Raw genomic sequence first — 57,150 nt, 5'->3', positions numbered from 1 at the left:
CCTGAATGGCGACGTGGTGGCCCAGAGCATCTTCCCACCCGAGGATTACCTCGCCGGTGAGGGCGCCGACCTGGAGGCCATGCCATCAGGTACTCCGGTACGCATCGCTATCAGTATCCGCGATCCCGGCCGTGACGCAGTCAACTACAACCTGCGATTCGTTAACCGTAGCAACGACTCCTGACCCCCTCCTTTATCAACCATTGGTGGACACCAGGTCGAATAAAAGTCAACCAGACAGGGTGAAAAATAATCAACTTTTTCCCCTGTTCCGGCCTTCAATACCCTCACCCCCGGCGGTATCATTGTCGCCCCCTGAATCCGGCATCCTTTTCTGACTGGCGTCCCATACGGGAGCCAGATGATCGGGTATGGTAGATTCAGAGACAGTTCTGGTAACCGACGACGGACTCAGACGTATGCTGCCCACGGTGAAGTTAGGGCCCTATACCTTGCCCAATTCCCTGGTGGTCGCGCCCATGGCCGGCGTGACCGACCGCCCTTTCCGGCAACTCTGCCGGCGCATGGGTGCGGGCCTGGCTGTGTCTGAAATGGTGATTGCCGACCCGTCCCTCTGGCATACCCGAAAATCACGCCTGCGGCTGGATCACAAGGGCGAACCTGAGCCCCGCTCGGTGCAAATCGCTGGCGGTGACCCGGACATGCTGGCCAACGCCGCCCGCATGAACGCTGAGCAGGGCGCCCAGATTATCGATATCAACATGGGCTGCCCGGCCAAGAAAGTCTGTAACAAGGCGGCCGGCTCGGCGTTGATGAAGGATGAGGCCCTGGTAAAGGACATACTCCATGCCGTGGTTCAGGCGGTAGACGTGCCCGTCACCCTGAAAATGCGCACCGGCTGGGACCGGGACAACCGCAATGCCGTCACTATCGCCCGCATGGCGGAAGATGCCGGCATCCAGGCACTGGCCGTACACGGGCGCACCCGGGCCGACGCCTATCGGGGCGTGGCGGAATACGACACCATCGCCCAGGTGAAAGAGGCCGTCACCATCCCGGTGTTCGCCAACGGCGATATCACCACGCCCCAGCAGGCGCAGGCGGTGCTCCGGCACACCGCCGCCGACGGCCTGCTGGTTGGCCGGGGCGCCCAGGGCAGGCCCTGGATCTTCCGGGAAATAAAGCATTTCCTGGAAACCGGGGAAGTCATGGCACCGCCCCCGCTGGAAGAGGTAGAAGCCATCCTGCTGGATCACCTGCAGGCGCTTCACTATTTCTACGGCGATCCCATGGGGGTTCGCATCGCTCGCAAGCACGTGGGCTGGTACCTGCAGGCCCACGACGCCGGCAAACAGTTCCGCAAGCGTTTCAATACGCTGGAGTGCGCCAAGGCGCAGTCCGACAGTATCCAACAGTATTTTGCAGCCTTACGAAATGGAGAGGTATTCGCAGCATGACCGCTGAAACACTGGCACACGATTCCATGGCCCGTTCCGCAAACGACGACCAGCCCACCCTTCAGACCGTCAGCAACACCGGTAACTCGGTAACCCTGCGCGACAGCGTTGAAGTGGCCCTGAAGAACTACCTGGCCCAGCTGGACGGTGCTCCGGTCACCGACGTCTACCAGCTGGTGTTGTCGGAAGTAGAAGCTCCCCTGTTGGAACAGGTCATGAAGTACACCCGCAACAACCAGACCAGGGCCTCAACCATGCTGGGGCTGAACCGCGGCACGCTGCGCAAGAAACTCAAGCAGTACGGTCTGCTATAATCATCGGATTCTCCCAAGGCCTCCCGGAGTTGTTTCGCGAGGCCTTTCCTGTTTCAAGAAGGCATCGAAAATGGCAACTCCGTCAAACACCCCCGTTCGTCGGGCCCTGATCAGTGTGTCCGACAAGACCGGCATCGTTGAGTTCGGCCGCAGGCTGACCGAGCGCGGCATTGAACTGCTGTCTACCGGCGGCACCTTCCGCCTGCTGAAGGAAAACCAGGTTCCGGTGACTGAAGTGAGCGATCACACCGGCTTCCCGGAAATGATGGATGGCAGGGTCAAGACCCTGCACCCGAAAATCCATGGCGGCATCCTCGGGCGTCGTGGCACCGACGACCAGGTGATGGTAGAGCACGGTATCGCACCCATCGACATGGTGGTCGTTAACCTCTATCCCTTTGAAGAAACCGTGGCGAACCCGGACTGCGACCTGGCCACCGCCATCGAGAACATCGATATCGGCGGCCCCACCATGGTCCGCGCCGCCGCCAAGAACCACAACGATGTGGCTATCGTGGTCAACGCCTCGGATTACCACAGGGTTCTGAAAGAGCTGGAAGAGAACGATGGCGAGCTCTGCTACAGCACCCGCTTCGACCTCGCAGTCAAGGCCTTCGAGCATACCGCCGGCTACGACGGTGCCATTGCCAACTACCTGGGTGGCCGCACCCCGGATAACGACAACGCCGACTTCCCCCGCACCTTCAACGCCCAATATGTGAAGGTCCAGGATATGCGTTACGGCGAGAACCCTCACCAGCGGGCTGCCTTCTATGCTGAGCGCAACCCGAAGGAAGCCTGCGTTGCCACCGCAAAGCAGTTGCAGGGCAAGGAACTGAGCTACAACAACGTGGCCGATACCGATGCCGCCCTGGAATGCGTCAAGCCCTTTGCCGACCCGGCCTGCGTGATCGTCAAACACGCCAACCCCTGTGGTGTGGCCATTGGTGCGGATATCCGCCAGGCCTATGACCTGGCCTTCGCTACCGACCCTACCTCTGCGTTCGGTGGCATCATTGCCTTCAACCGTGAGCTCGACGGCGAAACGGCGCAGGCCATCATCGATCGCCAGTTCGTGGAAGTGATCATTGCACCGACCATTAGCCCCGAAGCGATCGAGCTGGTGGCCGCAAAGAAAAACGTGCGCCTGCTGGCCTGTGGTGAATTCGATGGCGAGCGTGCGAAGGCCCTGGACTACAAGCGGGTCACCGGAGGCCTGCTGGTGCAGGACCGGGACCTGGGGATGGTCTCCATGGATGAGGTCAAGGTCGTCACAGAGCGCCAGCCCACCGAGGACGAGCTCAACGATATGCTGTTCGCCTGGGAAGTGGCCAAGTACGTCAAATCCAACGCCATCGTGTACGCCCGAGCCGGACGCACCATCGGCATTGGCGCCGGCCAGATGAGCCGGGTATACAGCGCAAAGATCGCCGGCATCAAGGCGGCCGACGAGAAGCTGGAAGTGAAGGGGTCGGTGATGGCCTCCGACGCCTTCTTCCCGTTCCGGGATGGCATCGACGCTGCCGCCGAAGCGGGGATAACCGCTGTTATCCAGCCGGGCGGCTCCATGCGCGACCAGGAGGTGATCGACGCCGCCAACGAGCATGGTATCGCCATGGTCTTCACCGGCATGCGTCATTTCCGCCACTGAGGAGAAAAATAATATGAATATCCTGATTATCGGTAGCGGCGGCCGCGAGCACGCCCTGGCCTGGAAGGCGGCTCGCTCACCCCTGGCCGACCGGGTCTTTGTGGCCCCGGGCAATGCCGGCACGGCACTGGAACCACGCCTGGAGAATGTCTCCATCGACGTGATGGACCTTGATGCCCTGGCTGACTTTGCCGCTACCCACGACGTGGGCCTGACCATTGTGGGCCCGGAAGCACCACTGGTAGCCGGCATTGTCGACAAGTTCGAATCCCGCAATCTGCGGGTGTTTGGCCCCAGTCAGGGCGCGGCCCAGCTGGAGGGCTCAAAGGCCTTTACCAAGGACTTCCTGGCGCGGCACAACATCCCGACCGCCGCCTACGCCAACTTCACCGATGTGAACGAAGCGCTGGCCTATGTGCGCAGTCAGGGCGCGCCGATCGTGGTGAAGGCCGATGGCCTTGCCGCCGGCAAGGGTGTGATCGTTGCCATGACCCTGGAAGAAGCCGAAGCCGCCATCCGCGATATGCTGGCCGGCAATGCCTTCGGTGATGCCGGTAGCCGGGTGGTGGTCGAGGAATTCCTGGACGGCGAGGAAGCCAGTTTTATCGTGATGGTGGATGGCGAGCATGTCCTGCCCATGGCTACCTCCCAGGACCACAAGCGGGTGGGCGACGGCGATACCGGGCCCAATACCGGTGGCATGGGCGCCTACTCCCCGGCCCCCGTGGTGACCGATCCTGTTTACCAGAGGGTCATGGATGAGGTGATCTATCCGACCGTTCGTGGCATGGCTTCCGAGGGTCACCCCTACAAGGGCTTCCTCTACGCCGGCCTGATGATCGATAACGACGGCGCACCGAAGGTCATTGAATTCAACTGCCGGTTCGGCGACCCGGAAACCCAGCCCATCATGTTGCGCATGCAGTCGGACCTGGTAGAGCTGTGCGACGCGGCCATCGACGGCAAGCTCGACCAGTGCGAATCCCGCTGGGATGACCGCGCGTCCGTCGGCATCGTACTGGCCGCTGGCGGCTACCCGGGCAACTATGGCAAGGGCGACGTTATTGAGGGCCTCCCGGAAGGGGAAACCGAGGGCGAGAAAGTTTTCCACGCCGGCACCCGGCTGCAGGGCGAACAGGTGCTCACCAATGGTGGCCGAGTGCTATGCGCCACTGCCCTGGGTAACACGGTGACCGAAGCCCAGCAGCGTGCTTACCAACTGGCGGGCAGCATTACCTGGAACGGTGCTTTCTATCGCAAGGACATTGCCTGGCGGGCCATCGCCCGTGAAAACGACTGATCCTGCCTAATTGGCCTGAAAGCCCGGTCGCAAGCGAGCTACCGGGCTTTTTTTTGCGTTACAATCGGCCTCCTGCTGTCCACAAGGAATCCGCCCCATGTCCGAAGCCATCTGGATCACCTTTGCCTTTACCCTGGGCCTGCTGGTCAAGGGAGTAGGCCTTCCGCCTTTGGTGGGCTACCTGGCAGCGGGCTTCGTCCTGAGTGGATTGTCCGGCTTCACCCCCCTGGTGGTGGAGGACACCGATGTCCTGTCCCACATTGCCCATCTGGGCGTGCTTCTGCTTCTGTTCACCGTTGGCCTGAAACTGAAGCTCAAATCCGTGGTCAGCCCGGAGGTGATCGGCGGCAGTCTGCTGCACTTCGGCATCACCTGCCTGGTATTTACCCCCGGCATCCACTACCTGGCCGGACTCGACTGGACCACTGCCCTGCTGCTGGCCGTTGCCCTGTCCTTCTCCAGTACCGTACTCGCGGCCAAGGTACTGGAAGGCAAGCGCGAGCTACGGGCATTCCATGGTCGGGTGGCCATCGGCATCCTGATCATGCAGGACCTGATCGCACTGGTTGTAATGAGCCTGGCCGCCGGCAAGACGCCGTCTGAGTGGGCACTGCTGATCTTCGGCCTGCCCCTGCTAAGACCCTTCCTTTACCGTCTGCTGGACGCCAGTGGCCATGATGAACTGCTGGTGCTGCTGGGCCTGTTGCTGGCCCTGGTGATCGGTGGCCTTGGGTTCGAGGCAGTGGGCCTGAGCTCGGAGCTTGGAGCCCTGATCTTCGGCGCCATGCTGGCCAACCATCCCCGCTCCCAGGAGTTGTCCAAGTCGCTGTGGAGCGTGAAAGAAATCTTCCTGGTCGGTTTTTTCCTGCAGATTGGTATTGGCGGCCTGCCGGATACCAACGCCCTCATCTTCGCACTGGTTACCGCCTTGATCCTGCCATTGAAGGGGATCCTGTTCTTCTTCCTGTTGCTGCTGTTCCGGCTTCGCGCCCGCAGCAGCTTCCTGTCCAGCCTCTCACTGACCAACTACAGCGAGTTCGGCCTGATCGTAGCCAGCGTCGCCTTGCCAGAATGGCTGATCCCGCTGGCAATCGCGGTCTCCCTGTCATTCCTGCTCTCTGCACCCCTGAACCGTCTGGCGCACCCGATCTATGAGCGCCTGGCGAGTCGGCTGGCGCCGCTGGAGAGCCGCAATCACCATCCGGACGAACAGCCGATTTCGCTTGGGGACACCCGGGTACTGGTCATGGGGATGGGGCGAACCGGCACAGCGGCCTACGACCGGCTACGTGAAGATGAACCCAGGCTGATGGGACTGGACTCGGATCCTGCCAAGGCCCAGAAGCACTCGGATGAGGGCCGTAACGTGGTTTTCGCCGACGCAGAAGACACCACTTTCTGGGAGGGACTGCACATGCCGCACCTGGAAGCAGTCATCCTCGCGATGAACGACATTGAAGGCAAGGTCATTGCCGCCCGCATGTTGCGCAAGAAAGGCTTTACCGGATACGTCATCGCCCATACCGGCTATGCCGATGAAGCTGAGAAGATCCGGGATGCGGGTGCCGACGATGCCTTCCTTACCATGAGTGAAACCGGCGTAGCGCTGGCCAGCCACCTGAACGACCAGCGCCACCCGGTGCCCGGGTCAGCGGCCTGATGGATACCCAGTCCAGCTCCCTCCACGAGGAGCGACTGGATCGGGTGGCGACGCTGATCCGTGGCTCCGGTGCACGCAGTGTCCTGGACCTTGGTTGCGGTAGCGGCTCACTGCTGCGCCGCCTGGTCAGGGAGCCGGCCTACACCGCCATTACCGGGCTGGAACAGTCAGGACTCTCCCTGCGCCAGGCGCGGGCGATGCTGGTGGAAGTGGCCGCCGCTGAGTCGCGGGTTTCTCTGCTCCAGGGCAGCTACATGGACCCGGGCCTCAACCTCACGGGTTTTGACGCCGCGGCCATGGTGGAGACCATCGAGCATGTGAGCCCCGGGCGACTCTCGGAGGTGCAGCGGGCCGTGTTCGAGCACTACCGTCCGGGCTGGCTAATTCTGACCACGCCCAACGCCGAGTACAATCCGTTATTCGGGCTGCACCCCGGGGAGCTGCGCGACCCGGACCACAGGTTTGAATGGAATCGTGACAAGTTCCGTAAGTGGTGTAGCTCAACGGCAAGGCAATCCGGCTATCAGGTGCGCTTCAGCGGTATCGGTGAGGAAGACCGGGAGTTCGGGCCACCAACGCAGGTGGCTATCTTCAGCCGTCCCGGGGAGTGATACCTTTTCCCACCCACGGCCCCTTCGAAAGAAGCCCTTCGACAAGCTCAGGGCGAACGGAACGCACCAAAGATATCGTTAGCCATGACATTCAGATACCGTCACCAAGTTATCGGTTTTCGCTTGTTTGGGGCTCAATTCCCGTTATTCGATCGCCCTGAGCCTGTCGAAGGGCCGCTGATTCCGTGCTTACAAACCGATCAAGTCCGTGGCGCATACTCCAGCACATCGGAATAAAAGTCGCTTTCCGGCAGGCCGGCTTCCACCAACGCATCCATCAGCGTATACACCATGACCGGTGAGCCACTGGCCATAACCTGCACGTTGCCCCAGTCAAAACCGGACGCCAGTACCGCGTCTACCAGCTGGTCGTGGTGACCACTCCAGTCGTTATCTTCATCATCCCCAACCACCGGCACAAAGCGGAATGGCGGCCATTCCGCGTCCCAAGTCTCAGCCAGGGACCGGAGATACATATCTTCCGGGCGCCGGACCCCCCAATAGAGGCTGACCGGCTGGTCAAACCCGGTTTCACGCAGATAATCCACCATGCTTTTCATCTGGGCAAAGCCAGTGCCGGCAGCCACCATCAGCAGGGGCTTGCGCGGTGCTGCCGCGAGACAGGCTTTACCATGGGGCATCTCGAGGGTTACTTCACCGCCTGACATAAGCGCATCAATCACTTTCTGGGCGGATACCCATTCCGGCGTTGCCTGGATATGAAGCTCGATGTTGTCGGCGGACGGGCTGCTGGCAATGGAGAAATAGCAGGGCTCGGCATCCGGCAGGTTAACCGAAAGGTACTGGCCGGCGTGGAACGACAACTCCCGCCGCCGGTTCACTTTCAGCTCGACCCGGTAAACATCGTGGCTGATGGATCGCACTTCCGCGACCATCGCCTGAAACAGTTTCGGTGGATTCTCTCCAGCGCCCATAACGGCGGTTATCTCCAGTTCCAGATCGGTGAGTGCTTCAGTGCGACACAGCATCAGTCGCCCACCCATCGTGATCGTTTGTTGATTCCGGGTATTGATGGCCTTCCCTGTCAGCAGGCGGGCCTCACAGATCTCGCAGACACCGTTGCGGCATGCCGACGGTACGGCAATGCCGGCTGCTGCGGCGGCCGTCAGCAGGTCGTTGCCGGATGCCACAGTGTAGTCCAGCCCGGACGGCCGCAACCGGACGACCCGGTAATCGGTGGCCATATTACTCGGGGCGGGAAGCCGGGGTTTCAATGCCCAGGCTGTCCCATTTCTCGTCGACACGACGCTTGATGTCGTCGTCCATGGTGATCGGTGTACCCCACTCCCGGTCGGTTTCACCCGGCCACTTGCTGGTGGCATCCAGGCCCATCTTGGAGCCCAGTCCGGACACCGGTGAGGCAAAGTCCAGGTAATCGATGGGAGTGTTCTCCACCATCGTGGTATCACGGACCGGGTCCATGCGCGTGGTCATGGCCCAGATGACATCGTTCCAGTCCCGGGCGTTCACGTCATCGTCAGTCACGATGACGAACTTGGTGTACATGAACTGACGCAGAAACGACCAGACCCCCATCATGACCCGCTTGGCGTGCCCAGGATACTGCTTCTTCATGGTCACTACCGCCAGGCGGTAGGAACAGCCTTCCGGCGGCAGGTAGAAGTCAACAATCTCCGGGAACTGCTTTTGCAGGATCGGGATGAACACCTCGTTGAGGGCCACACCGAGAATGGCCGGCTCATCCGGTGGCCGGCCGGTGTAGGTGCTATGGTAAATGGGGTCTTTGCGGTGAGTAATCCGCTCCACTGTAAATACCGGGAACTGATCCACCTCATTATAGTAACCGGTGTGGTCACCAAAGGGCCCTTCCGGCGCGGTATCGTCCGGGTAGATAAACCCTTCCAGCACAATCTCGGCGCTGGCAGGCACCTGCAGGTCACTGAGCCCGGCCTTGACCAGTTCGGTACGACCACCCCTGAGCAGCCCGGCGAAGGCATACTCTGAGAGGGTATCCGGCACCGGCGTTACCGCGCCAAGAATGGTGGCCGGGTCAGCGCCCAGGGCAACGGCGACGGGAAAGGGCTTGCCAGGATTGGCCCGCTGCCACTCCTGGAAATCCAGCGCACCTCCGCGGTGGCTCAGCCAACGCATGATCAGGCGGTTCCTGCCAATCACCTGCTGGCGATAGATACCCAGATTCTGGCGTTCCTTGTGGGGCCCCGGGTAATCACCAGCGGCCAGGTCACCAGCGGCCCGGCATCCCCCGGCCAGCAATGCTGAACGGGTATCTTGCCCAGGTCCACATCGTCCTTCTCAAGCACTACTTCCTGGCAGGGGGCCGAGCGCAGCACTTTCGGGCTCATGCGCATGACCTGTCTGAACAGGGGTAGCTTTTCGATGGCATCCCGGAAGCCCTTGGGGGGATCCGGTTCCTTCAGGTAGGCGAGCAGCTTGCCGATGTCCCGCAGGGCGGTGACATTGTCCTGCCCCATGCCCATGGCGACCCGTTTTGGTGTTCCGAACAGATTGCCCAGTACCGGCATGTCGTAACCTTTCGGGTTCTCGAACAGCAACGCCGGCCCACCCGCCCGCAGGGTGCGGTCGCAGATTTCGGTCATTTCCAGGTGGGGATCCACTTCAACCGAGACGCGCTTGAGCTCACCCATTTTTTCCAGCTGGGCGAGGAAGTCTCGCAGGTCGTTGTATTTCATGCCGGTCTCCGTTGTTTTGCTCGCCTCAGTCACACTTGGGGTAATCGGCAGACTTTAATTCCTTGCCTGCGGCAGTTGTGCCAGGAACGGGGCGGGGAGGGTCTTTACCAGACGCGCCATGAATACATCCTTGTAGGCTCGTGTTGCCGTCCCTGGCAACATTTAACGGTCTGGTAAAGACCCTCCCCGCCCCGTTCTTTAAACTCCGCGTTAACTGGAACAGGTAACAGAAGACCTTATCAACCAACGCGAGCATTGGTTAAAACCTGGTTCCGGGAGGCACAAGCACCGGTGCGCGCAAAGTGTTGGGGGACAGTGTCGAGGGGCCCCTTCCCGGACCGTTAAGTGTTGCCAGGGACGGCAACACGAGCCTACAGGGAGGTATTCATGGCGCGTCCGGGAAGGGGTCCCTCGATGCTGGCCTCAGACACAGGTTTACGCGCCTGAGGGCCAGCTGGTTTAGTCCGATCAACGACGTTTCATGGACTGGAAGAACTCGTCGTTAGTCTTCGTATCCCTGAGCTTGTCCAGCAGGAATTCGATGGCCGCGGTATCGTCGTCCATGGAATGCAGCAACTTGCGCAGAATCCAGACCCGCTGGATGTCCGCCTCAGTCATCAGGAGGTCCTCGCGGCGAGTACCGGAGCGCCGGATATTCATGGCCGGATAGACCCGCTTTTCCGCAATCTTGCGGTCCAGGTGTATCTCCATGTTACCGGTACCCTTGAACTCCTCGTAGATAACCTCGTCCATCTTGGAGCCGGTATCCACCAGGGCCGTTGCCAGGATGGTCAGGCTGCCGCCCTCTTCCACATTACGGGCCGCACCGAAGAAACGCTTGGGTTTTTCCAGGGCGTGGGCGTCCACACCACCGGTGAGAACCTTGCCTGACGACGGGATAACCGTGTTGTAGGCCCGTGCCAGCCGGGTAATGGAGTCCAGCAGGATGACCACATCCTTCTTGTGCTCCACCAGGCGCTTGGCCTTCTCGATCACCATCTCCGCCACCTGGACGTGACGGGCCGGCGGCTCGTCAAAGGTGGACGCGATGACTTCGCCACGCACGGTGCGCTGCATCTCCGTCACTTCCTCCGGACGCTCATCGATGAGCAGCACCATCACATGGCACTCGGGGTTGTTACGGGTGATTGCCTGGGCGATGCCCTGCATCAACAGGGTCTTACCAGCCTTGGGCGGGGAGACGATGAGGCCGCGCTGGCCCTTGCCAATGGGCGCCACCAGGTCCAGCACCCGGGAAGACAGATCCTCTGTACTGCCGTTACCAGTCTCGAGCACCAGGCGTTCGTTCGGGAACAGCGGCGTCAGGTTCTCAAACAGAATCTTGTTGCGGGCGTTGTCCGGCTTGTCAAAGTTGATCTCGTTGACCTTGAGCAGCGCAAAATAGCGCTCACCGTCCTTTGGTGGCCGGATCTTGCCGGAGACCGTGTCGCCGGTACGCAGGTTGAAACGACGGATCTGGCTGGGAGAGACATAGATATCATCAGGCCCGGCCAGGTAGGAGGCGTCGGCGGAACGGAGGAAGCCGAAGCCGTCCTGCAGAATCTCCAGTACGCCATCACCGTAGATGTCTTCGCCGCTCTTGGCGTGCTTCTTCAGAATGGTGAAGATGACATCCTGCTTGCGCGAACGGGCGAGGTTTTCCAGGCCCATTTCCTGCGCGATGTCGAGCAATTCGGGCACAGACTTCTGCTTGAGTTCAGTAAGATTCATAGTTTGTTGGATTATCAGGAATGGAAGTAAGCGATCGTTGATATGACAGGGATGCCCCTGAACAGGTTGATCAGATAAACAGTAAAAAATTGGTGCTGGCCAGATGGAGCAACCGGTAGTGATGGAGTCCGGAAAAGTACAGAGGCCAGGGACAGGGAGAACAACCGTTCGCCAGGCAAACAGGATAATCGACTACCCACTGCGCCTCTGTCAAGTGTTACTGCCCAATTTTGCACCGGTTTTTGCGCCCTGCCTCCCTTTGGCCGGGACAGTACCTATACCGGTTGGGGTATTCCCTTCCAATGACCGTGGCCAATGCGGATACTGGACCCCATACATCTGATGACCACTGCGGAGATTGACATGAGCAGCAAACCCACCGGTGAACTGGTGCCGCTGAACATCGCCCTGTTGACCGTTTCTGACACCCGCGGGCCGGATCAGGACACCTCCGGGCAATACCTTGAAGACCAGTTGCTGGCCACCGGCCATCAGCTGGCTGCCCGCCGCATCCTGCCCGATGACGTATACCTGGTGCGGGCATTGATGTCTCGCTGGATTGCTGACCCGGCAATCCACGGCATTATCATCACCGGCGGAACCGGTTTCCACGAGCGGGACAGCACACCGGAAGCCGTCGGCCCGCTCCTGGACAAGATCATCGATGGCTTTGGCGAAGAGTTCCGCCGGCTGTCGCAGCTGGACATCGGCACTTCCACTATCCAGTCCCGGGCGTTTGGCGGGCTTGCCAACCATACCGTGATCTTCTGCCTGCCCGGCTCTACCGGCGCCTGCCGTACCGGCTGGGAGGGCATTCTCAGCACCCAGTTGGACAGCCGCCATGGCCCCTGTAACTTCGCCGCGCTGGTGCAACGCAAACCGGACCGTCCGGTGCATCGGCTGGACGAAGTGATCGGCGACAAGGCGCAGGCGTGATGGGCGGACAGAACCTGACCTCACTGGACGATGCCCTGGAACACTTGCTGTCCCGGGCGCAGGTGATTGATCGAACAGAAACCCTCCCCCTGGAGCGGACCCTCGGTCGCATCCTGGCAGAGGATATCCGGGTACCGGCGGACGTGCCGCCCGCAGACAACAGCGCCGTGGATGGCTACGCTGTGAGAGTGGCGGATACTGCTTCCGGGGAACCCTTGCCGGTGTCGGCCAGGGTCGCGGCCGGACAGGCACCCGGCAGCCTGGAGCCTGGCACTGCGGTACGCATTTTCACCGGCTCGGAGATTCCAGCCGGGGCCGATGCGGTGGTCATGCAGGAGCGAACCGAACCGCGGGATGGTGGCATCGCCATCATGGCAGCGGTTGAGCAAGGCCAGAACATCCGGCGCCAGGGGCAGGACCTGCGCAGCGGAGCGATTGCCCTTTCAGCGGGCACACCCATTCGGCCCCAGGAAATGGGCCTGCTCGGCTCTATGGGCATTGGTTCTGTCGAGGTGTTGCAGCCGCTGCGGGTGGCCGTCTTTTCCACCGGCGACGAGCTGGTGGACCCTGGCCAGCCGTTGCAGGCCGGCCAGATCTACAACACCAACCGTTATACCCTGACGGGGCTGCTGCAGGCAGTGGGTTGCGATATTGTTCGCTGCGAAACCCTCAGGGACAACCGGGAGAATACCCGATCGGCACTTCTTGGCGCGGCAGCCGAGGCGGATCTCATCATTACCAGCGGTGGCGTCTCCGTCGGCGAGGAAGACCATGTACGGGTCGTGCTGGAAGAAAGTGGTGAGCTTTCCCTCTGGCGACTGGCCATCAAACCCGGCAAACCGCTGGCCTTCGGTTCCCTGGACGGCACCCCGGTTCTGGGCCTGCCCGGCAACCCGGCTGCAGTGTTAGTCACTTTCCTGGTGGCCGGCCTGCCCTATATCCGTCACTGTCAGGGCAACCGCCGCTATCATGTGCTGGGCGAATACCTGCCCGCGGCGTTTTCGGTGGACAAGCCTTCAGTCCGGCGGGAGTTCCTGCGGGCCCGCAAGCAGGCCAACGGTGACCTGATCGAAATTGCCGCCTACCCGAACCAGAGCTCCGGCGTGCTGAGTTCCGCCTGCTGGGGGGACGGCCTGGCGGTGGTGCCGGAGGATACAACCCTGGCGGCAGGCGACCGTGTTCTCTACTACGCTTTCAGTGAATTGCTTGGATAACGACCATGAGTAACCAGACCCTGACCGTTCGTTTTTTCGCCCGTCTGCGGGAAGAACTGGGTACGGACCAGGAAACCCTGCCGTGCGAGACCGGTCAGACCGCCGGCGACGTGTTGGCGCAGCTATCGAACCGGGGCGGTCCCTGGGCGCAACTGACCGGCGACCAGCCGGTGATGATTGCAGTCAACCAGGCTATGGCCAGGCCTGCCACTCCGGTAAACCCCGGGGATGAAGTGGCCTTTTTCCCGCCGGTGACCGGGGGCTAGTTATGGAAGAGGTGCGCATCCAGGAAGCTGATTTCGATCCCGCTATCGAGTACAACAGCCTGAGGAACAGTGGCTCCGGTACCGGGGCCATTGCCACCTTTACCGGGCTGGTGCGAGACAGTGGTGACCTGCAGGGTGTTACCGGGTTGTACCTGGAGCATTACCCCGGCATGACGGAGCAAGTGATCCGTGACCTGATACGGCAGGCCCGGGAGCGGTGGGATATTCGCCGGGTGACGGTGATTCATCGGGTGGGTACCTTGCGGCTTTCAGACCAGATCGTGTTTGTCGGGGTGGCCAGTGCCCATCGGGGGGATGCCTTTGCAGCCTGCCAGTTTCTGATGGATGTGCTCAAGACCAGTGCGCCTTTCTGGAAGAAGGAGCTGACGGAGACCGGGGAGCATTGGGTGGAGCAGAAAGATTCGGATCTAGCGGTTGGTGGGCGCTGGGAGGAGTGACCTCATAGCCTGGGGCCTGGATCGTCGGGTGGCTTGGTTGTGAGGTGGCTGGTACCCGGGCGGGGGAGTCTTTCTTCCGGAAAAGAACTCGCTTCGCTCAGACACCTTTTTCCTGCAGAAAGACTCCCCCACCCAGATACCGATTCAAACTCCGTTTTCGGCATCAAAAAAACTACAGCAGATCAGCTGGTTTATTCCGGTTACTGAAAACCTCGCCTGCTTCCGGACAGGCCACGACCACTGCACCAACCGATTCTGCAAATCCCATGACCCGTCGGTTACCGGATTCCAGCCACTGCTGGAGAGAAACCATAAGGCTGACGGGATAGACCCCATGCAGGGGGTGTGTCCTGCCCTCACTTTCGGCGATTACCGGGCGTTCAGGCTGCGCCTCCCAGGCGGTTACCAGGGCGTCGAGGGTGGCCGGGGTGATGCCGGGGGTGTCACAGGGGCAGACGAGGACTGCGCTGGCGCCTTCACGAGCAGCGGCTTTAAGGCCGGTCAGCAGGCCGGCCAGGGGGCCCTGATAATGGAAGTTTTCAGGATCCGGGAGAACGTGGCCGGGGGCCAGGTGTTCGTAGTCGTTCAGGGAGCGGTTGGCGCTGATGAATACTTCGGGCGCAACGGCACTCAGGGCCTTGTAGACCCACCTTGCCATCGGCTGCCCCTGCCAGTTGAGCATGCCCTTGTCCTGGCCGCCCATTCGGGTACCTTTGCCACCGGCCAGGAGGAGGCCGATGATGACGGGAGGTCGGTCGCTGGTCATGGCAATAAAAAACCGCCCGTGACCCTGGCTTGTGTTCGGGGGCCAGGTTCAGGGGCGGCTATGGACATTCCCTGCTTAGAGGTTGCTGTCCAGGAAGGCAGCCAGCTGCGACTTGGACAGCGCGCCCACCTTGGTGGCATCCACGTTGCCGTTCTTGAACAGCATCAGGGTGGGAATGCCGCGGATGTTGAACTTGGGCGGGGTCTGTTCGTTTTCGTCGATGTTCAGCTTGCAGACCTTGAGCTTGCCTTCGTATTCCTCGGCAATTTCCTCCAGGACCGGGGCAATCATCTTGCACGGTCCGCACCACTCTGCCCAGTAATCCACCAGTACAGGGGTGTCAGAGTTCAGTACGTCCTGCTCAAAGGAATCGTCGGTTACGTTTACGATATTTCCGCTCATTGCTGTTTCCTGCTTCTGTCACGGGAGGCCGAAAACCCTTGCGGGAGCTGGCGTCCGGTGAGCTGGATCTTTGACGGTGTGATCACCGCCGCGAACAAAATGGGGTGGCTTTTGACAAAGCGACTATACGTTACTTTACGCGATTTGGCTTCCACCTGTGAAGCGCCCGGCAGGCAGTAGTCTCCGCTATTGCGAGGTGTATCCGGTACTGACAGGCTTTGTCCAATTCGCTTATAGTACCGGCAGCGGCGCAGGCGCCTCACTATAAAGGCTGGCAAGAGGATTTCAAGACACGTGACGGCTTCAGATAATGCCAACCCGCCCGAGTTACTTGCGGCCATTGATATGGGCTCCAACAGCTTTCACATGGTAGTGGCCCGCCAGGTTCACGGGGAAATCCGGACCCTGGAGAAGATGGGGGAGAAAGTTCAACTGGGGGCTGGCCTGGACGCGGACAACAAGCTCACCGAAGAAGCCCAGCAACGGGCCCTTGCCTGCCTCAGCCGCTTTGCCCAGCGCATCAGCGGTATGCCCCCGGAAGCCGTCCAGATTGTGGGCACCAATGCCCTGCGTGTCGCTCGCAACACCCAGGAGTTCATCGCCCGCGCCGAGGAAGTGCTTGGCTACCCCGTAGAGATCATTGCCGGCCGGGAAGAGGCCCGCCTGATCTACCTTGGCGTCTCCCATACCCTGTCGGACGACACCGGTCGACGCCTGGTGGTGGACATTGGCGGGGGCAGCACCGAGTTCATCATTGGCGAACGTTTCGAGACCCAGGCGCTGGAAAGCCTGCACATGGGTTGCGTGTCTTTCCGCAATCGCTATTTCCCTGATGGCAAGATCAGCCGGCGGCTGATGGACCAGGCCGTCACCCATGCCTCCCAGGAGCTGCTCAATATCCGCTCCCGTTACCGGGAGCTGGGCTGGCACAGTGCGGTGGGATCGTCCGGCTCCATCAAGGCCGTGGCCAATGTACTGGCCAGCCTGCGCATCACCGATGGCTCCATTGACCTCAGAAGTATGCGGGAGCTGCGCCGCCGCCTGATCGATATGGGCAATGTACGGCGCCTGGCAGACCTGGGGGTGCGTACCGACCGCCAGAGCATTTTCCCGGCCGGCTTTGCCATTCTGCTGGCGGCCTTCGAATCCCTCGGCATCGAACAGATGACTTACGCCGATGGTGCCCTGCGGGAGGGGCTGCTGTATGACATTCTGGGACGCATCCAGCACGAGGATGTCCGCGAGCGCACCATTACGGCACTACAGGAACGCTATCACCTGGACCAGCGCCATGGCGAGGCGGTGGAAGCCTCGTCCATCGCCCTGTGGCGGTGCGTCTGCAGGGACTGGAACATCAATACGCTTGGCGATGAGGAGCTGTTGCGGTGGGCCAGCCGGCTGCACGAGATCGGCCTGACCATTGCCCACAGCCAGTACCACAAGCACGGCGCCTACCTGCTGCGCTATTCAGACCTGCCGGGTTTTACCCAGCAGTTCCAGCAGGAACTGGCCACGCTGGTACGGGGCCATCGACGCAAGTTTACGCCGTCCATCTTTGAAGGGTTCGAGCCTGCCGACGCCCAGCGCCTCAAGCGCCTTTGCGTGCTGCTGAGGCTGGGTGTGCTGCTGCAACATGCCCGCAATTACGAGTCACCGCCAGCACTCACGGCCAGGGCCTCCAACCGGCGCCTGCAACTGACGTTTGACGAAGACTGGCTCAGCCAGCGGCCGCTGACCCTGGCAGACCTGGAGAACGAAAAGGAGTTCCTGGCGAGACAGGATTTCTCGCTGGAGATCCAGACCCGCTAGCAATCCACCTCCGTGCCCTTGCGGACCGGGCAGCGAGGGAGGCTCAGGTTTCCAGCTGCGCCTCCAGCTCTTCCAGCTTCTCACCGGTCTCCAGCCAGGTCGCTTCCGCTTCTTCCAGGGTGGCACGTACGCTGGCCTGGTCTGCCAGCAGGGCCTTGAGACGGTCCTTGTTGGCAGCCTCGTAAAGGGACGCATCCGAGAGTGCTTCTTCCAGCTCTGCCAGTTTCGCCTGGGCCGCTTCCATGGCTTTCTCGGCCTGGGCCAGCTGCTTCTTCCAGGGGCTCAGCTGTTTGCGCAGTTCTGCCTGCTCCCGTTTCTGTGCCTTGCGCTGCTCAGCCGTGAGTCCCGTCGCCTGGCTGGCAACGGTGGCCTGGCTATCCCGACGCGGTGGCTCCTCGTCATCCCTGCGCCGATCGGCCAGCCAGAGTTCGTAATCCTCCAGGTCGCCCTCGTAGGGCGCGACGGCGCCGTCACTGACCAGCCAGAATTCATCGACGGTATTGCGCAACAGGTGCCGGTCGTGGGAAACGACCACCATGGCGCCATCAAAGTTCTGCAGGGCCATGGTCAGGGCCTGGCGCATTTCCAGGTCCAGGTGGTTGGTGGGCTCGTCGAGCAACAGCAGGTTGGGCTTCTGCCAGGCAATCACTGCCAGTGCTACCCGGGCCTTTTCGCCCCCAGAGAAGGAACGGATGGGCGAGAGAGCCTCATCGCCATGGAAATCAAAGCCTCCCAGGAAGTTGCGGATACTTTGTTCCGACGCCTTCGGTGACAACCGCTGAAGGTGCAGGAACGGACTGGCGTCCAGGTCCAGGGATTCCAGCTGATGCTGGGCAAAATAGCCAATAGCCAGGTGCTCACCGGTGGTGCGCTCTCCCGCCAGCAGGGTGGCTTCGCCCCGCAGGGCATCCATCAGGGTGGATTTGCCAGCACCATTGGGGCCCAGCAGGCCGATGCGGCTACCCGGCAACAGTGTGACGTTCAGCCCGGATAAGACCACCGTATCGCCGTGGCCAGCCCGCCCGTTGCGAATCGACAACAGGGGGTTTGACACCTTGTCCGCCACCGGGAATGAAAAGCTGAACGGCGAGTCGATATGGGCCGGCGCAATCTGCTCCATTCGCTCCAGCGCCTTAACCCGGCTCTGGGCCTGGCGGGCCTTGGTGGCCTTGGCCTTGAAGCGGTCGATAAAGCGCTGGATCTCGGCAACCCGGGCCTGCTGCTTCTCGTAGTTGGCCTGCTGCTGGGCCAGCCTCTCGCTGCGCTGATGTTCGAACGCTGAGTAGTTGCCGGTGTACTGCACCAGTTTCCTGCGGTCAAAATGGATGATATGGGTGGCGACCCGGTCCATGAAATCCCGGTCGTGGGAGATGAACAGTAACGTACCCGGGTAGCGCGAGAGCCAGTTCTCCAGCCACAGGCAGGCATCCAGGTCCAGGTGGTTGGTGGGTTCGTCCAGCAGCAACAGGTCCGAAGGCTTCATCAGGGCCTGGGCCAGGTTCAGCCGGATACGCCAACCACCGGAGAAGGAGGATACCGGCCGGTCCGCATCACCTTCGGCAAATCCCAGCCCACGGATCAGCGCCTCTGCCCTGCGAGGAGCAGACCAGGCCTCATGGACATCCAGTTCGCCATGGATATGAGCCATGGCGTGGTCGTCGCCGTCGGCCTCTGCCTTTGCCAGCGCCGCTTCCAGCTCCCGCAGGCGAGTATCGCCATCAAGTACAAACTCCCGGGCGCTGCGCCCCGACGCTTCTACTTCCTGTGCCATATGGGCAATGCGACAGCCTCCGGGCAGGCTGACAGTGCCCTGTTCCGCGGACAGCTGGCCCAGCAGCAGCTGGAACAGGCTGGACTTGCCCGCGCCGTTGGCACCGACAATGGCCACCCGTTGGCCTGGCTGGATGGTCACGCTGGTGGAATCTAGCAACCAGACGCCACCCCGTTGTAAACTGAGATTGGTTATCGTAATCATTGCGGGATTATAACGCTCCCGGGGTAAAATTCGTGAATGAACCGGGTACCGGTAACGGACGACGGATGCAAGAGCAGGAACCAGGCCAAACGCCCGATACGAACACGCCGCTATGGCGTTTTTCACTCGCCCTCTGGCAACACCAAGAGGCAAGTGAACTGTGCCTGGGCCTTCAGCAGCAGGGCTGGTCGGTCACCCGGTTGCTGTGCGCCGGCTGGCTTGCCAGCGAAGGTCGTGACTATGCTGGCGACGAACCCGAGGACCTCCTGCAATGGCGGGGCACGGTGACGGAATCCGTACGATCCCTTAAGAAATCCCTGGATAAATCCGATAACCTGCTTGCGCCACTTCGGGAAACCCTGGCGAAGGCCGAACTGGAGGCCGAACGCATCGAGCTGTACCGGGCCTGGCTTGCCCTTGGCAAATCGGCCACCGCCGGCCCCATGCCAGCAACAACCAGACTGGCGGAGCAGAACCTCCGTCGCGCAGCCCCTGACACCGGCAGCAGCCTCAACGCAAAAACGGAGCCTATGATCAGACATCTGGCACAGCTCATCAACCGGATTTCCGCGCCGTCAGCTTCCGGTGGTCGTCGCGCCAACGGAGCCGTTGCGCCATGACCCGCTGGCTGATCCGCCTGGCCTTCCCTGCCCTTGGCTTACTGGTAGCGCTGATGATTTTTGGCGTTAAAGCACCGGATAACCCCAGCAGTGACCCCGAACAAACACCGGAGTCCACAACCATACCTTCCTTCGAGGCCCTGGTACCGGCGCCGGTAACCCCACCCGGCCCCGAAATTGTATTCAAGTGGCAGGACGCTGACGGCAGCTGGCATTATGCCGACCAACCCCCTGAAACCGGCAACTGGAATACCCTGGCCATTGAGCCCGGGCAAGCCACCCCGACCCGGGAACCGCTGAATCCGGGGCCCATGGAGGAGGACCTTGAGGCTCCCTACTCTGCTCCCTTCGCACTGGAACCCCGATTCCCCCAAACCGGTAGCTAAGCCCGGCTGCAGGAATTACGACTCTGTCAGTGGTATCAGGCCGTCAAAGCAGTTACCGTTGGCCTTTAACCGCTAACAACACATTATCGTGACAGGAATGACCATGAAGAAAACGCTGATTGCCCTTTCCATTGCCGGCGTACTCGCCGGTTGCACCGCCGGCACCCAGACGCCGGAAGTCACCCAGGCGCCGCTGGAAACCAACAGCGAAAAAGTCAGTTATGGCATGGGTATGGTGTTTGCCGAACGCATGAAAAACGACCTGCCGGAGCTGGAACTGGAACAGTTTATTGAAGGGTTCCGCCACGGCCACGCCGATGATGACTCTGCCCGCCTCAGTCGGCAGGAAATTCAGGATGCCATGCTGGCCTACCAGCAGGAGATGCAGGCCCGGCAGCAGCAGGAAATGGAACAGGCTGCCACCGAAAACCGGGAAGCTGGCGAACAGTTCCTGGCAGAAAATGCCGAGCGTGACGAGGTAACCACCACCGAATCCGGACTGCAGTACGAAGTACTGGAAGAAGGTGACGGCGAGAAACCAGGGCCGGAAGATGAAGTGAAGGTCCACTACACCGGCGAACTGCTCTCTGGCGAGGTTTTTGACAGCTCCCGTGAAAGGGGCGAGCCCGTCACCTTCCGCCTGAACCAGGTCATTGATGGCTGGACCGAAGGCCTGCAACTGATGAACGAGGGCAGCCGGTTCAAGCTCTACATTCCGTCCGACCTGGCCTACGGCCCCGGTGGCAACATGAGCATCGGCCCCAACGAGACCCTGGTGTTCAATGTGGAACTGCTGGAAGTGAATCCGGAAGATTAATCTGCCGGTCAGCACCTGAAAACAGAGAGGGCGGCTCCACGGAGCCGCCCTCTCTGTTTTCACTGTTCGTGATTTACGCTGACGATGGCACCTTGTCCGCATGCACGTTGTGCAGATGCTCGATCAGGAAGTCTTCCAGCTCGAACCGGGTCTCCAGGGCCTCGCCCAGGCGCGACAGCTCTGCCATCAGGTCGTCCATCTCTGACTCCGCCGGCCGCTTGCCGTCAATGCGTTCGTTGAAGTCCAATACCACTTCGGTCGTTTCGCTGATGCGCGGGTAGATGCGCCCGGCCAGTTCAATACCGCCGTCATCGAACTCCCGGGCCTCCTGGATCAGCTGCTCGTAGATTTCAAAATGGCCGGCTGACGTGTAATCGACCAGAATCTGGCACAACCGCTCCAGCTTCTTGCCAAGGTTCTCAGACGCGGTGTCCCGGGCGGTATCCGAAAGGTCGCAATAGTGCACCAGCAATTCCTGGCGCTCCTTCAACCAACGATCTATGAGCTGGTGCACGCCTCCCCAGCGTTCCTTCGCAGTACGGCAATTCTCTAACATGGTGCCTCCCGGGCGGATCAGGTGTGACTCAGACAGCGTTGGGAACCAAGTTACCCTAATTGCGAGCGGGCCGGCAAGCACCAAAGATGCTGCACACCCGGGACCGAGAGGTGCCGGACAGGGTCACCTCAGTGAGTGGCGCAAGGGGGAACGGATCAAGCCAAACAGAACCGCCAGCCCTGCCAGTATGATCAGTGTGAAGAACACCGCAGTCCAGCCAGGGATACTCAGGCCAAGGAATGTCCACACCACCTTGGCACAGTCACCGGTGCCCTTGACCGCCATGGCCAGAACTTCCATCAGCGGGAATACTTCCAGCATATAGTCAACGGAGGTACCGCAGGCCGGCACCTGGTCCTCCGGCAGGCTCTGCAGCCATAACTGACGACCGGCCAGGCCGACGCCGATACCCGCTGTCAGCGCCAACAGGAAGCCGTAGATGCGCCCGCCAATATTGCCCGGGTTATGGAGTACCGCCAGCAAGCCTACTGCCGCCACGCCCATAAAGGCAAACCGCTGCAGCCAGCACAGGGGACAGGGCTCCAGCCCCATGACATATTCCATATAAAACGCCACGGCCAGCAAACCAGCAGGCACCAGGAAAGCAAAGAGAAAAACCAGTCTGCGCATCTGTCGAAAAACCTTCTGTTGCGGCCTGGCAGCACCTGACCCGCAATGGCTGCATCCGCCACCGGGTCCTGCTATTCTGCGAACCAGACCATTCCCTAATGTGAACCAAGAAAACCGATGATGAATCGATACCTTGCCTTCTGGCTCAGCCTCGTTCTGGCCGTTAGCCTGCCCCTTGTCACAGCGGCGCAGGACGAGCCGGAGACCGAAGAAGCCAGTGACGACACCCCGACCTTTACCGAGTACGTGGAGATGAAGCCCTCTTTCGTCACCCATGTAGGGGAGCCATCAGAGCGCCTCAAGTATCTGAAGGCCGATGTTTCCCTGCGGGTCAATTCAGAAACTGCCCGGGCCGCCATTGAAACGCACATGCCCCGCCTCCGCCATGAACTGGTCATGCTTTTTGGCGAACAGACGGATCTGGAAACCCTGTCCTCCGTGGAAGGCCAGCAGGCTGTCCGGGACCACGCCCTTGCCCGCCTGAACCAGGTTCTGGAGGATCAACAGACCGGTGAACAGATCGTCGATGTGCTGTTCAGCAGTTTCGTCATACAACGGTAAGTCCCGGCCAGCCAATCGGGCCGGCTGACGGGGACCAGGGGTACTTGCCGGCCTGTGCCCCTCAGCTGGCCAGATAGTTCTCGAGGAATTCTCCAAACGTGCCGCTGTCGGCCTTTTCCATAGCCGCCTGCTCGTCAAGTGACTCCCGTGTCATGCGCTCGAAGTCGGCACGGACCTGCTCATCAGGCACCGCCTCCTGCAGGCTGCGCTGGTGCTCTCGCGACAACTCAAGCGTCCACTCCCGGTGACCGCGGCCGGTTTCTTCCATGGCGGCGAGTACCCGGGCTGAGGGCAGCAATGAGGGGTCGTCCAGTTTTTGCCGCTGTACAGCCAGGGCCTCCCGGTAGCGGTTACCGCCCTGCCACTGGTCCAGCTGTTCCGCCAGGCCATCCAGCTCATCCAGGGCTTCCCGGGAGGCATCGCTGAGGGCAACGGTGCGATCGCACCGGGTCAGCTGGAGCCGGGGATCACGCCCCTCGTTCACCACATCCTTGTAGTTGTCATCCAAACGGTCACACTCGGCATCGCCGATCCGCGGACTGTCCTGCAGCAGGCAACCCAGCAGGAACAGGTCCAGGAAATCCACCTGCGGTGCATTCAGGCCCAGCGGGGAGAATGGGTCCAGGTCCAGGCAGCGCACCTCGATGTACTCCACGCCGCGACGATCCAGCGCCTGGATGGGCTTCTCGCCCCGCTCGGTGGTCCGCTTCGGCCGCACCGCACTGTAATACTCGTTCTCGATCTGGAGGATGCTGGTATTGATCTGGATGAACTGGTCACCACGACGGGTGCCGATTTCCTCATAGGGTGGCCAGGTCGTATGAATCGCCCTGTCGAGGGTTTCGGTGTAGGTCTTCAGCTCGTTGAAGCAGATGTTCAGGGACGACTGGGCGTTGTTGTGATAGCCCAGATCCCCCATGCGCAGGGAGGTGGCATTGCGACCATAGAAGGTGTCGTCACTGAAGGGGGCAAGCTGATGATTGACGCCACGAACAAAGCTGGCATCCAGCGCGGGCGAGGCGCCGAACAGCAGCATCAGCAGCCAGCTACGACGGCGGAAGTTACGGATCAGCCAGAAATACTGGTCGGATTTGAAATCCTGCAGCGACTGCCCGTCGCCCAGCAACTGCTGCCATTTCTGCCAGAAACTGTCCGGCAGCGACAGGTTGTAATGGGCGCCGGCGATGCTCTGCATCATGCGGCCATAGCGCACGGCCAGGCCCTGACGGTACACATGCTTGAGCTGACCAATATGCGAACTGCCGTATTCCGCAATCGGAATGCTCGGGTCTCCATCCAGCTCACAGGGCATGCTGGCGGACCAGAGCACCTCGTCTTCCAGGTGCTGGTGCACGAACCAGTGGATATCCCGCAGGGAGGCCAGCATTTCCTCGGTGCTGCGGCATACCGGGGTGATCAGCTCCAGCAGGGATTCCGAGTAATCGGTGGTAATGCGCGGATGAGTCAGCGCCGAGCCCAATGCCTTCGGATGCGGGGTCTGCGCGATGAACCCGTTGCGGTCAACCCGCAGCCCCTCTTTCTCGGCCCCTTTGAGGAACCCGTCCCAGTCGCTGGCATTGAGCTGTGAGAACAACCCGTGGCGCGATGCACCCATGTTTGACTCCTATGATCACCCGGCGAGCGGAAACCTTGCCGCTGCGGACAACTTTAGCATGGGCAGGCCACTACGACGCCGCCCACCACCATTGGATTAACGCTTGCCCTTGCGGGCTGAGGCCAGTGCCTCGGCCAGGGCACCGGCCATGGCGCCCTGGGATTGTTGCGGTTGGCTACTACCACGCCGCCCACCACCGGAAGCCTGGCGAGCCTTGGCGGACTTGTGGCGATCGCCCTGCCCCCGTTCCGGCCGATTGCCCTCACCGGGCTTGTCATCCAGTCGCATGGACAGGCCAATACGCTTGCGGGGAATGTCCACTTCCATGACCTTGACCTTGACGATATCGCCGGCCTTGACCACCTCACGGGGGTCCTTGACGAACTCATGGGACAGGGCAGAGATATGAACCAGGCCATCCTGGTGCACACCGATATCCACGAACGCCCCGAAGTTGGTGACGTTGGTCACCGTCCCTTCCAGGGTCATCCCCGGCTTCAGGTCATTGAGTGTTTCCACCCCTTCCTGGAAGCTGGCGAAACGGAACTCTGGCCGGGGGTCCCGCCCCGGTTTTTCCAGCTCGGCAATGATATCCCGGATGGTGGGAACCCCGAACTGATCGGTCACATACTCTTCCGGGTTCAGGCTCCGCAGGAAACTGACATCACCAATCAGGTCCGCCACCTTGCGACCGCTTTTCTTCGCGATGGCTTCCACCACACCGTAGGCCTCGGGATGTACGGCGGAACGGTCCAGGGGGTTCTCTCCCTGACTGATCCGCAGGAAGCCGGCGGCCTGTTCAAAGGTCTTCGGCCCCAGCCTCGGCACTTCCAGCAACTGCCGGCGGCTGCGGAAACCACCATTGCGGCTGCGGAATTCAATAATGTTCTCGGCGGTTCCGGGGTTAAGACCAGACACCCGCGCCAACAGGGGAGCCGAAGCGGTGTTGAGATCGACGCCAACGCCGTTTACACAGTCCTCAACTACCGCATCCAGGCTACGGGCAAGCTGCACCTGGGAGACATCGTGCTGATACTGGCCAACACCGATGGACTTGGGCTCGATCTTGACCAGCTCGGCCAGCGGATCCTGCAGGCGGCGGGCGATAGAAACGGCACCACGGATGGTAACGTCCAGGTCCGGTAGTTCCCGCGAGGCGAACTCAGACGCTGAGTATATGGACGCACCGGACTCGCTCACAACAATGCGGTTAAGCTTGAACTCGGGGTACCGCTTGCACAGCTCCGCTACCAGCTTCTCGGTCTCCCGGGACGCGGTGCCGTTGCCGATAGCCACCAGTTCGATCCTGTGCTCCCGGCACCACTTCGCCAGCTGTTCTATGGACTGGTCCCACTGATTTTTCGGGGCGTGGGGATAGATGGCGCCATACCCGGCCACCTCACCGGTTCCGTCAATAATGGCGACTTTCACCCCGGTGCGCAGGCCCGGGTCCAGGCCGAGGGTCGGCCGTGGACCGGCCGGAGCCAGCAGGAGCAGGTCCTTGAGATTATTGGCAAATACCTGAATCGCCTCCGCTTCGGCCGCTTCACGCACCTGTGCCATGAGGTCGGTCTCCAGCTGGGTAGACAGCTTGACCCGCCAGGTCCACCGCACCACGTCCGCCAGCCAGCGATCCGCGGGGCGGCCCTGGTCACGAATGTTCCAGTGGGCGGCAATCTTCGCTTCTGCCGGGTGCGGCACACGACGGTCTTCACTCTCACCCTCCACCGTAATGGCGTATGTGAGAATGCCTTCGTTGCGACCCCGCAGTATCGCCAGCGCCCGGTGGGAGGGCATCTTTTTCAGGGGCTCCTGGTGATCGAAGTAGTCCCGGAACTTGGCGCCCTCGTTCTCTTTTCCTTCAATGACCGTAACCTTCAACTGCCCCTCGCTCCACAGGTAGTCCCGCAGGCGACCCAACAGCTCCGCATCCTCGGCAAAGCGTTCCATCAGGATATTTCGCGCACCTTCAAGGGCAGCTTTAACGTCTTCAACACCCGCTTCGGAGTTGAGGTAGCCGGCGGCGAGGGCTTCAGGATCCTGGCCCGGGTTGTCATACAGGCTGTCAGCCAGCGGCTCAAGTCCGGCCTCGCGGGCAATCTGGGCCTTGGTGCGGCGCTTGGGCTTGTAGGGGAGGTACAGGTCTTCCAGACGGTTCTTGGTGTCGGCCTCGTCGACGGCGGCGCGGAGTTCGTCCGTCAGCTTGCCCTGCTCCTCGATACTCTTGAGGATGGTCTCACGCCGCTCTTCCAGCTCCCGCAGGTAGCGCAGCCGCTCTTCCAGGGTCCGCAACTGGCTGTCGTCCAGGGCACCGGTGACTTCTTTCCGGTAGCGGGCGATGAAGGGCACGGTAGCGCCTTCATCAAGCAGGGCAATGGTGGCGTTGACCTGTTGTTCGCGTACACCGAGTTCTTCGGCAATGCGGCCGGGAATACTGATCATGCTGTGTTACCTGAGAGGGGAGAATCCTGCCCGCACGATAGCGGACCATTCGTCACTGTATTTGGTCAGACCGTTAAATCAGACCGCAAAAGGTACAGGGCCTTACTCCGGCAGGCAAGCCAGGCGATTACGGTCCTGCAGGAAATCCAGCAGTGCAGGCCAGGGCATGGGCCGTGCGTAGTAGTAACCCTGAACCTCGTCGCAATGCTGGTCGCGCAGGAATGCCAACTGGCCCTCGGTTTCCACGCCTTCCGCCACCACGCTCATCTGCAGGCTGTGGGCCAGGCTGATAATGGCGCGGATAATATGCTCCGAGTCCCCGGTTTCACCCAGGGCCTGGACGAAGGACTTGTCGATCTTGACCAGCGAGATGGGCAGGTGTTGCAGGTTGGTCAGGGAGGAATACCCGGTGCCGAAGTCATCCAGGGCAAAGCTGATACCCAGCTGGCTGAGTTCCCGCAGGCAGCGCTGGGCATAGTCGGGGTCATGCATCATGGCCGTTTCGGTGAGCTCCAGCTCCAGCAGGCTGGTATCAACGTTGGCATTGAAAATGATGCGGAAGATGGTTTCCGTCATCTTGCGATCATGGAACTGCCGGAACGAAAGGTTGACGGCAAACACCAGACCCGGAAAGCCCAGGTCGGCGGACTCTTGCAGCCGCGCGCAGGCCTGCTCGATGACCCAGTAACCGATGGGCACAATCAGGCCACTGCGTTCAGCAGCGGGTATGAATTCATCGGGCATGACCAGCCCCCGGGTGGGGTGGTTCCAGCGAATCAGGCATTCCACGCCCCGTACCTCGCCGGTAATCAGGTCGATACGGGGCTGGTAGTAGAGTTCGAGCTCACCGGAACGCAGCGCATTACGCAGGTCTCCCTCCAGCTTGAGCTGATGGCCGGCAGAAATGTGCAGCTGACGGTTGTAGAAGCGATAGCTGGTACCGGAGTCCCGCTTGGCTTCGAACATGGCCCGGTTGGCACGGCGCAACAGGGTTTCCGGGGTGTCGCCGGCTTCCGGGAAGGTGGCCACGCCGAGACTGGCGGTGATCCCCACGCGGTTACCAGCCACCGTAACCGGGTCGTTCAGGGCGGTAACCAGCTTGCGGACGATCTGGGACAGGTCCAGGGAGTCGTCCACGTTCTCGGCAATGACGGCCAGCTCGTCCCCACCGATGCGCATCAGCGAGTCCACCCGACGCATGACCTGGCGCAGGCGCTCGGCCAGGCGGAGCACCAGTTCGTCTCCCTGACGGTAGCCCAGCGACTCGTTAACCGTCCGAAAGTCATCCAGGTTGATGTGAATCAGGGCCAGCCGGTGGTCGCCCCGCTCCGCCCGCAGAATCGCCTGCTGCAGGCGGTCAAAGAACAGGTTGCGATTGATGAAACCACTGGCCACCTCCCGCCCCAGCTGTCCGCCGGCACTGTCTTCCAATTGCTGGCGGAACCAGACACAACGTACTGCCCTGGCCATTGACCAGCGATCCAGGCGCCCCTTGCAAAGGTAGTCTGCCGCGCCACCGGCGAGCAGGCCCTCTGTAACGTCATCCTCCAGCCCGCCACCGATGGCAATCACCGGCTTTTCATTACCGGCCACCGCCAGGTATTGCAGGAAACCACCCTCTGAGCCGGCATGGAAAGTCGGCTCCCATAACAGGACGTCAAAGTGAGCGTGAATCAGCAAGTCACCGACGTCGTCGGGATCAGGGCACCAGGTCAGCTCGGAAACAAAGTCACCGTGGCCATGGAGCATGGCTCCGTAACGCAGAAAATCAGTTTGTTCCCCGGTAAGGACCAGGATACGCAGGTTGTCGGACTGCATTTTGGTTCAGATGCCCTTTTTATCCCGGCCATAACAGGCCGGGCAGTATTACTGCCGGAAGGTGACCCCGCCTGTGAGACGCCCGGAAGGAATGTCACCTTGCGACGGTGACACCCTGAGCTTGCGACGGATTCAAGTGATCACCCTACAAGATAGCTGATAGCCAAAGAAGATACAGAATTTGGTCTCAGGTAGAATGCTCCTTTTCGCTGAATCCTGCGTCAGGTGAACTGTGTCACAACTTAACCCCCGTCAACGCGAAGCCGTGCATTACATCGACGGCCCCCTGCTGGTGCTCGCGGGGGCTGGTAGCGGCAAAACCAGCGTGATCACCCGCAAGATCGCCTACCTGATTGAGCAGGCGGGAATCCCGGGGCGACATATTGCGGCAGTGACCTTTACCAACAAGGCCGCCCGGGAGATGAAGGAACGCGTCGGCAAGCTGGTGGATCGCAAGCTGACCCGGGGCCTGACGGTCTCCACCTTCCACAACCTGGGCATGCATATCATCCGTGAGGAGCTGGCGCACCTGGGCTACCATCCCGGCTTCTCCATCTTCGACGCAGAAGACGCCAAGGCCCTACTGCAGGACCTGATGCTGCGGGAAGCCAGCGCCGACGCCGGTGACGAATTGTCGGATATCCAGCACACCATATCCGCCTGGAAGAATGACATGAAGGGGCCGGAGGATGCCTGGAGCCGGGCCGCCGACGAGCGGGAGCAGCGTATTGCGCTGATCTACAAGCGCTACCAGCAATACCTCAAGGCCTACAATGCCGTGGACTTTGATGACCTGATCCTGCTACCGGTACAGTTATTCCGGACCGTACCGGAAGCCCTTGCCAAGTGGCGCCGCAAAATCCGCTACATGCTGGTGGACGAATACCAGGACACCAACCTCTGCCAGTACGAACTGGTCAAACTGCTGGTGGCGGAACGGGCAGCGTTTACCGTGGTGGGGGATGATGACCAGTCGATCTATGCGTGGCGGGCGCCCGACCAGAGAACCTGGTGCAGCTGAAAGAGGATTTCCCGAGCCTGAAGATCGTCAAGCTGGAACAGAACTACCGGTCCACCGCGCGCATCCTGCGCTGTGCCAACGAAGTGATCGCCAACAATCCCCACGTGTTCGAGAAGGCCCTGTGGAGCGACCACACCATCGGTGATGAGCTACGCATTGTGCGTTGCCGCAACGAGGATGCCGAGTCCCACCGGATAGCGTCAGAGATCATTGACCAGAAGCTCAAGAAGGGCCTGCAGTTCCGGGACTTTGCCGTGCTCTACCGGGGGAACCACCAGGCCCGGCTACTGGAAATGAAACTGCAGGCCTTCCAGATTCCCTACCGCATCTCCGGTGGCCAGTCGTTTTTCTCGAAAAACGAGATACGGGATGCAATGGCCTACCTGCGCCTGCTGATCAACCCGGATGACGATGCGGCCTTTCTGCGTGTGGTCAACGTGCCCCGGCGCGAAATTGGCCCCCGTACGCTGGAACAGTTAAGTCACTACTCCCGCGCCCGGGACATCAGCATGCACCGGGCCCTGGACGAAATGGGGGTGGAAGCCCATGTCACCGAAAAGGGCCTGGACCGGCTACGCCGTTTCCGTCACTGGGTGGAAGGCACATGCCGGCGCCTCTACGAGGAAGATCCGGTGCCGGTACTCAAGCAGCTGTTCACCGACATCGAATATGAGGAGTGGCTGCACCAGCACGCCAGCAGCCCCAAGCAGGCGGAGCGGCGCATGGAGAACATCTGGTACCTGATCGACTCCATTCAGCGCATGCTCGATGACGACAAGGGCACCGCCAACGAGACCAGCATCGAGGACGCCATCAGCCGCCTCATCCTCAGGGACCTGATGGAACAGCAGGAAGAAGAGGACGACAGCGACAAGGTGCAGCTGCTGACCCTGCATGCGTCAAAGGGCCTGGAGTTCCCGCACGTGTTCATCATGGGCCTGGAGGAAGAAATCCTGCCGCACCGCTCCAGCATAGAAGAAGGTAATATCGAGGAAGAGCGGCGACTGATGTACGTGGGCATAACCCGGGCCCGGGAAACCCTGACCCTGACCTTTGCAGCGCAACGCCGGCAGTATGGTGAGAAGCTGGAGACCATACCCAGCCGATTCCTGGACGAATTGCCTGAGGGCGATGTGAAGTGGGAGGGAACCGGGGACCTGGACCAGGAAGCCAATCAGCAGAAGGGCAAGGCCACCCTCAGCGCACTACTGGGAGACCTGGGGAGCTGAGGGCGCGTAGACGCGGATATAAAGCCAGGGCCAGCCCGCAATCAGCGGACCGGCCCGGACGCATCACTGAGAAGCGTCGACCATATGTTGGACGGCGGCCTGGATTTCCTCATCGGAGCAGCTGCCACACCCACCTTTCGGCGGCATGCCCTGGAAGCCGTTAATCGCGTGGTCGATCAGGGTCTCCATGCCCTTGTCAATGCGGGGGCCCCAGGCACCCGCATCACCCACGATCGGAGCACCCGCCGCGCCGGTAGCATGGCACGCGGTACAGGCGGCATTATAAACCTCGTCGCCTGCGCGAGGGCCGTCACTGGACGCTGTCGCCGGAGCTGCCGCAGCCGAACCGCAGTCCTCACCCTGCAGGCAGACCTTGCCAACCGGGGCAATACGCTCACGGATCTGATCTTCAACACTTGCAACAGCGCTTGCCGCCGTCAGACCGAATGCAACCAGTGCGGCCGCCAGGACTTTCATCATTTTCACAATGCACCTCTCATCAGAGCATTCCGGGAGCCAGGGGTGGTGACGGATCGGCAGGCTCCCCAATTGTATGTGGGCGCATTATAGCGGGTGGAGCCGGGCAAAAAAACCAACAAACCGCTAAGATAGGGCAGATCCTGTTTCACCAACCGGCCGAGGAAGCGATGACCGGAAAGCCTTCACAGAACCCCCACCCCTGGCGCAAGCCGCTGCTGGCGGCTGAATTCATTGCGCTGGCCGTGCTGGTCGGGTCCATGGCGATGCTTGGCCAGGTCAGCGATGGGAATGAGCTTAACGCTGCCTGGCTGCTGATTCCCGCCGCAGCCAGCCTGGTTGTATTCCTGTCTTTCCTGGGGCTGATGTATCTGCGGTGGATCGCCGCTGCGGGGGCCGGCCAGAGCCGTCGGCAAAGGGTTCTTTTCGGTCTGCTGGCGCTGACCCTGCTGGGTGTCTGGGCCTACGCCATTGCCCAGACCTGGCACAGCCTGCCGGGATGAGGAGCGGTTAATGCCCCTGCAATGATGTTGTCACACCAATTCGTCCATCATGCCCTGTTCACCATCAAAGGACCGTCTATGAGACCATGGAACCGACTGACCCTGATCGCTTGCGCTGGCCTTTTGATACCCCTGCAGGGTGCCGCACAGGCACATGGCGGGGCGGACGACGAGATTACCCGGGAGGAAGTGGAAGCGCTCGCTGAAGAGGTTGGCGAGGAAGTTGAACAGTCCGGCGCACAGCAGTCGGACGAGCAGGCCATGGAGCAGGAAATCGAGGAGTACGAAGCCAAGGAGCGCCTGATCGGCACCCTGATTGGCGGCTTCGTTCCTTATCGCCCCACCTACATACTTCCCTACACGTATGTGGACAGCCCCAATCAGAACCCCGTCAGCCCCAGACTGGGCGAGGGTGACTACGACACCAACCTCCAGGACGAAGAGGCAAAGTACCAGATCAGCTTCAAAGTCCCTTTGCTGACCGGCATGCTGGACGACCGTACTACCCTCTGGTTCGGTTATACCCAGAAGTCCTTCTGGCAGGTATACAATACCGATGAGTCCGCGCCCTTCCGCGAGACCAATTACGAACCGGAACTCTTTGTGCGTCACCGGCTCGGGTGGGACCTGGGTCCGGGTGAACTGAACGCTGTTGCTATCGGCTTTAACCACCAGTCCAACGGTCAGTCCGAACCCCGCTCCCGAAGCTGGAACCGGATCAAGGGGAGTATTGCCTACACCTACAACCGGTGGCTATTCATGGTCAACCCCTGGTACCGGCTGCCGGAACAAGACAGCGACAATGATAACGATGATATACACGAGTATTTGGGGTATGCGGAGTACATTGCCGTCTACAAGTGGGACGATGATCATGTCATTTCCACGACACTGATGAACAACCTGCGCTCAGACGACAACCGCACGTCGGTCGAACTGGGATACAGCTTTCCGATGGGAGAGCGGCTCAAGGGGTTTGTTCAATACTATAACGGTTACGGTGAGAGCCTGATTGACTACAACGAGCGCATGCACCGTATCGGTATCGGCATTATGCTGAACGACTGGCTGTAAGGCCGGGTATTGTAGCCATCCGAAGCAAAGGGCGACCAGGTGGTCGCCCTTTCAGCATAAGTCCTGCCTGGCCATCAGGCCCTGTTGAGCCGGTCCATCTCGTTCAGCAACTCGGCAGTCTTCTCTTCCATCAACGCCTGATCAGCCCGGGACTCCACATTCAGCCGCACCACGGGCTCAGTGTTGGACATGCGCAGGTTAAAGCGCCAGTCATCAAATTCCACGCTCAGGCCATCCACATGGTTAATGGCTTTCGCCTCGGCGCCGTATATTTCCTCGATGGCCTGAATCACTTTCGGCGGGTTGTCGATGGTACGGTTGATCTCACCGCTGGCCGGGTAGGCCTCGATACGCGCGTCAATCAGTGAGGACAGGGGCTGACCGGACTGGCACAGACGCTCGGCCACCAGCAGCCAGGGGATCATACCGCTATCGCAGTAGGCAAAGTCCCGGAAGTAATGGTGGGCGCTCATCTCGCCACCATACACAGCGTCTTCGTCACGCATCCGTTGCTTGATAAAGGCATGACCGGTCTTGCTTTCCACCGGCTCACCGCCGGCAGCCTTCACCAGGTCCAGGGTATTCCAGGTCAGGCGCGGGTCATGGATCACCTTGCCACCGCCAGTCTTGCGCAGGAACTGGTCCGCCAGCAGGCCGACAATGTAGTAGCCCTCAATGAAGCGACCGGTTTCGTCAAAGAAAAAACACCGGTCAAAGTCACCATCCCACGCAATGCCCATAGCGGCCTTGTGTTCAAGCACCGCGTCTGCGGTGGCTGCGCGGTTCTCTGGCAGGATCGGGTTGGGCACACCGTTGGGGAAGTGACCATCGGGCTCGTGGTGCACCTTGATGAACTCGAAGGGCAGGTGTTGCTCAAGGGCATCGATCACCAGGCCCGCACCGCCATTACCGGCGTTCACCACGATCTTCATGGACTTCAGGGCGCTGGCATCGATATAGCCCAGCAAGTGATCCACATAGGGAGCCATCACCTCAAGGGTTTCATATTTACCCTGCCTCGGAGCATCTTCGAAGGGTTCCGGCACCCGGTCGCGGATATCGTTGAGACCATTGTCAGAACTGATGGGTCGGGATTCCGGTCCCACCATCTTCATGCCGTTGTGGTCCCGGGGGTTATGGCTGGCGGTCACCATGATGCCACCGTCCATGCCGAAGTGGCTGGTGGCGAAGTAGACATGCTCGGTACCGCAGAGCCCTATATCATAAACGTCCGCGCCGGCGGCCATCAGCCCGGAGCTTAGTGCGTCCGCGATTTCAGGGCTGGACAGGCGAATGTCGTAACCGACAATCACCTTGCGGGCGCCCGTAATTTCAACATAGGCACGACCGATTCGCTCGGCCAGGTTCGGATTAAGCTGGTCAGGCACACGGCCACGCAGGTCGTAGGCTTTAAAGCAGGACAGGTCCATGACAGGGAATCTCCTGGTTGGTCTGCGGTATCAGGTGCTGGGTGCCCCTTGGGGGACACCCGGTATCAGGCAACAACCGGGCCCATTCTAGCGACTTGACGGTGACAACTGCAGGCCAGAGCGGAAAAATGACCAAAAAGAAACCCGACCTTAACCAGGCCGGGTTCCGAAACGGGGCATCGCCAGGCGGTTACGCCCGACTTCAGTGCAGCATGCAGCTTACTCGGCAGCGCCGGACTGCAGCTGGATGTAATTCTGGATGCCCATCTGACCAATCATCTCCAGCTGGGTTTCGAGCCAGTCGATGTGTTCTTCCTCGCTGTCCAGGATGCTGCGGAACAGTTCCCGGCTGGTGAAGTCCTGCACTTCCTCACAGTACAGAATCGCCTCTTTGAGGTCGGAATGCGCCGTCATTTCCAGCTTGAGGTCACACTCGATCATCTCCTGGACGTTTTCACCGATCAGCAGTTTGTTGAGATCCTGCAGGTTGGGCAGGCCTTCCAGGAACAGGATACGCTCGATCAGCTGGTCAGCATGCTTCATCTCGTCAATGGACTCTTCGTATTCCTTGTCCGCCAGCTTGGTGATGCCCCAGTCCTTGTACATCCGTGAATGCAGGAAATACTGGTTAATGGCGGTCAGCTCATTGGCCAGCACCTTGTTCAGAAACTGGATAACCTTCTTGTCACCTTTCACGGCCAGGGCCTCCTCTCTTTCGCTCATTCAGACTGACGACCGTCTGACCGGACGCCGTTTATCGATGGAACCGCTGACTTGTCTCAGCAGATTCAACAAGGATAGACGCTAATCCACCAAGAAAAAATCTCGCCAGAGAATGGTTTACGTTTGACAGACGTCATTGACAGCGGCGCTGGCCAGGGTGGCGCTCCGCTCAGGCAGGCTGGGCCAGCAGGTTGGCCAGGGCCAGGTAATCAGAGGAACGGGACTCGCGGAGGATTTCCCGGGCCGTGCAGGCACAACGGCCACACTGGCGACCAACACCCAGCTCCTTACCAAGCTGGCGCATAGAGCTGACACCGTTTTCAGCAGCTTCACGGATTTCGCGGTCGGTAACACCAGTGCAGAGGCAGACGTACATAGAGGAATCTCTCGGCCCAATCAAACTTAGTGATAATTATTGTTATTCGCAGACGTGATTGCAACCCGTTTGGCGGGTTTGTACAAAAATCACACGACAGCAGATCCGCAAAATCCGCTACACTTGCCATCTTCCCAGAAAAAACCACGGAGCAGCCATGGCCCTGAAAGCCACCGTGTTCAAGGCGACCCTCAACATCGCCGACATGGACCGCCATTACTACGCCGACCATCACGTCACCATCGCCCGCCATCCCTCCGAGACCGACGAGCGCATGATGGTACGGCTGCTGGCCTTTGCCCTGAACGCCAACGATGCTCTGGAATTCACCCGTGGCCTGAGCACCGACGACGAGCCTGATCTCTGGCAGAAGGACCTCACTGGCCACATAGAATACTGGATCGAAACCGGGCTTCCCGATGAGGACCGGATTCGCAAGGCCTGCAACCGGGCGGACAGGGTGACCATCTACGGTTATGGTGGCCGGGCGCTGCCGGTATGGTGGGAGAAGCTGCACAACCGCCTTGAGCGCCATAACAACCTGTCGGTCATCGCGCTGGCGCAGGATGATACCGCGGCACTGGCCGAGCTTGCAGACCGCACCATGAACCTGCAGATCAACATCCAGGATGGCGAAGTGACGGTGGGGAACGGCAATACGGTGGTCAGCCTGACGCCTGAGACCCGCCTGTAGTGCCGGTCAGAACCAGATGCCTACAAATTCCCGGGCTCGTCGGGTGACGTGCAACCCCTGACTCTGGAGAACCGTGACCAGTTCCCGGGACTCCCGGGGGTTCAGAAAGTCCGCCAGTGGAATCTCCTCCCCCCTGGAACATAGCCAGACCTGCTCCCGCATCCACGGGAGTGGCTCAGGATCGAGCAGGATCGTTACCGACGTTCGCGGCCATTGCCACTGCTGTTCACGGCGCTGATGGCCTTTCTCCAGCACCACTTCCGTGGCACCAAACGTGATCACTTCCTGTCGTGCACATTTGCGGGCGGTATACCACAGGCCTGCACCTACAGCCGTCAACTCCAGCCCGGCAAAGGGAATCACCAGCCAGACGCCTGCCAGGGTCCAGCCCACTACCACGCAGCCCGTTACCACAACCAGTCCAAGCCAGACCCGAACCAGGCCCGGCCAACTGATGGACCGGTTGGGGGTCAGCCGGTAGCGAATACCATCGTTGTCTGCCAGTCGCTCGATCATCGGAAACTCACTCACAAACGAACGCCAAATTGCCTTTTATCAAGTATAGGCAAAGACCGGCAACTGACATCAAAAGATCAAAAGAGCGGGACAGGGAGGGCTGGACAGATCTCGTCGGCCCACGTAAGATTGCGCACTCGAAATCACCGCCAACCGGTGAGTTTGAAACCGCCCGTAGCTCAGCTGGATAGAGCGCTGCCCTCCGGAGGCAAGGGTCAGGAGAAAAATCCGGAACCGAAGGCAACGGTCAAACATGCCAACTTTGTTGAAGACCGCCCGTAGCTCAGCTGGATAGAGCGCCGCCCTCCGGAGGCGGAGGTCAGAGGTTCGAATCCTCTCGGGCGGGCCATTTTAATGGCAATTCAACACGTTACATGCCGCAATCTTGCCTGCCGCACCCGTTTTTCGAAACAGCAATCACTCAAGCTTCGACCCAGGTAATGACCTCTGCCTTGCTTTCGAAATTGCCCTGTCCGGCACATAAAATTTGTCCTGTGTCCAAATTGTGTCCTTGGTGTGTCCACGGCATATCGCACATTTTTACCAGCTCGACAATTCTGACCTTTGCACTGAAATTACGACCTTCTGGTTTGGACACAGTGACCTGCCCCCAGTCTTTAATCCAACTGCTCCCTAGTAATGTCCGTTACTTTTGAATCAGTTTTTCCAAGTCGGAGAGCGGAGGCAAACTCCAGGGGTGTCTGATACCCCAAGGATGAATGCGGTCGCCGCTCATTGTAGTCCAAGCGCCAGTTGCTGATCTTTTCGCGGGCATGAGCAAGATCCCGGAACCAATGTTCATTCAGACACTCATCCCGGAATTTTCCGTTAAAGCTCTCGACGTAACCATTCTGCATCGGCTTTCCAGGCTGGATCAGCTTCAGCTCAACGCCATGATGATAGGCCCATTGATCCAATGCTCTGCCAGTAAATTCCGGCCCCTGATCGGTTCTGACGGCCTTTGGATAGCCTCTGAAGGCCGCTATGCCATCCAGGGTGCGGACCACCTGTTCGCCTGAGATTCCCATAGCAACGGGAATGTCGAGGCATTCCTTGGTGAAATCATCCACGATCGTCAGGCATTTGATCCTGCGCCCGTTGGCCAAAGAATCCATGACGAAATCCATAGACCACGTATGATTCGGCGCATCGGGCAGAACCAAGGGCTGCCGTTCGACCATCACCCCTTTACGGCGCTTGCGTTTGCGGACGGCCAAGCCTGCTTCCCGGTAAAGTCGATAAACCTTCTTGTGATTCACCTCAGCACCCTCACGACGCAGCAACTGATGAACACGCCGGTACCCGAACCGGCGACGTTCGAACGCAATGGCTTTGATGCGCTCTGTCAGTTCACGCTCCTCTGGAGAACGCTGAGACTGATACCGCATCGTTGCGCGGGATAACCCGACGAGTGAACAGGCTTTGCGCTCGGATATCGTCGTCTCCGACAGCATGGTACGCACAGCCTCGCGCTTGTTCCCGACGGTCAGTACTTTCGGTTGAGAGCCGCCTTCAGAGCTTCTGTGTCCAGCATGGACTCGGCCAGCAGTTTCTTGAGCCGGGCGTTCTCTTCCTCCAGGGCCTTCAAACGACGGGCCTCAGAGACCTCCAAACCACCGTATTTCTTACGCCAGGTGTAGAAGGTTGCGTCCGAGATGTTGTACTTGCGACACAGCTCTTTGACCGGCAGGCCAGCCTCGGCTTCCTTCAGAATGGGAATGATCTGTTCTTCGGTGAATCGCTTCTTCATGTTCATCGTCCTCTCTGGTGATGAACATTACTAAGATCAGAATGGGTTAGAAAGTTGGGGGCAGGTCACGATCTATGTATTTGATCGTGAGGGCGATCCCCGATTGTTAATGAGATCTGATCTGAGCGCTGAGGAGATTCGAAATGATCTCGTTGCTCTTATTCAGGAGGGTTCCTGAATTAATGAAGTTTGCCATCGACGAGCCGTTGTCCCACAACTGGAAGCCGACCATACACTACAAGGCGTGATGGTCGAGTATGGATCAAGCACGCAAAGCTACAACGTAGCCAGGAAAACTCTGAGCGGTCGGCGCTTAAAATAGAATAAATCAGGTATTTGTGTTTACAGTATTTTTCGAGAAAGTAAGGCGCGCGCTTCACAAAGCGTCAAGCGATTAATGGGCAGGACTGCCAGTAGCCCCACTGCTCAATCAATTTTTGGACCGAATGGCCATTGGGGACACCATCAGGCATCTGTCTCCAAAGCTGGATTGTGCCTTTCATGTCATCACGAAGTCGCTCGAGCTCCTTTAGCTCCTGATCCAGTCTGCAAAGGCCGTCTGTAAATAGTTTCTCCAGATCGCCGCTAGCCAAGCCACCTTCCGTACCTTGACTCAGAATGACTTTGACTTCACTCAGGTTCCAACCCATTTTATTAGCCATGCGAACAAACCGTAAACGCCGCAAGTCTTCCGAGCTATACACATAATACCCGTTCCGGGGATCTTTTCGTGGCCGAAGTAGTCCTTCACGGTTATAGAACCGAACGATATCCGGCGAGACATTCGCCAACTTTGCAATTTCATTGACTTTCATTTCCTCACACCTCGCTGTCAGTCCTTCGCGTAAGCCTGCAAAGCAAAAAATGATTATCTCGACACAAGGCCAACGTTCTCATGTCATTTTGATTGCATGGAAAGTGAAAGTTCCTTCCAGCTACCCTGGCTATCGGAACGGGAGATCCAATGTTCAATTCATGGTGCCCATGGTATGCAAATGCCACAGTTGCCAGGTGGCAAACGAGATGATCAATAGAGCAGCCACGTTTCGTGTTGCCGGATTCCGAATCCAGCCCGAGATACGTCTTGCCGCAACACCCGTTGCCAGAACCGTCGGCAAGGTTCCAAGCCCGAACGCACCCATCAGTGCGGCACCCTGGAGCGGCTCTGCAATCGAAAGACTCCAGGCAAGCATTGAGTATATCAGGCCGCAGGGCATCCATCCCCAGACTGCGCCCAAACCGAATGCCTGGCGTGCCCGGACAACCGGCATAAACCGCTTACCGACAGGAGCAACAAACGCCCAGACATGGCGGCCAACGGCCTCGATTCTAACCAGGCCCTTCCACCAGTTCGCGATGTATAAAGCCATGAGTATCAACATGACGGCGGCCACAACTCTCAACACGAGAGCAATACTGTCCAGAGCATGACTCAGCCCGGCTCCCACCAAACCAACCAAGGCCCCGACAACCATATAGCTGACAATGCGGCCTGCATTAAAGCCCAGCAACAATCCAAGCACACGATGGGGGCGCCGGAGCTCGGGAGGTACCGAAAAGGTCAGTGCCCCCATGATACCGCCGCACATGCCGATGCAGTGCGCGCCCCCAAGGAGACCAAATACAAATGCGGCCACATAGGGGGAGAAACCAAATATAGAAGGATCCATCTGTTATTCTCAAAAGCGAGCTGTATTAATCATCCGCGCCATCACCTGTTAACTTCCCGTACGAATACACTCGACCGTAAAGTCTTACGCATAAACCAGATATCACGTGAGGCCCCCCAGCTTGGTCATTGTGGCTCATGCTCAATAACCACGAAGAACAAACGGTCAGTGAAGCGGACCTGATCTCCGTCAAGCTGGCTGTCGACTTCCAGGATACCGTCCTCAATTTCATCGGGAGTAAAGCCTGCCAGATTCGACATAAACCGAGCCCGAAGCATTGCATACCAGCGCTCCTTCGGGATCTGGACGTGGTACTGCTCCGTGTTTGTCACAGCTCTGAGACCCGAACTGGAGATTTCATCGAGAAGAATTTCAAGTTCCGGCTGGCTCTCCGAAAAGGCAATCATCGCCCGCTTGAAAAGGGGGAGCTCGGGCAGACTGGGCCGAGTCACCACCAAGATACGGCCATCGGGCCTTAAACTTGAGCATATTTTTTCCCAAAAACTCTGACGATTCCGGACGTGATGGATCGATTCCTTGATAAGAATCCGGTCCAGTGGCACCTGCCTATGGGCAAACGTTTCAGCAGATTCACAATATGTCTGGAGGCCTCGGTACCGCCCTGCGTTCAAGAGCATGGCGTCGGAGGGGTCCACGCATATGGCGTCAGGCTCAAGCGGCACGCCCAGCTTCAGGAGGTGAGCAAATATGCCGGTTCCACCTCCCAGGTCCGCGAAGTTACTATTCCTTCGCATACTCAAATGCCCAAGGGTCTTGGTCAGCATCCAGTCCCGGTAGCCATCGGTTAAAAGCCAGAGATCATCATAGTCCCCGGCAATCCTTGAAAAAGCTGTCGTCACGATCTCTCCAAAGAAGCGGTCCTCAACACACCACACGCTCCCGGCTATTCGACCAGAGGCTTCAAGGCCGACACGGCTGAAGATGCGCTTCTGGCGGTACTGCGGAGCCTAGCGACCTTTCAGGCTGGACAGGGCAATGACATTCAATCGCTCGTCGAGCAGGCCGATGTTCATTTGAACCTCCTTTTTATCGGTCTTTGTCGCTAGTCCCAAACTGCGCCATCAAAGGCATCAAGAGGTATCTTCAAGTAGCGCCGACCATTGTCTTCAGGCTCCGGCAGTGCACCGCCACGTATGTTCACTTGCAGCGCATGGAGGAGAAGCTTGGGCATGGGGAGCTCTTTGTCACGCTCGTTCCGCATGGCGATGTATCCACCTTCAGTCTGATCACCCATCAGGTGCTTGTTGGTTTCCCGCTGTTCGCGCACGGTACTCTCCCACCTTGCCTCTCGCCCGCCCGGTCGATAGTCATGGCCGGTAAATAGCCGGGTCTCGTCGGGCAGGGCCAGAATCTCCTGAATGGATTGCCAGAGCTGGTGGGCATCGCCACCCGGAAAATCGGCGCGGGCAGTACCGCTATCAGGCTGGAAAAGCGTGTCGTGCACAAAAGCCGCATCACCCAGTAAATAGGTAACTGACGCCAGCGTATGGCCGGGAGAAAACAATACCCTGCCCTGAATTGACCCGACCCGGACCACATCGCCGTCCGCAAAAAGATGGTCCCATTGACGGCCATCGGCAGGAAAAACAGGCCAGTTGTAAAGGTCCTTCCATAGTGCCTGCACGTCTTTTACATAGGTGCCTATCCCCGTTGGCGCCCCTGTTTTCTCTTTCAGATAGTGTGCGGCGGACATATGGTCGGCATGAGGATGAGTATCCAATATCTATTCAACCTCGAGTCCCTGCTCTGCTATGTATGCCAGGATCTCATCGGCAAGATGAAATGCTGTCGAGCCGGATTTCTCATCGAAATCAAGAACCGGATCGATAATGGCGCACTTTAGGGTTCTCGCATCGGAAACCACATACTGGACACTGGAAGACCGCGGATCATAAAAGCCTGCTACATCAGGCTGTCCAGAAGAGAATCTAAAGTTCTGCATAAGGAGCCCCCTTGCAAAGTTGATAATGGTTATGGATGACCGAGCATCGTCTTAAGCGGTTTCGTTGGCCTCTACAGACAAGCACTCCCTCGACGCAGTACTCTTCCCTGTGTGTCAGCCCAGCCACGAGCGGGACTTGCCAATGAGTTTTGCAAGTCGGCCCGCTCGTGGAATAAACCTCGGCACATCCTGCTGGTAGGTTCGGTACTCCTCCCCAAACCGCTCAATCACCTTTCGCTCTTCATGGCGTGCGAGCAGGCTATAGGCGAGAACGATGACGGGGAACAGACTAATGGAGAACAGCGTCGGCCAATGCACAACTCCCTCCCCGAACAGGATGAGAAAAAGGCCCGTATACTGAGGATGTCTCACGACGCTATAGAGTCCATCCGTAGCAAGGCGATCTTGTTGGTGTGCATGGTGAAGTTCTCGCCATCCCTGCAGAAAAATACCGATGCCAGTCACAACCAGAGCATAGCCGAGCAGCATCGCGACGAGCATACCCATCTCGCCGATACCGAGCAGCGAAGACCAGAGATTCGCACTGAGGTCACTTCCGTCCAAGTCAAAGAACCGCACGAGCAAATAAACAGTGAGAGGGAAGCCGTACATCTCCGCGTACAATGCGATAATAAATGCCTGCACCACCCCGGCACTGCCCCACTCCCGCCATGTCCTGGGAGCGAGCCAACGATACATGACCCAGGAGATCAGCACGATCATGATTGCCGCTATACCCCAGGCTCCGGAATGAGCAATAGTTTCTTTCATTTTAAATTTCCATCGTGAGTCAACAAACAAGCAAAGACAGCTTTTATCTGGCTGTCGCCGCCTCCGCTTTATTGTTCGGTTGACGTCTTGACCAGGCGATTAAGGCAAGGCCGCCGAGGATCATCGGCAGGGTCAACAACTGCCCCATGGTCACCCAGCCGAGGGCAATGAACCCCAGTTGCGGGTCAGGGAGGCGAACAAACTCGACCGCAAAACGGAAAATTCCGTAGAGCAACAGGAACAGGCCGGACGTTGCGCCTATCCGGCGAGGGTGGCGTGAGAACCACCACAACACAACAAACAGCACAACACCTTCCAGGGCGAACTCATACAATGACGACGGGTGGCGTGGCGCCTCCCCCATATTGGGAAACACCATGGCCCAGGGAACATCACTAATCCGTCCCGGGAGCTCGTGATTGATAAAATTGCCAAGGCGCCCTGCTCCCAGGCCAATTGGTACCAATGGCGCTATAAAGTCCGTGAGTTGGAAAAACCGCAGGTTCTGCTTTCGGGCGAAGACCAGGGCTGCAATCAGGACGCCGGTCAAGCCGCCGTGAAAACTCATTCCCCCTTCCCACACCTTGAACAGCCAAAGCGGATTGTCTGCCAGCTTGTCAAAACCGTAGAAGAACGCATAACCGAGGCGGCCACCAAAAATGACACCCATCGCGCAGTAGAAAATCAATGTTTCGACAGCGTCTGCATTCAACCCCAGCCGATGAGCCCGACGACGCCCCAGCCACCAGGCCGCAAGAAAACCGACTAGGTACATCAGGCCGTACCAATGAATTTTTAGCGGGCCCAGTGCAATGGCTACCGGGTCGATTTGAGGATACTGAAGCATAAGCTTTCCTGATTCCGTATGTGAAAGTGCGCTAGGTTCTAATCAGTGACAGTGCCCGTGCCATTGGCGGCCCCCTCCAGTCTTTGTCTGGCAACAGCGATACCGTTGCGAATGGCCTGTGCGGACTCGTTATCACCGAAGCCAGCCAATGCACGGCGCCAGTAATTGATCGCCTGTTCATAGCGACCGTCGTCAAAGGCCTCGACCCCCAGTATGCCCAGCACCGTTGGCTCACGAGGATCCTTGTCGAGTATTTCGTCGACCAGCGCCTGCACTTCATCGGTCAGGCTGCGCCCGGCCATAAAGAATTTAATCTGAGCCGTTTGGGCCAGAAGGTCTACTCTGCGACCTTCGAGTTCGATCATTCGTTCCAGGGCGCCAATCGCCTGACCCGGTTGACCGATCTTCTGGTAAAGCGGTAAAAGCAACGCCCAGACCTTGGGATTATCCGGCTGAGTCTCGGCCTCCTCTTCGAGCCGGCCAACCAGGGTTTTCATTGAGACGCCGGGCGTGTTGAGCGCGTTCTGCTGGGCGGCATACAGAGCCAGATCTCCATCCGCGCCTGCCCACTGATATCCAATAACACTTGCAGCCACCAGAGCCACCATCGCCAGAGGGATCGCAAAACGCCCAGCCAGAGGGTTCTTGAGAGGTGCGCGACGGCGACCCTCAGTATCTTCCAGCAGATTGCGGTCTAGCTCGTGGCGGCCTTCTTCAAAGCGGGCGACGTCAATTTCACCGCGATCGCGGGCACTTTCCAGTGCTGAAAGCCGGCGCTCATAAACGACCAGGTTTTGCTCCTCAGCATGATCATCGGCCTCAAACCGTTGCTGCCAGTCATGGGTCGCCCTTGTTCTTCGCAACGGTAGACTCAGAAACCACAGCGCAAGAAATAGCAGTGTGCCGATACCTAACCAGAGCATAATCATTCTGATCCCTCACGGTGACGATGAATCAGGGCGGCCAGGCGGGTACGTTCCTCCTCGGAGAGCGGCCGCACTCGCCGGTGTCTGCGTGCCCGGACAAACGCAGTCACAACCATGGCGCCCCCTGCCACCAGCGCCGCCGGCAACGCCCAAAGCAGCCACGTGCGCCCGTCAAGGCGCGGATTGTAAAGAACGAACTCGCCAAAACGATTAGCCATGAAATCAAGAATTTCCTTATCCGCACGCCCCTCATGAAGCATCAGCGCTACCCGCTCCCGCATGTCCGCCGCCACCGGCGAATCGGAGCTGTCGATGGCTTGAGCATCACATTTAGGGCACCGCAATGACGCCGTAAGGTCGCGATAACGCTCCGCCATCACCGGATCCTCGAAATGACGCGCATCAATTGCCGTATCCGCCATCGACTGGAACGAGGCCATCAAAAGCACGATGACCACACAGCAACGGATCTTCAGGGTTAGCGCCATTTCTCTACCTCCATCATGACTTCATCCACCTGGGCGGGCGTTATGTACCCAACGTGCTTGTATCGAACGATACCGTCTGCGTCGACCAGGAAGGTTTCGGGCACGCCATACACGCCAATTTCAAAACCCAGGTCACCGGCAGGATCGAAGATGTTGACCTCGAAAGGTTTTCCGAACTCTTCGAGAAACTGTCGCCCCAGGTCACGGGCGTCTTTATAGTTGATGCCCACCATCTGAATGCCGCGCTCGGAGAGCGCCAGTAGCTGGGGCATTTCCTCCTTGCAGGTCGGGCACCAGGATGCCCAGACATTGACCAGAGATATCTGCCCGCGAAGCAGGGATTCATCCACCTCGGTATCAGGGTCCTCCAGCGTCGGGAGCGTGAACGCGGGAAACGCCTGGCCTATCAGGGCTGACTCGCGAGCACTGGGATCCAGCGAAAGCCCCCGGTACAAAAAGAAGGCCAGGCCAAGGAACACCACAACGGAAGCAGCAGCAACAGGCGACGCATCATGCGCGAACCTCGCGTGCCGGCCTCATCGATTCGCGGTCAGCTGCGGCTGCACGGCGGCGACGGTAGCGACGGTCTGCCACGGCCAGCACGCCCCCGGAGGCCATCAGCAGCGCACCCAGCCAAAGCCAGCGTACAAATGGCTTGACCTGTAGGCGCATTGCCCAGCTGCCGTCGTCCAGTTCCTCCCCCATGGCCACGTAAAGGTCCCGCAACAGGCCGGGGTCGAGTGCGACATCGGTCATCGGCTGCCTCGGCAATGTACAGGCGCTTCTCCGGGTACAGGGTGGTGACAATCCGGCCTTCACGGGCAACCTCGATGGTCGCCGTATCGGCGAGGAAGTTGGGCCCCCGACGCTCGCCCAGTTCGGTCAGCGTAAAATCGTACCCGCCCAGATTCACCTGCTCACCGATATCAAGCCGCACATTACGCTCCATGGCGTAGTTCGACACCATCACCACGCCCACGATGGTGACGGCCAGGCCCACGTGGCCGACCACCATGCCCCAGTATGAAGGGGTCAACTTACGCAATCCGGACAGCGCAGAGGACGCATTGCGGACTTTATCAAACAGGTCGCGCACCAACGCCAGTACTACCCACAGGGCCGCCACCATCCCCAGCGCCACGGCGACATTCCACTGGCCGTTGTAAAGAAACGGTATCGATATCGCAATCGCCAGTGCGGCCAAGCCCGCCCCCAGTAGTCGCCGGAACAGCTCCCGACCGGGCATCTGCTTCCAGCGTGAGACCGGCCCCAGCCCCATAAAGGCACACAGCATGACGGTCAGTGGCACGAACAGGCTATTAAAGTAAGGCGCGCCGATACTGACCTTGCCCAGCCCGAGTGCATCCAGGATCAAGGGGTACAGGGTGCCCATCAGGACCGTGATCGTCATGGTGACCAGCAAAATATTGTTGATCAGCAACAGAGCATCCCGGGAAAGCCAGCTAAAGCCCGCATTGGCGCTCATTCGCGGCGCCCGTAGCGCAAAGATCAAAAGCGAGACGCCGACCGTTATTCCCAGCAACGCCAGAATGAAGAGCCCCCGAGATGGATCATTGGCAAAGGCATGAACCGAGGTCAGTACCCCTGAGCGCACCAGGAAGGTGCCCAGTAACGAGAGTGAGAACGTGAAAATCGCCAGCAGTGCCGTCCAGCTCTTGAACGTGCCGCGTTTTTCCGTGACCGCCAGTGAATGTATCAGCGCTGTCCCGCTCAGCCAGGGCAGGAGCGATGCATTTTCCACCGGATCCCAGAACCACCAGCCGCCCCAACCCAGCTCATAGTAGGCCCACCAGCTACCCAGAGCGATGCCGAGGGTCAGAAAGGCCCAGGCAATGTTGGTCCACGGCCGAACCCAGCGCGTCCAGGCCGCATCGAGACGCCCTTCGATCAGCGCAGCGATGGCAAAAGCAAAGACCACTGAAAAACCCACATAGCCCATGTAAAGCATCGGCGGATGGATGATCAGGCCAACATCCTGCAACAACGGATTCAGATCGGCACCGTCGGCTGGCATGCCCGGCAACAGGCGATCAAAGGGACTGGACGTAACGACGATGAAAAGCAGGAACCCTGCGCTGACGACACCCAGAACTCCCAGAACCCGTGCCAGCATATCCCGTGGCAACTGGCGGGAAAACAGACTGACGGCAAAGCCCCAGCCACTGAGAATCAGACTCCATAACAGCACCGAGCCTTCATGAGAGCCCCAGACGGCGGTGAACTTGTAGTACCAGGGCAGCATCGAGTTGGAATTACGGGCCACATAATCCACGCTGAAATCATCCAGAAGAAAACTGGCGGTCAGGCTGGCATAAGAAACCAGTAGAAAAACAAATTGCCCCCATGCCATGGGCTCTGCAAATGCCATCCACAACGGGCGCCGGGTGGCGGCTCCCAGCAAGGGCACGGTCGCCTGAAGCAGCGACAGGCAAAGTGCAATCAATAACGCGAAGAGACCAACTTCAGGGATTGTCAGGGTAAGCATTTCGGGGCCGTGTTCGGTTGCGGGTTCGGCGATGACCGAACCTATCGGTGAAGGTTTCTCAGGTATTGCTTCGTCAGCCAGCCACAAGGCCAGCTGACGAATTCTCTATTACTTCCGACCAGGTTGGCGGGTAACGCGCAGATACGGTGTCTGCTCATCCCATCCGTCGGGGAAGCGCTCTTTGGCCTCTTCGTTGGAGAGCGACGGAACGATGATCACATCCTCGCCATTCTTCCAGTCCACCGGCGTGGCTACTTTGTGGTTGTCGGTCAGTTGGAGCGAATCAATGACGCGCAGGATCTCGTCCAGATTGCGCCCGGTGCTGGGCGGATACGTCAGCATCAGACGGATTTTTTTCGCGGAATCGATAATGAATACCGTTCGAACAGTCACCTTGGGATCGGCTTTTGGATGGATCATTCCGTACTGGTCGGCAACCACCTGATCCTTGTCTGCCAACAGGGGAAAATTGAGCCCCTTGCCCTGGGTTTTCTCGATATCCTTCGCCCAGTCTTTATGGGAGTCGAGCGGGTCGACGGAGACCCCGATCAGCTTTACACCGCGACTGGCGAACTCGTCCTTACGCTTCGCGAAGGCACCGAGCTCTGTGGTACAGACGGGGGTGTAGTCGGCGGGGTGTGAAAACAGCACGGCCCAGTCGTCTCCCAGCCACTCATGAAACTGAATGTTCCCTTCGGTGGATGCGACGGTGAAATCGGGAGCGGTTTCTCCAAGTTGCAATGTCATCGTTTCATTCTCCTTTGCTTTGGCTGTCGTTCTCGGTTTGTCAGTACAGACGATATCTTTAAAGTCAACTTTAAGGTCAAGGCGTTTGTCAGATGTTTTTTAGCCTGATCCATCGAGCTCGACGTTCGTGCCCGATTTTTCGGGTATAAAACTGACATAGAGGAAAAGCACGGTGCCCAGCACAATGGCGATATCGGCAAGGTTAAAGGCTGGCCAGTGCCAGGATTGCCAATAGACATCAAAGGAATCCACAACATAGCCACGAAATATCCGGTCAATCAGGTTGCCCATGGCACCGCCAAGAATAAGGCTGTACGCGATGGCTTCTCCCCTGCGGCGGCACTGAAGAATCAGCCCGATCAGTACAATCGAGACAACTACCGCGACTGAGATAAGAAAGTACCGCTGCCAACCTCCGCCATCGGCAAACAGGCTGAATGCGGCACCGGTGTTCCAGACATGCACCCAGTTAAAGAACGGGGTCACCGGAATCGACTCGCCATACGCCATTGACTGCTGGACCGACCATTTTACAACCTGATCAGACGCCGCAATCAGGCCCGAAATAGCCAGCAGGCCATACGGCAAGAGTTTTTTGGCAACGATGGACATTGTTTAACCCTTGAGCGCCAGGATGCGCCTGGCACCGTTGAGTACGATAATCCCCGCGATGCTGCCGATGATAAGGTCCGGATAATTGGAGCCAGTCCACGCGACCAGGGCGCCAGCGGTAATGACCCCCAGATTGATCACCACATCGTTGGCTGAGAATATCCAGCTCGCCTTCATGTGGGCACCGCCCTTCCGATGTTTGGATATCAGCAGCAGACAGGTGGTGTTGGCGATCAATGCGATGAACGCAATCCCCATCATTACCAGCGACTCAGGCTCACTGCCGAAGACAAAGCGCCTCACCACCTCTGCGAGTACGCCCACAGCCAGTATCAGTTGGAGTACGCCCGCAAGATGCGCCGCACGCACCTGCATTTTCACGCTGTGCCCAACCGCATACAGGGCGAGCCCATACACGGCCGCGTCGGCAAAATTGTCCAGGGATTCTGCAATCAAACCGGTGGAGTGCGCGATCAGGCCGGCCGTCATTTCCACCACAAACAGGACAGCATTGATACCGAGCAACCAACGCAGGGTGCCGGACTCCTGCTCGGCAGAGATAGCCGTATCCCCGACCGCCTTGATTGACTCAGGGTCGGCAGCGGCCGTTTCCTGAAGCGAAGCTCCCAGCCCGAGGGTTGCCAGCTTCGAGGTGATAGGCTCAGCCTCGCCATCGTGCACAACCTTCAACCGCCGATCAGACAGGTCGAAGGACAGCCCGCGAATGTCTTCAAAACCGTTCAGGGCCAGGCGAATCATCCGTTCCTCCGAAGGACAATCCATCTTCGGTACGGTATACACACTGATCCAGTTGCCGGACGCTTCAGAGGCCTCCGACCCGGCATTACCCTCGGCGGGTGTTGCGTCGCAGCCACAGGCGTCTTCACAGGATTTACTCATGATACGGCTCCACTTGGGTATTGTCGGATTATGATTTAAAACTATATAGTAACTATAAGGTCAATAGAACAGATACCATTTGTTGAGGAGACACCCGATGCGCATTGGTCAGTTGGCGCGGTCCGTAGGGGTTGACACCCAGACCATCCGTTTCTATGAGCGAGAGGGCTTGTTACCACCGCCGGATCGTCAGGACAACGGCTACCGTATTTACACTGAACGGCATGTTGAGCGACTGGCCTTTATCCGGCGCTGCAGAATACTCGAGCTGTCACTCGCTGAAATTCATGAGTTACAGCGTTATCAGGGCGCGCCCATCAGCCTTGCAGGGCCATCAACACCTTGCTTGATGATCACCTCGCTCATGTACGGTCTCGGATAACCGATCTTCAGGTACTGGAGAAACAACTCACGTCGTTGAGAGCGAGTTGCAACGATGATCGGGACATTGGAGCCTGTGGGGTTCTCGAAGGGCTCAGTGAAGAAAGCATGCAGCAGTAGCCTGAGGCATTTATGCCAAGTATTGGGGTAACCAGTGTGGGCGAATCAATATACTTGCGCAGATGTTGAAAATCCGCTTCCTGGCAGATCTTTTCGACAACACGGAGCCTGAGTAGTCGGCAGATGGAGCAAGCACCTCATCATCTCCTGTTTCGTTGAAAAGGCTGCATCAACTGTTGCCAGTAGTTCGTTGGGTAATTCGGCTCTGAAGCAATACCGAGATCCTTAGTGCCGATCGTTCGCTCGGAATCGAAGTAAGCCGTGCCTAAAAAGCGATCAGTCAAGGTGGTAAAAAGCCCGAAGTTCACATCACCCTCTTTTGCCGTATTCAAATGATGGAAACGATGCACGGAGTTGATTGCGAGAACCTTTTTCAGCGGTCCGGTAAAATACGCTACATTCGAGTGTTGCAGTAGCAACTGGAGTACAACTGCAACCACCAACAACATCAGGACATTCTGCGGTACTCCTATAATGAGCAATGGTGTCGTTCCGGCAACTGTTTCTATAAATTGATGCAGTGGATGTTTCATAAGCCCATTAAAGCCGTACAACCGTTTTACGCTGTGATGAATGGCATGTAGGCGCCACAGCAACCGAAGGCGATGACTGGCAAAATGCGCCAGGGTGATACCAATATCAGAAATAAGGATTGCCAACAGCAATTGGAAAACCAGTGGCCAGCTGGAAGGCCAGATCGGTGCCAAAACGAGCAATCCTGCAATTAATGGGAGTACAGCTATGCCAATAACATTAAGCGACTCGTTCATGAGTGCATGGAGCACATCGCGCCGCTGATCCTGTTGAGGCTCATTGAACGCCCGATCATAGGGGATAAGTCTTTCAGTGGCGAAAGAAATCCCTATAAACACCAGGATCAACAACCCCAGCCAACCGGCGTTGAAACCTTCGGCAACGAGATAGACAGCAACACCATTACCCACGAGCAAAAACAACGGCAAATACAAAAGCCTAACTAACCACATTACGTTACGAATCATTCCAACAGCCCTCGCTAACTAGAGCGTTCAGCATCTCACGGATGCACGCAGCCAAATTGAACGAAAAAGCTGATTATTTGGATAAAAGCCGTTGAATAACCGTTGGGGAAACGCCAAATGCCTCAGTAACAGACCTGCAGAAATGGGCTTGATCAGAAAATCCCGAAGCAATTGCTGCATCAGTAAGTGACATCTCGCGCGATAACTCAAACCCGGTTAGTAGCTTTAGCCACTTTCTATAGCTGCGCAAAGGTAAACCGGTACATTCGGTAAACCAGTGGGAAAAATGGCTTGGAGAAAGGCAAACCATTTTCGCCAACTCGGCTCGTGAGACTGATCGTCCTCCCGATGCTTCGGCATTCAATGCTTCTAAAACGTCGCTCAACCTGCTCTTTGGACCAGATGGCTTACTACCCCGATATTGTCGCTCGAAAGCTTTCAGTGCAATTAACAGGTTTTCGGTGCCAGTAAAGCGAGACAAACACTCCGTAATGAAATCCTCATCGAGTGCCCGGATGGATCGCTTCGACGGGTTTTTGATATAAGGCAGTAAAGCATTGCAGACATCAAGGTTTGGATCGATGTAAATACACAGTACCCTGGACAGTTTTAATTGATGGGTAACTCCAGCTGGTATCCACAACCCCCTTCCCTCGCACCGTGTTTCACTGGACATGACTTCAACGCTTGCGTCAAAACCGATCACGATTTGATGAGCCCAATGTTTATGGGGCTTATTGTCTCCCGACTCTCCATGGAAGGCGCCCATGCCTGGCTTTATCGCTACGGAGCCGAGCCATGGGTTCAATAAAGTCTTTGGTTTGGTCATTGCCTCATCTCTGCAAAGACAGACTTTCAGTCGGAGTGACCCTCGGTCAGTTCCGAATCCCGTCAATGGCACGGGTCATCAAATCCATCATGGCCGGGCTGTCCCATTCCGCGGCACCGACCAGGCGGCCAATTTCGCGACCGTTGTGATCAATCAGCAGCGTTGTAGGAACACCTTCTATGCCCAGTGTTGAGGTCGCCAGTGTCGACGGATCAATATACTGGCGAAGATGTTGGATGCCTGTTTTCCGGTAGAATTTCTCAACAACACTGATGCCTGCGTGGTCAACGGACAGCGCGACCACTTCAAATTGCTCGCCGCCCAGTTGAGCCTGAAGTGAGTCCAGCGTCGGCATTTCCTCACGGCAAGGCAGGCACCAGGTCGCCCAGATATTGAGCAATATCGCCTTACCCTTAAAGTCAGCCAGTGTCAGCGGCCTGCCGTCTTCGTCCTCAAAAGCCAGCTCGGGCAGAGTGCGAGGGGACTCCCAGATCAGGAACCCCTGGGGCCCACGGACTTCGGAACTTTCCCTGCAGCCATAACTGGAGCGGCTATGGAAATAGCAAGCGCGAAAAGGACTACGGCGATTCCACGGGCGGCGGATATGCGCTGGTGACTCATTGGACATTACTCCTGATTACAGTGGTCGGTTTGTTGCCCGCATGGTGCCCCACGCGTTACTCACTCTGTAACAGCTCTTCAATTCGCCCGTGCAGTCGGCCCCAGAACCCATCATCGGCTGCCGCGTTGGGGCCTTTGGCAATGGCCGTCAGGTAGGTCACCAGATGCTCAGGCTTGAATTTCAATCCATGGAACCGGGCCCGCATCTGACCTTCCGGGTCAATCACGTGGGTTACCACACCATGGACCTGTACACCCTCACCCGTATCCCTGAACTGAACGCCGTAGGCTTTGGCGAGCTCCGACGTCAACCCGGGCGGTTCACCTTCGCCCCGGTACAGAAAGTGCCAATTATCGGGGTTCAGGTCGAAATTGTCGCCATACGCGCGCATGTTGTCCCGGGTCCCGGCAACATCTTCCCGGTCCGTGGCAATGGTGATGAACACCACCTCTTCACTCAGCCCTTCTTCTTCAACCCCGGTTTGCAACTGCCGTATCAGGTTCATATGAAAAGGGCAGGCCTCGGTACAGCGCGTGTAGAGAAAATTGAGCACAACGGTTTTGCCGTTTAAGTCGGCAAGGGAAAGGGTATTGCCATCAACGCCTGTAAGATCAAATTCAGGGGCCGGCTGATCCACAAACTGGGCATACCGCTCTTTCTCATTCAACGAGGCCTCCACATCCTCCATGGAATGGGCCATGGCATTGGTGCTACCCAGGGCAACCATGGCAATCAGCAATACTCTGAATACACTGTTCACAGTCACTCTCCATTTGAGTTGTTTTCCGAAGGGAATCCCGGGTTATTGTGGCTTGGTATCGTCCAGATTCAGCGAAACGGGCAGGTCAGCCGGTGCCAGGCAAACGCCCTCGTCACTGCAGGCTTGCACCCGTACTGTCATGTCAAGCTTGCCTGCCTCTTTCAGCGCGGTGGTCTGTTTTTCATCTGGCAGCAGCCGGATGCTCGCACCGTCGTCGTACACCTCCAGGGCGGTGTCACCCAGCACAATGTCACTGACCCGGCCGCGCGGGTACTCCGTCGGAATATCGAGCGACTGGCCGCCAGCCGAAGACTTGGCGACGGTGGGGATCAGAAACTCCATGGAGGCTGGATTCGCATTCACGTGCCAGCCCGGTTCAATGTCCAGTGTCAGAACAATTTCACCGGTCTCCCCTATCAGGGCTTTGCCGCCTTCCGCAAGATTGAGGCGGACCTTATCGGAAGAATCTGCCAACCCCGTGCGGGCAACTGGCGCCTGGGGGTCGGAACTGGCTTGTTCAGGCTGGGCTGAGCCAGGGGCCTTTCCGGAATTGGTACCGATCAACATGAACGCCGCGATCGCGATCAGAAAAACCGCTATGCCGGTCAGCAATACTTTGGCTAGGGTTGTCATGGTTCATCTCCAGTATCTAGGGTTGTGAATTCTCGGTGCGGTTGATCGCCTCGACCAGGCTGTCGGTATCAAAGAGCCCAGTGAAACGGGCGACAACGGCGCCGTCACCGGCAAAAACCGCTGCAAAAGGCAAAGCTTGCCCACCCGTCGCGGTTAACAATGCGTCTTTTTCGGGATCGCTTGCTGTCACATCCACCTGAATCGGCACCATGCCGGCCCGCGCTACGGCTTCAGCCACAGCGGGCTCTTTATACACGGTGCGCTCCAGGACCTTGCAGTTGATGCACCAATCGGCAGTGAACTCCAGCAAATACGGCGTGCCACGGGCTTTTGTGTCCGCCAGGAGTTCTGCTGAGTAGGGTTGCCAGACAAGTTCGTCTTCGCCGCTGCCCAACGGAGATGCGAATACCACCGTCACCGCAAGGGCAAGGCCTGTCGCCGTTGCAGTGATCACGCGCACGGCACCGTTCCCCTGAACGAAACGGCGGAGACCCCAGACCAGCACCAGCGCCAGCCAGGCCCACCACAGCCAGGGGTATACCGCTTTGGGCACCAGGCTCGCACTGAAAAACACGGCGGCGGCCAGCAATATCAGCGCGAGCACTTCACGAATGGCTACGGTCCAGGGGCCCGCCTTGGGCAAACGGCTCAGCCACTCGGGCCTGAGCATCAGTACCGCGTAGGGCAACGACAGCCCCAGCCCGATACTGCCGAATATCCCCATGATGACCGGTGTCGGCTGGGTAACGGCAAAGGCCAGAACGCCACCGAGGAATGGTCCTGCGCAGGGCGCGGCCAGAATCGCACTCAACAGCCCGGATACATAGGCTTCAAAGTAACGCCGGCCATGCGCCGAGGCGGCGAATGTCGGGACGGGGATGGGCAGATCGAGCCAGGTAATCACCGCAAACCCGACCATTAACGCAACCAGGACGGCCACGAATAGCGTTGACTGGAACAACGTGCCCCAGTTCCACTGCAGCAGTGCGGTCAGGCCGCCCAGCGTCAGGAAAAAGGTGAGTGTTCCGGCCGTGAATGCCAACGCGGCCAGCACCCGATGGGACCTCTGGCCGCCCGCCTCCCGCAGGATGGTCCGGACTTGATGGGGATCGCGGGCAGCACGCAGGGCGTCAGGTTCAGCAGTAGACCTGCCATAACCGCCATCATGATCTGGCCGGCAATGAGTAATGAGGGCAGCTGATCCATTACTCAGTGACTCCCAGCATCCTGCCGAGCGCTTCCTGGCTGGGCACACCAGTCTGGCCCCGCCATTGTCCGCTCGTGTCCTTGAACAGCAGCCCTGGCGTCCCGCTGAAACCCGCCTCGGCCATCCACTGACCGTGTTGTTCGAGGGCCTGTTGAAGGTCGGCCGGGATCGGAGTGAGTTCAGAAATGCCGCGGCCGTCACCGCTTTTTCCGAAGTTTTCCTCAAACACCTGGAGCGCCGCGGCTCGATCCTCTGCGTTCATGATTGCTGCAGAAAGCCCCAGGCTGGACGGTTTGAGAAACCCGACCATGACCCAGTGCAACCTGACTTTCCCCTCCGCAACCCAATCCCTGGTTTGCTTCCAGAATTTGTGGCAAAAAATGCAGTTGGGATCCGCGAAGATATAGACCTCAGGGGCATCTTTACCGCCCTCGCTCACCAGATGGGGGTCCCGGGAGAGCTGCTCGGCAACCGACGCATACGTCGGCTTCGGTATATAACGAGCGGAATATTCGCGGGTCAGATCGTTGCCATCACTCTCCAGAAGTGCGCCGGAAAAAGTGAGGTCACCGAGACCATAGAGGATTCCGGTTTTCCCGTCGCCGGTCTTTACAACATAGCCGGTCACGCCCTCGGCTGGCGTGGAGAAGCGTTCAGTCACCGTAAAACCGATTCTCTCCTGCAGTGCCTTGATTCCCGGGTCCATTGGTGGTGACGCCGAGGCCAAGGCAGCGAATAAACTCAAAAAAAGTGCCATCGAAAGCTTATGGCAGAGCACGGTCATGCCGCGCACCGGGTATTCCAGATAGAATGACATCACAGATACGTTCCCGTTTTCATGTATTCATCAGTCGATAAAATCACCAGCAAAGCTGCCTACGTGGTGGTCTACCGCGCAAGGCCAAACGACAGGCACTCGAAGCGAAAGCCTCTGGTAATCAAAGGTTCAGGAGACTGTTGAATACTTGGGAGGAAAAGGGTCTGGGCCAGAAAGTACACGGCCGGAATGAGAAGAATAGCCTTTCGGGCAGGGGGAAGATAACAGCACTACCGAGTCTCTAATTGCAGATTTCCCGACATGGGACGTTGAACACGGGCTACTGCAGCTACCCTCGGCATTGAGCCCGGCGCAGTCATGCATCACCTGGGTGTCTGGCAACATGACACAAGCCACGGCCATGGGTTCCGCCTCAAAAGAGGTCGCGGCAACTCCCTGTGCAACGGGGAGAAGAGCCACGAGCAGTAGTACTGCCAGTCCCATAAGCCGTGTGATCATCGCACTGATATCCTGATTACAGAACAGCTAAAACACCTTCCGCGTGGGAAGATAGTCGTCCACTTTAACCTACATTGGCGGAGGTGCAAACAGACACGCTCCATCACCGTATCCGCCAATTCGGCTACCAGAGTAAGATGTTGGCGGCGCACATAAGTTCCTCAGAAGCTTGGGTGTGGGGACTATCCGGGGATAAAACATCCGCTCTCCCTCGAGCCCTCAGTCGAGTGAAAATCATGTTCTTTCACGTTGATCGTCCCCCCCACTGCCCCCCTCATGCAATGATGCAATCAATGGGCAGGTAATATTGTACGGATGGGCATGGCACTGCTCGACCATCTCGCCCAGTACCTTCTCGATTCTCCCCAGTTGGTCGATTTTCTCACGCACGTCCCGCAACTTGTGCTCGGCCAGAGCGCTGGCCTCCTGACAGTGAGTGCCATCTTCAA

At 58.7% G+C, this 57,150-nt stretch carries 54 protein-coding genes, 1 tRNA gene and 5 pseudogenes (2 of these 60 cut by a window edge); 22 read left to right on the top strand and 38 right to left on the bottom strand.

The features are described 5' to 3' along the window. The 7 genes from LJ360_RS03355 to LJ360_RS03325 form a co-directional block, all read left to right on the top strand. On the top strand, positions 1–184 hold the end of the coding sequence (locus tag LJ360_RS03355) for a DUF3426 domain-containing protein (RefSeq protein ID WP_264995245.1). 1,058 nt of this gene lie to the left of the window's left edge; 184 of the gene's 1,242 nt are visible here — the last part of the coding sequence; its start codon lies off the left edge, out of view; its stop codon occupies positions 182–184. Between the two features lie 235 nt (positions 185–419). Continuing rightward, positions 420–1,418, top strand: coding sequence for a tRNA dihydrouridine synthase DusB (dusB, locus tag LJ360_RS03350; protein WP_413774413.1), 999 nt, complete (start codon positions 420–422; stop codon positions 1,416–1,418). Then, complete coding sequence (gene fis / locus LJ360_RS03345) at positions 1,415–1,732, top strand: DNA-binding transcriptional regulator Fis (RefSeq protein ID WP_091848770.1); 318 nt, start codon at positions 1,415–1,417, stop codon at positions 1,730–1,732. Before dusB ends, fis begins: the two co-directional genes overlap by 4 nt. A gap of 70 nt (positions 1,733–1,802) precedes the next feature. After that, positions 1,803–3,383, top strand: a complete 1,581-nt coding sequence (gene purH / locus LJ360_RS03340; RefSeq protein ID WP_264995244.1) for a bifunctional phosphoribosylaminoimidazolecarboxamide formyltransferase/IMP cyclohydrolase — start codon at positions 1,803–1,805, stop codon at positions 3,381–3,383. Between the two features lie 13 nt (positions 3,384–3,396). Beyond that, complete coding sequence (gene purD, locus LJ360_RS03335) at positions 3,397–4,683, top strand: phosphoribosylamine--glycine ligase (RefSeq protein WP_264995243.1); 1,287 nt, start codon at positions 3,397–3,399, stop codon at positions 4,681–4,683. Positions 4,684–4,780: 97 nt separating this feature from the next. Beyond that, a complete protein-coding gene (locus tag LJ360_RS03330) occupies positions 4,781–6,343 on the top strand; it encodes a cation:proton antiporter family protein (protein ID WP_091848773.1) in 1,563 nt (520 codons plus the stop codon). Then, entirely contained in the window at positions 6,343–6,954 is a 612-nt protein-coding gene (locus LJ360_RS03325; RefSeq protein ID WP_264995242.1) for a methyltransferase domain-containing protein, read from the top strand. The genes LJ360_RS03330 and LJ360_RS03325 overlap by 1 nt, the downstream gene beginning before the upstream one ends. Positions 6,955–7,154: 200 nt before the next feature. Here the strand turns inward: LJ360_RS03325 and LJ360_RS03320 are convergent, their stop codons facing one another. From LJ360_RS03320 to rho, 3 genes and pseudogenes are all read right to left on the bottom strand, one after another. Continuing rightward, positions 7,155–8,159 (bottom strand): 2Fe-2S iron-sulfur cluster-binding protein, encoded by a 1,005-nt coding sequence (locus LJ360_RS03320; RefSeq protein WP_264995241.1) that lies wholly within the window; start codon positions 8,157–8,159, stop codon positions 7,155–7,157. A 1-nt stretch (position 8,160) separates the two neighbouring features. Further along, positions 8,161–9,647: pseudogene (ubiD, locus tag LJ360_RS03315) on the bottom strand (4-hydroxy-3-polyprenylbenzoate decarboxylase). Between the two features lie 468 nt (positions 9,648–10,115). After that, positions 10,116–11,378 carry a transcription termination factor Rho gene (gene rho, locus LJ360_RS03310; RefSeq protein WP_091848777.1) on the bottom strand — a complete coding sequence of 421 codons (1,263 nt, stop codon included), beginning with the start codon at positions 11,376–11,378 and terminating at the stop codon, positions 10,116–10,118. Between the two features lie 363 nt (positions 11,379–11,741). On the opposite strand from rho, the gene moaB reads away from it, so the two are divergent. Genes moaB through LJ360_RS03290 form a run of 4 tightly spaced genes read left to right on the top strand, consistent with a single transcriptional unit; the run spans position 11,742 to position 14,252 of the window. Then, on the top strand, positions 11,742–12,314 hold the full coding sequence (gene moaB, locus LJ360_RS03305; RefSeq protein ID WP_264995240.1) for a molybdenum cofactor biosynthesis protein B: 573 nt from the start codon (positions 11,742–11,744) through the stop codon (positions 12,312–12,314). Further along, positions 12,314–13,528 carry a gephyrin-like molybdotransferase Glp gene (gene glp / locus LJ360_RS03300; RefSeq protein WP_264995239.1) on the top strand — a complete coding sequence of 405 codons (1,215 nt, stop codon included), beginning with the start codon at positions 12,314–12,316 and terminating at the stop codon, positions 13,526–13,528. Before moaB ends, glp begins: the two co-directional genes overlap by 1 nt. A 5-nt stretch (positions 13,529–13,533) precedes the next feature. Next, the gene (gene moaD, locus LJ360_RS03295) at positions 13,534–13,794 is read left to right on the top strand and encodes a molybdopterin converting factor subunit 1 (RefSeq protein ID WP_091848779.1); all 261 of its coding nucleotides are present in this window, start codon (positions 13,534–13,536) and stop codon (positions 13,792–13,794) included. A 2-nt stretch (positions 13,795–13,796) separates the two neighbouring features. Then, entirely contained in the window at positions 13,797–14,252 is a 456-nt protein-coding gene (locus LJ360_RS03290; RefSeq protein ID WP_091848780.1) for a molybdenum cofactor biosynthesis protein MoaE, read from the top strand. Between the two features lie 172 nt (positions 14,253–14,424). On the opposite strand, the gene mobA is transcribed toward LJ360_RS03290, so the two are convergent. Continuing rightward, positions 14,425–15,018, bottom strand: a complete 594-nt coding sequence (mobA, locus tag LJ360_RS03285; RefSeq protein ID WP_264995238.1) for a molybdenum cofactor guanylyltransferase MobA — start codon at positions 15,016–15,018, stop codon at positions 14,425–14,427. A gap of 75 nt (positions 15,019–15,093) precedes the next feature. Then, positions 15,094–15,420 (bottom strand): thioredoxin TrxA, encoded by a 327-nt coding sequence (trxA, locus tag LJ360_RS03280; protein WP_091848782.1) that lies wholly within the window; start codon positions 15,418–15,420, stop codon positions 15,094–15,096. A 345-nt stretch (positions 15,421–15,765) separates the two neighbouring features. Here trxA and ppx point away from each other — a divergent pair, with 345 nt between their 5' ends. Further along, positions 15,766–17,229 carry an exopolyphosphatase gene (ppx, locus tag LJ360_RS03275; protein ID WP_264995984.1) on the top strand — a complete coding sequence of 488 codons (1,464 nt, stop codon included), beginning with the start codon at positions 15,766–15,768 and terminating at the stop codon, positions 17,227–17,229. A 43-nt stretch (positions 17,230–17,272) separates the two neighbouring features. On the opposite strand, the gene LJ360_RS03270 is transcribed toward ppx, so the two are convergent. Beyond that, positions 17,273–19,204: an ATP-binding cassette domain-containing protein gene (locus LJ360_RS03270; protein ID WP_264995237.1), complete on the bottom strand. Its 1,932-nt coding sequence runs from the start codon at positions 19,202–19,204 to the stop codon at positions 17,273–17,275. Between the two features lie 65 nt (positions 19,205–19,269). On the opposite strand from LJ360_RS03270, the gene LJ360_RS03265 reads away from it, so the two are divergent. From LJ360_RS03265 to LJ360_RS03255, 3 genes are all read left to right on the top strand, one after another. Further along, positions 19,270–19,824: a DUF2390 domain-containing protein gene (locus tag LJ360_RS03265; protein WP_264995236.1), complete on the top strand. Its 555-nt coding sequence runs from the start codon at positions 19,270–19,272 to the stop codon at positions 19,822–19,824. Next, the gene (locus LJ360_RS03260) at positions 19,821–20,210 is read left to right on the top strand and encodes a DUF4124 domain-containing protein (protein ID WP_264995235.1); all 390 of its coding nucleotides are present in this window, start codon (positions 19,821–19,823) and stop codon (positions 20,208–20,210) included. The genes LJ360_RS03265 and LJ360_RS03260 overlap by 4 nt, the downstream gene beginning before the upstream one ends. A gap of 103 nt (positions 20,211–20,313) precedes the next feature. After that, positions 20,314–21,027, top strand: a complete 714-nt coding sequence (locus LJ360_RS03255; RefSeq protein WP_264995234.1) for an FKBP-type peptidyl-prolyl cis-trans isomerase — start codon at positions 20,314–20,316, stop codon at positions 21,025–21,027. Positions 21,028–21,100: 73 nt separating this feature from the next. On the opposite strand, the gene rsd is transcribed toward LJ360_RS03255, so the two are convergent. Together rsd and LJ360_RS03245 are read right to left on the bottom strand one after the other, a co-directional pair. After that, positions 21,101–21,583 carry a sigma D regulator gene (rsd, locus tag LJ360_RS03250; protein ID WP_091848787.1) on the bottom strand — a complete coding sequence of 161 codons (483 nt, stop codon included), beginning with the start codon at positions 21,581–21,583 and terminating at the stop codon, positions 21,101–21,103. Positions 21,584–21,706: 123 nt separating this feature from the next. Next, positions 21,707–22,213 (bottom strand): disulfide bond formation protein B, encoded by a 507-nt coding sequence (locus tag LJ360_RS03245; RefSeq protein WP_264995233.1) that lies wholly within the window; start codon positions 22,211–22,213, stop codon positions 21,707–21,709. A gap of 117 nt (positions 22,214–22,330) precedes the next feature. On the opposite strand from LJ360_RS03245, the gene LJ360_RS03240 reads away from it, so the two are divergent. Further along, positions 22,331–22,774, top strand: a complete 444-nt coding sequence (locus LJ360_RS03240) for a flagellar basal body-associated FliL family protein (protein WP_264995232.1) — start codon at positions 22,331–22,333, stop codon at positions 22,772–22,774. 61 nt (positions 22,775–22,835) lie between these two features. Here LJ360_RS03240 and gshA read toward each other — a convergent pair whose 3' ends face one another. From gshA to LJ360_RS03225, 3 genes are all read right to left on the bottom strand, one after another. Next, positions 22,836–24,389, bottom strand: a complete 1,554-nt coding sequence (gene gshA, locus LJ360_RS03235; protein WP_264995231.1) for a glutamate--cysteine ligase — start codon at positions 24,387–24,389, stop codon at positions 22,836–22,838. A 96-nt stretch (positions 24,390–24,485) separates the two neighbouring features. Further along, positions 24,486–26,831 (bottom strand): Tex family protein, encoded by a 2,346-nt coding sequence (locus LJ360_RS03230; RefSeq protein ID WP_264995230.1) that lies wholly within the window; start codon positions 26,829–26,831, stop codon positions 24,486–24,488. A gap of 102 nt (positions 26,832–26,933) precedes the next feature. Then, positions 26,934–28,649: a putative bifunctional diguanylate cyclase/phosphodiesterase gene (locus tag LJ360_RS03225; RefSeq protein ID WP_264995229.1), complete on the bottom strand. Its 1,716-nt coding sequence runs from the start codon at positions 28,647–28,649 to the stop codon at positions 26,934–26,936. 232 nt (positions 28,650–28,881) lie between these two features. Here LJ360_RS03225 and rep point away from each other — a divergent pair. Further along, positions 28,882–30,899: pseudogene (gene rep, locus LJ360_RS03220) on the top strand (DNA helicase Rep). Between the two features lie 63 nt (positions 30,900–30,962). On the opposite strand, the gene LJ360_RS03215 reads toward rep, so the two are convergent. Then, a complete protein-coding gene (locus LJ360_RS03215; protein WP_091848794.1) occupies positions 30,963–31,379 on the bottom strand; it encodes a c-type cytochrome in 417 nt (138 codons plus the stop codon). 167 nt (positions 31,380–31,546) lie between these two features. Between LJ360_RS03215 and LJ360_RS03210 the strand changes: the two genes are divergently transcribed. Beyond that, positions 31,547–31,879, top strand: coding sequence for a hypothetical protein (locus LJ360_RS03210; RefSeq protein ID WP_091848795.1), 333 nt, complete (start codon positions 31,547–31,549; stop codon positions 31,877–31,879). 78 nt (positions 31,880–31,957) lie between these two features. Further along, positions 31,958–32,953 carry a phospholipase A gene (locus tag LJ360_RS03205; RefSeq protein WP_245742441.1) on the top strand — a complete coding sequence of 332 codons (996 nt, stop codon included), beginning with the start codon at positions 31,958–31,960 and terminating at the stop codon, positions 32,951–32,953. Between the two features lie 74 nt (positions 32,954–33,027). On the opposite strand, the gene LJ360_RS03200 is transcribed toward LJ360_RS03205, so the two are convergent. The 3 genes from LJ360_RS03200 to LJ360_RS03190 all read right to left on the bottom strand — a co-directional run bounded on the left by LJ360_RS03200 (position 33,028) and on the right by LJ360_RS03190 (position 35,482). After that, positions 33,028–34,383 carry a phosphomannomutase gene (locus tag LJ360_RS03200; protein WP_264995228.1) on the bottom strand — a complete coding sequence of 452 codons (1,356 nt, stop codon included), beginning with the start codon at positions 34,381–34,383 and terminating at the stop codon, positions 33,028–33,030. 219 nt (positions 34,384–34,602) lie between these two features. Beyond that, complete coding sequence (bfr, locus tag LJ360_RS03195) at positions 34,603–35,079, bottom strand: bacterioferritin (RefSeq protein WP_091848978.1); 477 nt, start codon at positions 35,077–35,079, stop codon at positions 34,603–34,605. Between the two features lie 196 nt (positions 35,080–35,275). Beyond that, positions 35,276–35,482, bottom strand: a complete 207-nt coding sequence (locus tag LJ360_RS03190; protein WP_091848798.1) for a bacterioferritin-associated ferredoxin — start codon at positions 35,480–35,482, stop codon at positions 35,276–35,278. A gap of 157 nt (positions 35,483–35,639) precedes the next feature. Here LJ360_RS03190 and LJ360_RS03185 point away from each other — a divergent pair, with 157 nt between their 5' ends. Next, on the top strand, positions 35,640–36,176 hold the full coding sequence (locus LJ360_RS03185) for a YaeQ family protein (protein WP_264995227.1): 537 nt from the start codon (positions 35,640–35,642) through the stop codon (positions 36,174–36,176). Between the two features lie 6 nt (positions 36,177–36,182). On the opposite strand, the gene LJ360_RS03180 is transcribed toward LJ360_RS03185, so the two are convergent. Beyond that, positions 36,183–36,707, bottom strand: a complete 525-nt coding sequence (locus LJ360_RS03180; protein ID WP_264995226.1) for a DUF2244 domain-containing protein — start codon at positions 36,705–36,707, stop codon at positions 36,183–36,185. Positions 36,708–36,964: 257 nt separating this feature from the next. On the opposite strand from LJ360_RS03180, the gene LJ360_RS03175 reads away from it, so the two are divergent. Beyond that, positions 36,965–37,041 (top strand) — tRNA-Arg (locus LJ360_RS03175). A gap of 268 nt (positions 37,042–37,309) precedes the next feature. Here LJ360_RS03175 and LJ360_RS03170 read toward each other — a convergent pair. The 14 genes and pseudogenes from LJ360_RS03170 to LJ360_RS03105 all read right to left on the bottom strand — a co-directional run bounded on the left by LJ360_RS03170 (position 37,310) and on the right by LJ360_RS03105 (position 49,872). Further along, positions 37,310–38,442 (bottom strand): IS3 family transposase gene (locus LJ360_RS03170; RefSeq protein WP_264995225.1). Its coding sequence is split into 2 segments (ribosomal slippage): positions 37,310–38,184 and positions 38,184–38,442, totalling 1,134 coding nucleotides; the frame shifts between segments, so codons are not numbered across the junction. A gap of 386 nt (positions 38,443–38,828) precedes the next feature. Further along, positions 38,829–39,257 carry a MerR family transcriptional regulator gene (locus tag LJ360_RS03165; RefSeq protein ID WP_264995224.1) on the bottom strand — a complete coding sequence of 143 codons (429 nt, stop codon included), beginning with the start codon at positions 39,255–39,257 and terminating at the stop codon, positions 38,829–38,831. A gap of 153 nt (positions 39,258–39,410) precedes the next feature. Continuing rightward, positions 39,411–40,112 (bottom strand): sulfite exporter TauE/SafE family protein, encoded by a 702-nt coding sequence (locus LJ360_RS03160; RefSeq protein ID WP_264995223.1) that lies wholly within the window; start codon positions 40,110–40,112, stop codon positions 39,411–39,413. 125 nt (positions 40,113–40,237) lie between these two features. Then, on the bottom strand, positions 40,238–40,972 hold the full coding sequence (locus tag LJ360_RS03155) for a class I SAM-dependent methyltransferase (RefSeq protein WP_264995222.1): 735 nt from the start codon (positions 40,970–40,972) through the stop codon (positions 40,238–40,240). A 203-nt stretch (positions 40,973–41,175) separates the two neighbouring features. Beyond that, positions 41,176–42,075: pseudogene (locus tag LJ360_RS03150) on the bottom strand (MBL fold metallo-hydrolase). A gap of 114 nt (positions 42,076–42,189) precedes the next feature. Continuing rightward, on the bottom strand, positions 42,190–42,846 hold the full coding sequence (locus LJ360_RS03145) for a methyltransferase family protein (protein ID WP_264995221.1): 657 nt from the start codon (positions 42,844–42,846) through the stop codon (positions 42,190–42,192). 43 nt (positions 42,847–42,889) lie between these two features. Beyond that, a complete protein-coding gene (gene lgt / locus LJ360_RS03140; RefSeq protein ID WP_264995220.1) occupies positions 42,890–43,693 on the bottom strand; it encodes a prolipoprotein diacylglyceryl transferase in 804 nt (267 codons plus the stop codon). Positions 43,694–43,731: 38 nt separating this feature from the next. Next, positions 43,732–44,622, bottom strand: a complete 891-nt coding sequence (gene ccmI / locus LJ360_RS03135) for a c-type cytochrome biogenesis protein CcmI (RefSeq protein ID WP_264995219.1) — start codon at positions 44,620–44,622, stop codon at positions 43,732–43,734. Beyond that, positions 44,619–45,107 (bottom strand): cytochrome c-type biogenesis protein, encoded by a 489-nt coding sequence (locus tag LJ360_RS03130; protein ID WP_264995218.1) that lies wholly within the window; start codon positions 45,105–45,107, stop codon positions 44,619–44,621. The genes ccmI and LJ360_RS03130 overlap by 4 nt, the downstream gene beginning before the upstream one ends. Continuing rightward, positions 45,098–45,589, bottom strand: coding sequence for a DsbE family thiol:disulfide interchange protein (locus tag LJ360_RS03125; RefSeq protein WP_264995217.1), 492 nt, complete (start codon positions 45,587–45,589; stop codon positions 45,098–45,100). Before LJ360_RS03125 ends, LJ360_RS03130 begins: the two co-directional genes overlap by 10 nt. 28 nt (positions 45,590–45,617) lie before the next feature. Beyond that, positions 45,618–47,613 (bottom strand): annotated as a pseudogene (locus LJ360_RS03120) (heme lyase CcmF/NrfE family subunit). 108 nt (positions 47,614–47,721) lie between these two features. Then, positions 47,722–48,360: a peroxiredoxin gene (locus tag LJ360_RS03115; protein ID WP_058089838.1), complete on the bottom strand. Its 639-nt coding sequence runs from the start codon at positions 48,358–48,360 to the stop codon at positions 47,722–47,724. 99 nt (positions 48,361–48,459) lie between these two features. Further along, the gene (gene lspA / locus LJ360_RS03110) at positions 48,460–48,972 is read right to left on the bottom strand and encodes a signal peptidase II (RefSeq protein ID WP_199449270.1); all 513 of its coding nucleotides are present in this window, start codon (positions 48,970–48,972) and stop codon (positions 48,460–48,462) included. A 3-nt stretch (positions 48,973–48,975) separates the two neighbouring features. Further along, entirely contained in the window at positions 48,976–49,872 is an 897-nt protein-coding gene (locus LJ360_RS03105; protein WP_264995216.1) for a cation transporter, read from the bottom strand. A 97-nt stretch (positions 49,873–49,969) separates the two neighbouring features. Here LJ360_RS03105 and cadR point away from each other — a divergent pair. Then, positions 49,970–50,373: pseudogene (gene cadR, locus LJ360_RS03100) on the top strand (Cd(II)/Pb(II)-responsive transcriptional regulator). Between the two features lie 140 nt (positions 50,374–50,513). Here the strand turns inward: cadR and LJ360_RS03095 are convergent. The 8 genes from LJ360_RS03095 to merR form a co-directional block, all read right to left on the bottom strand. Beyond that, entirely contained in the window at positions 50,514–51,374 is an 861-nt protein-coding gene (locus tag LJ360_RS03095) for a sterol desaturase family protein (protein WP_202348797.1), read from the bottom strand. Between the two features lie 73 nt (positions 51,375–51,447). Further along, positions 51,448–52,203, bottom strand: a complete 756-nt coding sequence (locus tag LJ360_RS03090; protein ID WP_091854716.1) for an AraC family transcriptional regulator — start codon at positions 52,201–52,203, stop codon at positions 51,448–51,450. Between the two features lie 46 nt (positions 52,204–52,249). Then, positions 52,250–52,831, bottom strand: coding sequence for a TlpA family protein disulfide reductase (locus LJ360_RS03085; RefSeq protein WP_264995215.1), 582 nt, complete (start codon positions 52,829–52,831; stop codon positions 52,250–52,252). Positions 52,832–52,880: 49 nt separating this feature from the next. Next, positions 52,881–53,585 (bottom strand): SCO family protein, encoded by a 705-nt coding sequence (locus LJ360_RS03080; RefSeq protein WP_091854715.1) that lies wholly within the window; start codon positions 53,583–53,585, stop codon positions 52,881–52,883. Between the two features lie 42 nt (positions 53,586–53,627). Further along, positions 53,628–54,218, bottom strand: a complete 591-nt coding sequence (locus LJ360_RS03075; RefSeq protein ID WP_091854713.1) for a protein-disulfide reductase DsbD domain-containing protein — start codon at positions 54,216–54,218, stop codon at positions 53,628–53,630. 16 nt (positions 54,219–54,234) lie between these two features. After that, a complete protein-coding gene (locus tag LJ360_RS03070) occupies positions 54,235–55,272 on the bottom strand; it encodes a protein-disulfide reductase DsbD family protein (protein ID WP_264995214.1) in 1,038 nt (345 codons plus the stop codon). Between the two features lie 151 nt (positions 55,273–55,423). Further along, positions 55,424–56,242 (bottom strand): thiol:disulfide interchange protein DsbG, encoded by an 819-nt coding sequence (gene dsbG, locus LJ360_RS03065; RefSeq protein ID WP_091854709.1) that lies wholly within the window; start codon positions 56,240–56,242, stop codon positions 55,424–55,426. 693 nt (positions 56,243–56,935) lie between these two features. Then, positions 56,936–57,150 carry the 3' end of an Hg(II)-responsive transcriptional regulator gene (gene merR, locus LJ360_RS03060; RefSeq protein WP_091854706.1) on the bottom strand. The gene runs 226 nt beyond the window's last position, so only the last 215 of its 441 coding nucleotides appear in the window; the start codon falls outside the window, past its right edge; it ends in the stop codon at positions 56,936–56,938.

The organism is Marinobacter sp. AN1, from assembly GCF_026013985.1.
GTDB lineage: Bacteria > Pseudomonadota > Gammaproteobacteria > Pseudomonadales > Oleiphilaceae > Marinobacter > Marinobacter segnicrescens.
The sequence above is the reverse complement of the archived record's forward strand: the minus strand, read 5'-3'. Positions and strand labels throughout refer to the sequence as shown.

Coding starts and splice junctions, on each gene's coding strand:
- LJ360_RS03160 (WP_264995223.1), bottom strand. CDS start 40,112: ATGGATCCTTCTATATTTGGTTTCTCCCCCTATGTGGCCGCATTTGTA.
- purH (WP_264995244.1), top strand. CDS start 1,803: ATGGCAACTCCGTCAAACACCCCCGTTCGTCGGGCCCTGATCAGTGTG.
- LJ360_RS03090 (WP_091854716.1), bottom strand. CDS start 52,203: ATGACCAAACCAAAGACTTTATTGAACCCATGGCTCGGCTCCGTAGCG.
- LJ360_RS03075 (WP_091854713.1), bottom strand. CDS start 54,218: ATGACAACCCTAGCCAAAGTATTGCTGACCGGCATAGCGGTTTTTCTG.
- fis (WP_091848770.1), top strand. CDS start 1,415: ATGACCGCTGAAACACTGGCACACGATTCCATGGCCCGTTCCGCAAAC.
- LJ360_RS03240 (WP_264995232.1), top strand. CDS start 22,331: ATGATGAATCGATACCTTGCCTTCTGGCTCAGCCTCGTTCTGGCCGTT.
- mobA (WP_264995238.1), bottom strand. CDS start 15,018: ATGACCAGCGACCGACCTCCCGTCATCATCGGCCTCCTCCTGGCCGGT.
- LJ360_RS03185 (WP_264995227.1), top strand. CDS start 35,640: ATGGCCCTGAAAGCCACCGTGTTCAAGGCGACCCTCAACATCGCCGAC.
- purD (WP_264995243.1), top strand. CDS start 3,397: ATGAATATCCTGATTATCGGTAGCGGCGGCCGCGAGCACGCCCTGGCC.
- rho (WP_091848777.1), bottom strand. CDS start 11,378: ATGAATCTTACTGAACTCAAGCAGAAGTCTGTGCCCGAATTGCTCGAC.
- lspA (WP_199449270.1), bottom strand. CDS start 48,972: ATGTCCATCGTTGCCAAAAAACTCTTGCCGTATGGCCTGCTGGCTATT.
- LJ360_RS03325 (WP_264995242.1), top strand. CDS start 6,343: ATGGATACCCAGTCCAGCTCCCTCCACGAGGAGCGACTGGATCGGGTG.
- lgt (WP_264995220.1), bottom strand. CDS start 43,693: ATGCTTCAGTATCCTCAAATCGACCCGGTAGCCATTGCACTGGGCCCG.
- LJ360_RS03210 (WP_091848795.1), top strand. CDS start 31,547: ATGACCGGAAAGCCTTCACAGAACCCCCACCCCTGGCGCAAGCCGCTG.
- LJ360_RS03095 (WP_202348797.1), bottom strand. CDS start 51,374: ATGATTCGTAACGTAATGTGGTTAGTTAGGCTTTTGTATTTGCCGTTG.
- LJ360_RS03230 (WP_264995230.1), bottom strand. CDS start 26,831: ATGATCAGTATTCCCGGCCGCATTGCCGAAGAACTCGGTGTACGCGAA.
- gshA (WP_264995231.1), bottom strand. CDS start 24,389: ATGGGTGCATCGCGCCACGGGTTGTTCTCACAGCTCAATGCCAGCGAC.
- LJ360_RS03225 (WP_264995229.1), bottom strand. CDS start 28,649: ATGCAGTCCGACAACCTGCGTATCCTGGTCCTTACCGGGGAACAAACT.
- LJ360_RS03270 (WP_264995237.1), bottom strand. CDS start 19,204: ATGATTACGATAACCAATCTCAGTTTACAACGGGGTGGCGTCTGGTTG.
- ccmI (WP_264995219.1), bottom strand. CDS start 44,622: ATGATTATGCTCTGGTTAGGTATCGGCACACTGCTATTTCTTGCGCTG.
- dusB (WP_413774413.1), top strand. CDS start 420: ATGCTGCCCACGGTGAAGTTAGGGCCCTATACCTTGCCCAATTCCCTG.
- LJ360_RS03200 (WP_264995228.1), bottom strand. CDS start 34,383: ATGGACCTGTCCTGCTTTAAAGCCTACGACCTGCGTGGCCGTGTGCCT.
- moaD (WP_091848779.1), top strand. CDS start 13,534: ATGAGTAACCAGACCCTGACCGTTCGTTTTTTCGCCCGTCTGCGGGAA.
- LJ360_RS03255 (WP_264995234.1), top strand. CDS start 20,314: ATGAAGAAAACGCTGATTGCCCTTTCCATTGCCGGCGTACTCGCCGGT.
- LJ360_RS03320 (WP_264995241.1), bottom strand. CDS start 8,159: ATGGCCACCGATTACCGGGTCGTCCGGTTGCGGCCGTCCGGGCTGGAC.
- LJ360_RS03290 (WP_091848780.1), top strand. CDS start 13,797: ATGGAAGAGGTGCGCATCCAGGAAGCTGATTTCGATCCCGCTATCGAG.
- LJ360_RS03085 (WP_264995215.1), bottom strand. CDS start 52,831: ATGTCCAATGAGTCACCAGCGCATATCCGCCGCCCGTGGAATCGCCGT.
- LJ360_RS03260 (WP_264995235.1), top strand. CDS start 19,821: ATGACCCGCTGGCTGATCCGCCTGGCCTTCCCTGCCCTTGGCTTACTG.
- LJ360_RS03130 (WP_264995218.1), bottom strand. CDS start 45,107: ATGGCGCTAACCCTGAAGATCCGTTGCTGTGTGGTCATCGTGCTTTTG.
- LJ360_RS03105 (WP_264995216.1), bottom strand. CDS start 49,872: ATGAGTAAATCCTGTGAAGACGCCTGTGGCTGCGACGCAACACCCGCC.
- rsd (WP_091848787.1), bottom strand. CDS start 21,583: ATGTTAGAGAATTGCCGTACTGCGAAGGAACGCTGGGGAGGCGTGCAC.
- LJ360_RS03245 (WP_264995233.1), bottom strand. CDS start 22,213: ATGCGCAGACTGGTTTTTCTCTTTGCTTTCCTGGTGCCTGCTGGTTTG.
- LJ360_RS03265 (WP_264995236.1), top strand. CDS start 19,270: ATGCAAGAGCAGGAACCAGGCCAAACGCCCGATACGAACACGCCGCTA.
- ppx (WP_264995984.1), top strand. CDS start 15,766: ATGGGCTCCAACAGCTTTCACATGGTAGTGGCCCGCCAGGTTCACGGG.
- glp (WP_264995239.1), top strand. CDS start 12,314: ATGGGCGGACAGAACCTGACCTCACTGGACGATGCCCTGGAACACTTG.
- moaB (WP_264995240.1), top strand. CDS start 11,742: ATGAGCAGCAAACCCACCGGTGAACTGGTGCCGCTGAACATCGCCCTG.
- LJ360_RS03145 (WP_264995221.1), bottom strand. CDS start 42,846: ATGAAAGAAACTATTGCTCATTCCGGAGCCTGGGGTATAGCGGCAATC.
- dsbG (WP_091854709.1), bottom strand. CDS start 56,242: ATGTCATTCTATCTGGAATACCCGGTGCGCGGCATGACCGTGCTCTGC.
- LJ360_RS03115 (WP_058089838.1), bottom strand. CDS start 48,360: ATGACATTGCAACTTGGAGAAACCGCTCCCGATTTCACCGTCGCATCC.
- trxA (WP_091848782.1), bottom strand. CDS start 15,420: ATGAGCGGAAATATCGTAAACGTAACCGACGATTCCTTTGAGCAGGAC.
- LJ360_RS03165 (WP_264995224.1), bottom strand. CDS start 39,257: ATGAAAGTCAATGAAATTGCAAAGTTGGCGAATGTCTCGCCGGATATC.
- LJ360_RS03190 (WP_091848798.1), bottom strand. CDS start 35,482: ATGTACGTCTGCCTCTGCACTGGTGTTACCGACCGCGAAATCCGTGAA.
- LJ360_RS03330 (WP_091848773.1), top strand. CDS start 4,781: ATGTCCGAAGCCATCTGGATCACCTTTGCCTTTACCCTGGGCCTGCTG.
- LJ360_RS03215 (WP_091848794.1), bottom strand. CDS start 31,379: ATGATGAAAGTCCTGGCGGCCGCACTGGTTGCATTCGGTCTGACGGCG.
- LJ360_RS03205 (WP_245742441.1), top strand. CDS start 31,958: ATGAGACCATGGAACCGACTGACCCTGATCGCTTGCGCTGGCCTTTTG.